Origin of the sequence: Buttiauxella cochleicola (assembly GCF_021282435.1) — a bacterium.
Classification (GTDB): domain Bacteria; phylum Pseudomonadota; class Gammaproteobacteria; order Enterobacterales; family Enterobacteriaceae; genus Buttiauxella; species Buttiauxella massiliensis.
In genome coordinates, this window is sequence record NZ_JAJSOT010000001.1 from 1153430 (window position 1) to 1209335 (window position 55906).

The 55906-nt window shown below is 50.4% G+C and carries 64 protein-coding genes (2 of these 64 cut by a window edge); 20 read left to right on the forward strand and 44 right to left on the reverse strand.

The genetic code is table 11. From position 1 onward, the window contains the following. The 10 genes from flgK to flgB all read right to left on the reverse strand — a co-directional run. Window positions 1–555 carry the start of a flagellar hook-associated protein FlgK gene (flgK, locus tag LVQ77_RS05275; RefSeq protein WP_232903868.1) on the reverse strand. It extends 1119 nt beyond the left edge of the window, so only the first 555 of its 1674 coding nucleotides appear in the window; it begins with the start codon at window positions 553–555; its stop codon lies beyond the left edge, outside the window. 197 nt (window positions 556–752) lie between these two features. Then, the gene (gene flgJ, locus LVQ77_RS05280) at window positions 753–1694 is read right to left on the reverse strand and encodes a flagellar assembly peptidoglycan hydrolase FlgJ (protein WP_064517893.1); all 942 of its coding nucleotides are present in this window, start codon (window positions 1692–1694) and stop codon (window positions 753–755) included. Continuing rightward, entirely contained in the window at window positions 1694–2788 is a 1095-nt protein-coding gene (locus LVQ77_RS05285) for a flagellar basal body P-ring protein FlgI (RefSeq protein ID WP_151992600.1), read from the reverse strand. The genes flgJ and LVQ77_RS05285 overlap by 1 nt, the downstream gene beginning before the upstream one ends. A gap of 12 nt (window positions 2789–2800) precedes the next feature. Next, a complete protein-coding gene (gene flgH / locus LVQ77_RS05290; protein WP_151992923.1) occupies window positions 2801–3496 on the reverse strand; it encodes a flagellar basal body L-ring protein FlgH in 696 nt (231 codons plus the stop codon). 64 nt (window positions 3497–3560) lie between these two features. Then, a complete protein-coding gene (flgG, locus tag LVQ77_RS05295) occupies window positions 3561–4343 on the reverse strand; it encodes a flagellar basal-body rod protein FlgG (RefSeq protein ID WP_064517889.1) in 783 nt (260 codons plus the stop codon). Between the two features lie 31 nt (window positions 4344–4374). Continuing rightward, window positions 4375–5130: a flagellar basal body rod protein FlgF gene (locus tag LVQ77_RS05300; protein ID WP_151992601.1), complete on the reverse strand. Its 756-nt coding sequence runs from the start codon at window positions 5128–5130 to the stop codon at window positions 4375–4377. Between the two features lie 19 nt (window positions 5131–5149). Beyond that, window positions 5150–6358 carry a flagellar hook protein FlgE gene (gene flgE / locus LVQ77_RS05305; RefSeq protein ID WP_232865542.1) on the reverse strand — a complete coding sequence of 403 codons (1209 nt, stop codon included), beginning with the start codon at window positions 6356–6358 and terminating at the stop codon, window positions 5150–5152. Window positions 6359–6385: 27 nt separating this feature from the next. After that, on the reverse strand, window positions 6386–7063 hold the full coding sequence (flgD, locus tag LVQ77_RS05310) for a flagellar hook assembly protein FlgD (RefSeq protein WP_064517883.1): 678 nt from the start codon (window positions 7061–7063) through the stop codon (window positions 6386–6388). Window positions 7064–7074: 11 nt separating this feature from the next. After that, the gene (flgC, locus tag LVQ77_RS05315; RefSeq protein ID WP_151992603.1) at window positions 7075–7479 is read right to left on the reverse strand and encodes a flagellar basal body rod protein FlgC; all 405 of its coding nucleotides are present in this window, start codon (window positions 7477–7479) and stop codon (window positions 7075–7077) included. Between the two features lie 3 nt (window positions 7480–7482). Continuing rightward, window positions 7483–7899: a flagellar basal body rod protein FlgB gene (gene flgB, locus LVQ77_RS05320; protein ID WP_064517881.1), complete on the reverse strand. Its 417-nt coding sequence runs from the start codon at window positions 7897–7899 to the stop codon at window positions 7483–7485. A 152-nt stretch (window positions 7900–8051) separates the two neighbouring features. Here flgB and flgA point away from each other — a divergent pair, with 152 nt between their 5' ends. The 3 genes from flgA (at window position 8052) to flgN (ending at window position 9674) form a co-directional block, all read left to right on the forward strand. After that, the gene (gene flgA / locus LVQ77_RS05325; protein WP_232903869.1) at window positions 8052–8711 is read left to right on the forward strand and encodes a flagellar basal body P-ring formation chaperone FlgA; all 660 of its coding nucleotides are present in this window, start codon (window positions 8052–8054) and stop codon (window positions 8709–8711) included. Between the two features lie 119 nt (window positions 8712–8830). Further along, a complete protein-coding gene (gene flgM / locus LVQ77_RS05330) occupies window positions 8831–9151 on the forward strand; it encodes a flagellar biosynthesis anti-sigma factor FlgM (protein WP_232865543.1) in 321 nt (106 codons plus the stop codon). Between the two features lie 100 nt (window positions 9152–9251). After that, the gene (gene flgN / locus LVQ77_RS05335) at window positions 9252–9674 is read left to right on the forward strand and encodes a flagella biosynthesis chaperone FlgN (RefSeq protein WP_232903870.1); all 423 of its coding nucleotides are present in this window, start codon (window positions 9252–9254) and stop codon (window positions 9672–9674) included. Window positions 9675–9721: 47 nt separating this feature from the next. Here flgN and LVQ77_RS05340 read toward each other — a convergent pair whose 3' ends face one another. From LVQ77_RS05340 to rimJ, 5 genes are all read right to left on the reverse strand, one after another. After that, entirely contained in the window at window positions 9722–10207 is a 486-nt protein-coding gene (locus LVQ77_RS05340) for a cold shock domain-containing protein (RefSeq protein ID WP_232865583.1), read from the reverse strand. A gap of 112 nt (window positions 10208–10319) precedes the next feature. Then, window positions 10320–11855, reverse strand: coding sequence for a murein biosynthesis integral membrane protein MurJ (murJ, locus tag LVQ77_RS05345; protein WP_232903871.1), 1536 nt, complete (start codon window positions 11853–11855; stop codon window positions 10320–10322). A 117-nt stretch (window positions 11856–11972) separates the two neighbouring features. Further along, the gene (locus tag LVQ77_RS05350) at window positions 11973–12896 is read right to left on the reverse strand and encodes a Gfo/Idh/MocA family protein (RefSeq protein ID WP_232865546.1); all 924 of its coding nucleotides are present in this window, start codon (window positions 12894–12896) and stop codon (window positions 11973–11975) included. 3 nt (window positions 12897–12899) lie between these two features. Continuing rightward, a complete protein-coding gene (locus LVQ77_RS05355) occupies window positions 12900–13550 on the reverse strand; it encodes a YceH family protein (protein WP_232903872.1) in 651 nt (216 codons plus the stop codon). A gap of 9 nt (window positions 13551–13559) precedes the next feature. After that, entirely contained in the window at window positions 13560–14144 is a 585-nt protein-coding gene (rimJ, locus tag LVQ77_RS05360) for a ribosomal protein S5-alanine N-acetyltransferase (protein WP_034456200.1), read from the reverse strand. A 241-nt stretch (window positions 14145–14385) separates the two neighbouring features. Here rimJ and mdtH point away from each other — a divergent pair, with 241 nt between their 5' ends. The 7 genes from mdtH (at window position 14386) to solA (ending at window position 20408) form a co-directional block, all read left to right on the forward strand. Next, window positions 14386–15594 carry a multidrug efflux MFS transporter MdtH gene (mdtH, locus tag LVQ77_RS05365; protein WP_232865548.1) on the forward strand — a complete coding sequence of 403 codons (1209 nt, stop codon included), beginning with the start codon at window positions 14386–14388 and terminating at the stop codon, window positions 15592–15594. 75 nt (window positions 15595–15669) lie between these two features. After that, window positions 15670–16317: a glutaredoxin 2 gene (gene grxB, locus LVQ77_RS05370; protein WP_232903873.1), complete on the forward strand. Its 648-nt coding sequence runs from the start codon at window positions 15670–15672 to the stop codon at window positions 16315–16317. A 170-nt stretch (window positions 16318–16487) separates the two neighbouring features. Beyond that, window positions 16488–17048 carry a lipoprotein gene (locus LVQ77_RS05375; protein WP_232865550.1) on the forward strand — a complete coding sequence of 187 codons (561 nt, stop codon included), beginning with the start codon at window positions 16488–16490 and terminating at the stop codon, window positions 17046–17048. A gap of 133 nt (window positions 17049–17181) precedes the next feature. After that, a complete protein-coding gene (gene pyrC, locus LVQ77_RS05380; RefSeq protein WP_232903874.1) occupies window positions 17182–18228 on the forward strand; it encodes a dihydroorotase in 1047 nt (348 codons plus the stop codon). Window positions 18229–18301: 73 nt separating this feature from the next. Beyond that, window positions 18302–18547: a DNA damage-inducible protein I gene (dinI, locus tag LVQ77_RS05385; RefSeq protein WP_064517858.1), complete on the forward strand. Its 246-nt coding sequence runs from the start codon at window positions 18302–18304 to the stop codon at window positions 18545–18547. Window positions 18548–18899: 352 nt separating this feature from the next. Then, a complete protein-coding gene (gene bssS / locus LVQ77_RS05390) occupies window positions 18900–19154 on the forward strand; it encodes a biofilm formation regulator BssS (protein ID WP_034456211.1) in 255 nt (84 codons plus the stop codon). Between the two features lie 135 nt (window positions 19155–19289). Then, the gene (solA, locus tag LVQ77_RS05395; protein WP_232865552.1) at window positions 19290–20408 is read left to right on the forward strand and encodes an N-methyl-L-tryptophan oxidase; all 1119 of its coding nucleotides are present in this window, start codon (window positions 19290–19292) and stop codon (window positions 20406–20408) included. Window positions 20409–20475: 67 nt separating this feature from the next. Here solA and trhO read toward each other — a convergent pair whose 3' ends face one another. After that, on the reverse strand, window positions 20476–21525 hold the full coding sequence (gene trhO, locus LVQ77_RS05400; RefSeq protein ID WP_232903875.1) for an oxygen-dependent tRNA uridine(34) hydroxylase TrhO: 1050 nt from the start codon (window positions 21523–21525) through the stop codon (window positions 20476–20478). A gap of 232 nt (window positions 21526–21757) precedes the next feature. On the opposite strand from trhO, the gene LVQ77_RS05405 reads away from it, so the two are divergent. From LVQ77_RS05405 to LVQ77_RS05415, 3 genes are all read left to right on the forward strand, one after another. Then, window positions 21758–22678 (forward strand): Kdo(2)-lipid IV(A) acyltransferase, encoded by a 921-nt coding sequence (locus LVQ77_RS05405; RefSeq protein ID WP_232865554.1) that lies wholly within the window; start codon window positions 21758–21760, stop codon window positions 22676–22678. A gap of 154 nt (window positions 22679–22832) precedes the next feature. After that, the gene (gene mdtG / locus LVQ77_RS05410) at window positions 22833–24056 is read left to right on the forward strand and encodes a multidrug efflux MFS transporter MdtG (protein ID WP_232865555.1); all 1224 of its coding nucleotides are present in this window, start codon (window positions 22833–22835) and stop codon (window positions 24054–24056) included. A gap of 129 nt (window positions 24057–24185) precedes the next feature. Then, window positions 24186–24560: a MysB family protein gene (locus LVQ77_RS05415; RefSeq protein ID WP_120066517.1), complete on the forward strand. Its 375-nt coding sequence runs from the start codon at window positions 24186–24188 to the stop codon at window positions 24558–24560. A gap of 3 nt (window positions 24561–24563) precedes the next feature. Here LVQ77_RS05415 and LVQ77_RS05420 read toward each other — a convergent pair whose 3' ends face one another. The 3 genes from LVQ77_RS05420 to mdoG all read right to left on the reverse strand — a co-directional run bounded on the left by LVQ77_RS05420 (window position 24564) and on the right by mdoG (window position 28912). Beyond that, window positions 24564–24785 carry a YceK/YidQ family lipoprotein gene (locus tag LVQ77_RS05420; RefSeq protein WP_370639859.1) on the reverse strand — a complete coding sequence of 74 codons (222 nt, stop codon included), beginning with the start codon at window positions 24783–24785 and terminating at the stop codon, window positions 24564–24566. A gap of 67 nt (window positions 24786–24852) precedes the next feature. Beyond that, entirely contained in the window at window positions 24853–27384 is a 2532-nt protein-coding gene (mdoH, locus tag LVQ77_RS05425; protein ID WP_151992619.1) for a glucans biosynthesis glucosyltransferase MdoH, read from the reverse strand. Further along, complete coding sequence (gene mdoG, locus LVQ77_RS05430; RefSeq protein ID WP_151992924.1) at window positions 27377–28912, reverse strand: glucans biosynthesis protein MdoG; 1536 nt, start codon at window positions 28910–28912, stop codon at window positions 27377–27379. The genes mdoH and mdoG overlap by 8 nt, the downstream gene beginning before the upstream one ends. A gap of 294 nt (window positions 28913–29206) precedes the next feature. Between mdoG and mdoC the strand changes: the two genes are divergently transcribed. Continuing rightward, the gene (gene mdoC, locus LVQ77_RS05435) at window positions 29207–30361 is read left to right on the forward strand and encodes a glucans biosynthesis protein MdoC (protein WP_232903876.1); all 1155 of its coding nucleotides are present in this window, start codon (window positions 29207–29209) and stop codon (window positions 30359–30361) included. Here mdoC and LVQ77_RS05440 read toward each other — a convergent pair. Further along, window positions 30342–31829: a phospholipase D family protein gene (locus tag LVQ77_RS05440; RefSeq protein WP_232865584.1), complete on the reverse strand. Its 1488-nt coding sequence runs from the start codon at window positions 31827–31829 to the stop codon at window positions 30342–30344. The genes mdoC and LVQ77_RS05440 overlap by 20 nt on opposite strands. After that, the gene (ymdB, locus tag LVQ77_RS05445; protein ID WP_232865558.1) at window positions 31780–32304 is read right to left on the reverse strand and encodes an O-acetyl-ADP-ribose deacetylase; all 525 of its coding nucleotides are present in this window, start codon (window positions 32302–32304) and stop codon (window positions 31780–31782) included. The genes LVQ77_RS05440 and ymdB overlap by 50 nt, the downstream gene beginning before the upstream one ends. A gap of 183 nt (window positions 32305–32487) precedes the next feature. On the opposite strand from ymdB, the gene adiC reads away from it, so the two are divergent. After that, on the forward strand, window positions 32488–33819 hold the full coding sequence (adiC, locus tag LVQ77_RS05450) for an arginine/agmatine antiporter (protein ID WP_064517817.1): 1332 nt from the start codon (window positions 32488–32490) through the stop codon (window positions 33817–33819). A gap of 12 nt (window positions 33820–33831) precedes the next feature. Continuing rightward, window positions 33832–36135 (forward strand): Orn/Lys/Arg family decarboxylase, encoded by a 2304-nt coding sequence (locus tag LVQ77_RS05455; RefSeq protein WP_232903877.1) that lies wholly within the window; start codon window positions 33832–33834, stop codon window positions 36133–36135. Here LVQ77_RS05455 and LVQ77_RS05460 read toward each other — a convergent pair. The 21 genes from LVQ77_RS05460 to csgB form a co-directional block, all read right to left on the reverse strand. After that, window positions 36125–36730: a 4'-phosphopantetheinyl transferase superfamily protein gene (locus LVQ77_RS05460; RefSeq protein WP_232903878.1), complete on the reverse strand. Its 606-nt coding sequence runs from the start codon at window positions 36728–36730 to the stop codon at window positions 36125–36127. The genes LVQ77_RS05455 and LVQ77_RS05460 overlap by 11 nt on opposite strands. Next, a complete protein-coding gene (locus LVQ77_RS05465) occupies window positions 36721–37950 on the reverse strand; it encodes a beta-ketoacyl-ACP synthase (protein WP_232903879.1) in 1230 nt (409 codons plus the stop codon). Before LVQ77_RS05465 ends, LVQ77_RS05460 begins: the two co-directional genes overlap by 10 nt. Then, on the reverse strand, window positions 37947–38678 hold the full coding sequence (locus LVQ77_RS05470; protein WP_232865562.1) for a 3-ketoacyl-ACP reductase FabG2: 732 nt from the start codon (window positions 38676–38678) through the stop codon (window positions 37947–37949). Before LVQ77_RS05470 ends, LVQ77_RS05465 begins: the two co-directional genes overlap by 4 nt. 12 nt (window positions 38679–38690) lie before the next feature. Continuing rightward, a complete protein-coding gene (locus tag LVQ77_RS05475) occupies window positions 38691–39149 on the reverse strand; it encodes a hotdog family protein (protein WP_232903880.1) in 459 nt (152 codons plus the stop codon). Beyond that, a complete protein-coding gene (locus LVQ77_RS05480) occupies window positions 39142–40314 on the reverse strand; it encodes a beta-ketoacyl-[acyl-carrier-protein] synthase family protein (RefSeq protein ID WP_232903881.1) in 1173 nt (390 codons plus the stop codon). The genes LVQ77_RS05475 and LVQ77_RS05480 overlap by 8 nt, the downstream gene beginning before the upstream one ends. Before the next feature lie 2 nt (window positions 40315–40316). Beyond that, entirely contained in the window at window positions 40317–40892 is a 576-nt protein-coding gene (locus LVQ77_RS05485) for a DUF3261 domain-containing protein (RefSeq protein ID WP_232903882.1), read from the reverse strand. Further along, window positions 40892–43210, reverse strand: coding sequence for an MMPL family transporter (locus LVQ77_RS05490; RefSeq protein ID WP_232903883.1), 2319 nt, complete (start codon window positions 43208–43210; stop codon window positions 40892–40894). The genes LVQ77_RS05485 and LVQ77_RS05490 overlap by 1 nt, the downstream gene beginning before the upstream one ends. Beyond that, the gene (locus LVQ77_RS05495) at window positions 43182–43787 is read right to left on the reverse strand and encodes an outer membrane lipoprotein carrier protein LolA (RefSeq protein WP_064517799.1); all 606 of its coding nucleotides are present in this window, start codon (window positions 43785–43787) and stop codon (window positions 43182–43184) included. The genes LVQ77_RS05490 and LVQ77_RS05495 overlap by 29 nt, the downstream gene beginning before the upstream one ends. After that, a complete protein-coding gene (locus tag LVQ77_RS05500; RefSeq protein ID WP_064517797.1) occupies window positions 43780–44205 on the reverse strand; it encodes an acyl-CoA thioesterase in 426 nt (141 codons plus the stop codon). Before LVQ77_RS05500 ends, LVQ77_RS05495 begins: the two co-directional genes overlap by 8 nt. Continuing rightward, the gene (locus LVQ77_RS05505) at window positions 44199–45893 is read right to left on the reverse strand and encodes a glycosyltransferase family 2 protein (protein ID WP_232903884.1); all 1695 of its coding nucleotides are present in this window, start codon (window positions 45891–45893) and stop codon (window positions 44199–44201) included. The genes LVQ77_RS05500 and LVQ77_RS05505 overlap by 7 nt, the downstream gene beginning before the upstream one ends. Then, window positions 45884–46234 carry an ApeI family dehydratase gene (locus LVQ77_RS05510; RefSeq protein ID WP_232903885.1) on the reverse strand — a complete coding sequence of 117 codons (351 nt, stop codon included), beginning with the start codon at window positions 46232–46234 and terminating at the stop codon, window positions 45884–45886. Before LVQ77_RS05510 ends, LVQ77_RS05505 begins: the two co-directional genes overlap by 10 nt. Next, window positions 46221–47537 (reverse strand): AMP-binding protein, encoded by a 1317-nt coding sequence (locus LVQ77_RS05515; RefSeq protein WP_232903886.1) that lies wholly within the window; start codon window positions 47535–47537, stop codon window positions 46221–46223. The genes LVQ77_RS05510 and LVQ77_RS05515 overlap by 14 nt, the downstream gene beginning before the upstream one ends. After that, entirely contained in the window at window positions 47530–48099 is a 570-nt protein-coding gene (locus LVQ77_RS05520; protein ID WP_232903887.1) for a COG4648 family protein, read from the reverse strand. The genes LVQ77_RS05515 and LVQ77_RS05520 overlap by 8 nt, the downstream gene beginning before the upstream one ends. A 3-nt stretch (window positions 48100–48102) precedes the next feature. After that, a complete protein-coding gene (locus LVQ77_RS05525; RefSeq protein WP_064517788.1) occupies window positions 48103–48351 on the reverse strand; it encodes an acyl carrier protein in 249 nt (82 codons plus the stop codon). Window positions 48352–48370: 19 nt separating this feature from the next. After that, a complete protein-coding gene (locus tag LVQ77_RS05530; protein ID WP_232903888.1) occupies window positions 48371–48643 on the reverse strand; it encodes a phosphopantetheine-binding protein in 273 nt (90 codons plus the stop codon). Between the two features lie 38 nt (window positions 48644–48681). Further along, a complete protein-coding gene (locus LVQ77_RS05535) occupies window positions 48682–49452 on the reverse strand; it encodes a lysophospholipid acyltransferase family protein (protein WP_232903889.1) in 771 nt (256 codons plus the stop codon). Beyond that, window positions 49452–50174, reverse strand: coding sequence for a beta-ketoacyl synthase chain length factor (locus LVQ77_RS05540; RefSeq protein WP_232903890.1), 723 nt, complete (start codon window positions 50172–50174; stop codon window positions 49452–49454). The genes LVQ77_RS05535 and LVQ77_RS05540 overlap by 1 nt, the downstream gene beginning before the upstream one ends. 217 nt (window positions 50175–50391) lie before the next feature. After that, on the reverse strand, window positions 50392–50709 hold the full coding sequence (locus tag LVQ77_RS05545; RefSeq protein ID WP_232903891.1) for a YmdA family protein: 318 nt from the start codon (window positions 50707–50709) through the stop codon (window positions 50392–50394). 112 nt (window positions 50710–50821) lie between these two features. Continuing rightward, a complete protein-coding gene (gene csgC, locus LVQ77_RS05550) occupies window positions 50822–51151 on the reverse strand; it encodes a curli assembly chaperone CsgC (protein WP_154149409.1) in 330 nt (109 codons plus the stop codon). A gap of 62 nt (window positions 51152–51213) precedes the next feature. Further along, a complete protein-coding gene (locus LVQ77_RS05555; protein WP_232865573.1) occupies window positions 51214–51597 on the reverse strand; it encodes a curlin in 384 nt (127 codons plus the stop codon). A gap of 48 nt (window positions 51598–51645) precedes the next feature. Then, window positions 51646–52101, reverse strand: coding sequence for a curli minor subunit CsgB (gene csgB, locus LVQ77_RS05560; protein WP_232865574.1), 456 nt, complete (start codon window positions 52099–52101; stop codon window positions 51646–51648). A gap of 767 nt (window positions 52102–52868) precedes the next feature. Between csgB and csgD the strand changes: the two genes are divergently transcribed. The 4 genes from csgD to csgG are packed head-to-tail and all read left to right on the forward strand — an operon-like array spanning window position 52869 to window position 55226. Next, entirely contained in the window at window positions 52869–53534 is a 666-nt protein-coding gene (gene csgD, locus LVQ77_RS05565) for a biofilm master transcriptional regulator CsgD (RefSeq protein WP_232865575.1), read from the forward strand. 4 nt (window positions 53535–53538) lie between these two features. Beyond that, on the forward strand, window positions 53539–53928 hold the full coding sequence (gene csgE / locus LVQ77_RS05570; RefSeq protein WP_154149417.1) for a curli production assembly/transport protein CsgE: 390 nt from the start codon (window positions 53539–53541) through the stop codon (window positions 53926–53928). A gap of 9 nt (window positions 53929–53937) precedes the next feature. Next, on the forward strand, window positions 53938–54351 hold the full coding sequence (csgF, locus tag LVQ77_RS05575; RefSeq protein ID WP_154149419.1) for a curli production assembly/transport protein CsgF: 414 nt from the start codon (window positions 53938–53940) through the stop codon (window positions 54349–54351). 41 nt (window positions 54352–54392) lie between these two features. Continuing rightward, window positions 54393–55226, forward strand: coding sequence for a curli production assembly/transport protein CsgG (gene csgG / locus LVQ77_RS05580; RefSeq protein WP_154149421.1), 834 nt, complete (start codon window positions 54393–54395; stop codon window positions 55224–55226). A 44-nt stretch (window positions 55227–55270) separates the two neighbouring features. Here csgG and LVQ77_RS05585 read toward each other — a convergent pair whose 3' ends face one another. Both LVQ77_RS05585 and LVQ77_RS05590 read right to left on the reverse strand, forming a co-directional pair. Beyond that, window positions 55271–55750 (reverse strand): DUF1097 domain-containing protein, encoded by a 480-nt coding sequence (locus LVQ77_RS05585; protein ID WP_232865576.1) that lies wholly within the window; start codon window positions 55748–55750, stop codon window positions 55271–55273. A gap of 102 nt (window positions 55751–55852) precedes the next feature. Further along, window positions 55853–55906, reverse strand: the 3' end of a protein-coding gene (locus tag LVQ77_RS05590; protein WP_232903892.1) for a TorD/DmsD family molecular chaperone. It continues 501 nt past the right edge of the window; 54 of the gene's 555 nt are visible here — the last part of the coding sequence; the start codon falls outside the window, past its right edge; it ends in the stop codon at window positions 55853–55855.

A 55906-nucleotide genomic window follows, 5' to 3' on the forward strand; every position in this document is an offset into this window, starting at 1 on the left:
CGAAATCTGGTTGTTCAGATTGGCAATCTGGCTGGCGTAATTATTGATTTGCTCCACGCTGCTCTGGATGCTGGTATTCACCTGCTTATCCTGGTCGCGTAGATACTGATCGGTCACCTTAAACTGGTTAACCAAGCCGTTGGCATTACCGAGCAATGCCTGACGCGCAGCCGGGTCTTCGGAGTTACTAACCAGAGTCTGCAAGCCGCTAAAAAAGCTCTGCATGGTTGTTGCGAGGGTATTTGTAGTGCCAGACAGAATATTGTCAATTTTAGACATTTGCTGGTACTGAGTATTCAGACCACTGCTTTGCGTTTGTGCCGCACGCAGTTGGTTAGTGATGAACGCATCATATTCACGTTGCACACCGCTGACCTGTACGCCATTACCAATCCAGCCACCTGCGCCAAGCGTACTTTGCGACTGCGACAACACGGTAGTCTGGCGGGTATAGCCTGTGACGTTATAGTTAGAAATGTTGTTACTGACAGTATTCAGTGCCGCCTGGGCAGCACCCAGGCCACTCATGGCACTGTTAATCAGGCTACTGGACATGAAATTTCCTTAGCGCGTTAATCACGATTCCTGTTGGTAAGTATCGGCAGCGTCTGGCAACACTTGAGGTGTTAGCTCTAAATAATTCGAGTTGCAGGAAGGTGGCAAGTGAGCAAATCCCCAGGAACTTACATAAAGTAAGTGACTGGGGTTTGTGAGTGCAGCCAACGCACCTGCAGCTCGAAGTATGATGAGCTTCAGAATAAATTGGATAAGTCATTGCTATAAGCTTTTGCGACCTTCTCACCCATCGCCTTCATCTGCTGAATCATGCCCGTCAGCTTACGGGCATAGTTCGGGTCGGTGGCGTAACCGGCATTTTGCAATGCCTGTGCACCCTGTTCTGCGGTATTGGCGTTAGTGACTGCGGCGTATCGCGGGTTGCGCGTCAGCAAACCGACGTAATCAGAAAGAGCTTCGAGGTAAGAGCTATAGACACGGAATTTCGCTTTCACCTTTTTCGCTTCACCATTTTCATACTCGGTAGTGGTGATTTCCGTCGTCGGGCCTTTCCAACTTCCCGACGCCTTCACGCCAAACAAGTTAAAACTCGGCTCACCTTTCTCAGTAAGAATCTGCCGCTGGCCCCACCCTGACTCCAGCGCAGCCTGCGCCAGAATCAAGTGATGCGGAATACCGCTCTGTTCACTGGCAAGCCTTGCTGGTAAAGAAAGCTGCGCCAGGAAGTCTTTGCTGTCACCCGTCAGCGGCTCTTCGTTAGAAGGCGCTTTCGGAATGGCCTGGCGCACCATTTGCGTTAACGCCTGGTTCTGGAAACTGGTCACAGTTTGCAGATCAAACTTCATCGGCACTTTGCCAGCATCTTCCGATGGGTCGGCATTACCGCCCATTTGCTCCACCATCATATCGGCCAGACCAAGCCCTTTGGAGCTTAGCTGCTGCGCAATTTGCTGGTCATAGATGCTGGTGTACATGCGTGTCTGCTCGCTGCTAAACAAGCCATCTTTTGGCAGCGCCTCACGCATGCTTTTCAGCATCATCTGCACGAACATCCCTTCCACCTGGCGAGCAACCGATTTCATGTTGCCCTTTGGGTCTTGCCCGGTTTTCGCTTTTAGCTCGTTAAGAGAGTTAGCATCCCATGCAGCATTCGCCAGTGACTGGGTATCGTTAAGCATCAGATGATTTCCACTTTGGCACGCAGACATCCCGCGGTTTGCATCGATTGCAGAATCGACATCAATTCCATTGGTGAAGCACCCAGCGTATTCAGTGCACGAACCACATTATTCAGATTGGCACTGGCGTTAACCCGTTGCAGCGCACCACCGTTCTGACGCAGATCGATTTGGGTTTGCGGCGTCACCACTGTTTGGCCGCCACCAAATGGCGTATCCGGCTGGCTTACCTGTGCTGAACGGTTAACCGTTACAGACAAGTTGCCCTGCGCCACAGCACAAGTGTCTAGTGTCACTTCCTGGTTCATCACCACCGAGCCGGTACGTGAGTTGATAATCACTTTCGCGTCCTGCGCAGGCATGTTGACTTCAAGGTTCTGAATATCAGCCAACAAACGCACTTGCGAACTGTTACCGCTTGGTACACGAATCTGGATAGTGCGCGCATCTAAAGCTGAAGCACTGCCAAAACCACGTGAGCGGTTGATGGTGTCAGTTATCTGCTGTGCAAGAGTGAAATCATCGTTGTTAAGTTGCAGGCTAATCATATTCCCGGTGCCAAAAGTGCCCGGTAACTCACGTTCGATAACTGCACCGTTTGTGATACGACCGCCGTTAAGCTGGTTAACCTGAACGCTGCTGCCGCCCGCTGAAGCCCCGGCACCGCCTACCAGAATGTTACCCTGCGCGAGCGCATAAACCTGGTTATCAACACCTTTCATCGGCGTCATCAGCAAGGTGCCACCACGCAGGCTTTTGGCGTTACCCATGGATGAAACCACCACATCAATATTCTGCCCGGATCGTGCAAATGCTGGGTATTTTGCCGTCACCATTACCGCTGCGACGTTTTTAAGCTGCATGTTGGTGCCCGCCGGAACGGTGATCCCCAACTGCGAAAGCATGTTGTTAAGTGTCTGGGTAGTGAACGGTGTTTGTGTGGTTTGGTCGCCTGTGCCATCGAGCCCAACCACCAGACCGTAACCAATCAGGGAGTTTTCACGCACGCCCTGAACCGTTGTCAGGTCGCGGATACGGTCGGCTTGCGCAAAGGTTGCCACCAGAATCAGCAATCCGAATAAATATTTGGTCATGAGTTTCCTCGCTTACATCGGCGATAAATTAAGGAAGAAGCGTTGCAACCAACCCATATTCTGCGCTTCGTTGATATAGCCGTTACCGACATATTCGATGCGTGCATCCGCCACTTGCGTAGACGGCACGGTATTGGAGCCGCTAATAGTGCGAGGATTCACCACGCCGGAGAAACGAATAAATTCGGTGCCCTGGTTAATGGCTATCTGTTTTTCACCCACGACGTGCAGGTTGCCGTTTGCCAGTACCTGATCCACCGTCACGGTTAAGGTTCCACTAAAGGTATTACTGGCGTTTGCCCCACCTTTACCGTTGAAACTGTTGCCGCCAGAGGCATCCACTGACGCGCGATCGTTGCCGAATAGCCCCTCGAGATAACGAGGCGTTACGTCAAAGCCAAAGTTTGTTTTGCCATCACGGCTGGCATTAGCCGACGAGCTTTTGCTGGCACTGACATTTTCCTGGAGCTGAATAGTCAAGGTATCGCCGACATTCCTTGGACGGCGGTCTTCGAACAAAGGCTGATACCCATAGTTCACCGGTTGCGCCGTCTGGAAAATTGAACCATTGACGATAGGCGCAGGGCCTGGCACTGGCTGGGCCGTTGTCGCCCCTTCCACCAGCGGTTTTGTTGGTATCAGCGCGCAGCCCGTTGAGGCGAGCACCAGACACATCACGATAGGACGGAGAACCATTGGGTTTTGCATTGCTTTCATCTTCAGGTCATTCAGATAAAGACAGCCGGTGCAAAACTGCACACCGGCAAACGCCTTACAGTTGCGTCAGTTTTTGCAGCATCTGATCGGTGGTAGAAACGGCTTTACTGTTGATTTCGTAAGCGCGCTGAACCTGGATCATATTCACCAGTTCTTCTGCAACGTTCACATTAGAAGTCTCAACGTACCCCTGATACAGCAGACCAGCGCCATTAAGCCCCGGAGTACTTTCATTAGGCGTTCCGGAGGACTGGGTTTCGGCATAGAGGTTTTCACCCAGGCTTTCCAGACCCGTATCATTCATAAAGGTGGTCAAGTTAAGCTGGCCTACCTGCACGGGTTGCGCCTGCCCCTGCTGAGTCACACTCACGATGCCGTCACGTCCAACGGTAATCGTCAGGGCGTTAGCAGGAATGGTGATTGCTGGCTGAACCTGGAAACCACCCGCCGTCACCAGTTGGCCGTTTTGATCAACCTGGAATGAACCATCGCGCGTGTAGGCACTGGTTCCATCCGGCAGTTGTACCTGGAAGAAACCCTGACCTTTGATAGCCACATCTTTACTGTTGTTAGTCTGAGAAAGGTTACCCTGGCTATGCAGACGCTCAGTGGCGACCGGACGCACACCCGTACCAATCTGCAAACCTGACGGCAACGTGGTTTGCTCAGAAGATTGCGCACCAGGCTGGCGAATAGTCTGGTAAAGAAGATCTTCAAACACAGCACGCTGACGCTTAAAACCATTGGTGGAGACGTTTGCCAGGTTGTTGGCAATCACATCCATGTTGGTTTGCTGGGCATCAAGACCGGTTTTGGCGATCCATAAAGAACTGATCATTTTGAATTCCTGTTAGTTTCGCGGCTGATTATCACGTCATCGACAGCAGTTGGTTGGCCCGTTGCTCGTTTTCATCCACGCTCGAAATAATCTTCATCTGCATTTCAAAACGACGGGCGTTGGAAATCATGTCAGCCATGGCTTCAACCGGTTTAACGTTACTGCCTTCCAGTACGCCAGGCATCAAAGAGATGCTGGCATCGGCTTGTAAAGTCGCACCGCGCGTGGCTTGGGCAGCCGGGCTCAAACGGAAAAATCCATCATCACCACGTACAACTTCTGTACCGGTAGCTTTCACCAGTTTCAGGCGGCCAATCGGTGCCACCGTATTAGGCTGGTCACCCGCGTTAAGTGCAGAAATGGTGCCATCAGCCGCGATAGTTAGCTGTGCGCCTTGAGGAACAGCAATCGGGCCACCTTCCCCCATCACCGGTTGCCCGCCGATGGTCAGTTGCCCGGCAGGACTCACCTGCATATTGCCGTTACGGGTATAAGCTTCTGTACCATCAGCACTTTGTACCGCCAGCCAGCCATCTTGTTGCAGGGCAACATCCAGCGGGCGTTGGGTGTAATCAAGCTGACCTTGGGACATATCAGCGCCAGGCGTTGATGCGGTCACCAGCGTACGCGTTGGCAAAGAAAGCCCTTCCACCGGAACTGCGCGCAAAGCCGTTAGCTGTGCACGAAAGCCGGGAGTTGAAGCATTCGCCAGGTTGCTGGCCGTCACCGCTTGTTGATTCAGCGTCTGACTGGCCGCGCCCATGGCGGTATAAATTGCGTGATCCATTAAGCTTTCCCGTCAGTGCTTAGCGCAGGTTAACCAGGGTGTTAAGTATCTGGTCCTGGGTTTTGATGGTCTGCGCGTTAGACTGGTAGTTGCGCTGTGCGACAATCATATTGACCAGTTCTTTACTCAGATCGACGTTTGAGGCTTCCAGCGCACCGTTAGTCAGCGTACCGAAGTTACCTGAACCTGCCGTACCCAACAGCGCAACACCTGAAGCATTGGTCGCCGCCCAGACGTTGTTACCCTCAGAGGACAAGCCTTCCGGGTTGGCAAAGTTGGACAACACAATCTGCCCGAGCAATTGGTTTTGTTCGTTGGAGTAGTTACCGACTACGGTGCCATCTTCATTGATCTGATAGCTCACCAAATCGCCTGGCTTATAGCCATTCTGGTTCGCGGCAACGATGTTGTTGGAGCCGGTGTTTTGCTGCATGGAGTTGAGGAAGCTGAGATTGAATGTCGCAGGCGTTGCACCATTAATAGCCTCAGTCTTAAAATCGCTAGCGGTACCTTTGGTTAAGACACCACTACTACTGAACTCCAGAGATGTCCCTTTTTGAATCGGGCTCCCCGCAACGCTGCTGTCCTGGGTATAAACATCCCAGGTATTTGCCGTAGAAGACTTCACAAAGAAGACGTTCATATCATGGGAGTTACCCTGGCTGTCATAGACAGTGATTGAGCCTTTTTTGTTGTAACTCTCTGAATCTGCTGGATCAAACTTCGCGTTGGCGGGCACCTTATCAGTAGAGTTCAGGTTAATCTGCATTGAGGCCGTGGTAGTGATTTTCGCCGCCATCAAAGTATTCGGAATTGAAAGCCCTACCGGGTTTGCCCCTTCCTGAATCGTTGGCGGTGTGCCGGTTGCCGGATAACCCGTCAGTTGCATACCCTGCATGTTCACCAGGTTGCGGTTTTGATCCAGTTTGAACTGACCGTTGCGGCTGTAATAGACCGAACCGTTAGTGTCCACCATACGGAAGAAACCATTCTGGCTAATCGCCACATCCAGGCCACGCCCGGTGTTGGTCGTAGTACCGTCGCCAAAGTCCTGCGTGATGCCTGCGACTTTAACGCCCAGACCCACTTTAGAACCTGCAAACATGTCAGCGAAAGATACGCTGCCGGACTTAAAGCCATAGGTGGCGGAGTTGGCAATGTTGTTACCAATTACGTCCAGGTTGGTGGCGGCGGCATTCAGGCCGCTGACCGCTTGAGAAAAGGCCATGTCTTACTCCTGCAAAGGGTTATAGGCTTAAATAATCTGCCTGATGTCGTCGAGAGTGGAGGTGCCGTAAGTACCGAGGTCGAGCAAGGTCTTGCCATTACTGAGTGTCACACCGTTGACCATCGCAAAATTGAGCGGCTGAGCAACCAGCTGTGTCCCACCATTGGTGGCATTGATAGCGACGTTATAAGCACCGTCTGGCGCCGTCGAACCGTCCGTCATCGTCCCATCCCAGGTAAAGGTATGAACGCCTGCGCTTAGGCCACCAATATCGAGCGTGCGTACCACTTTGCCGGTGTTATCGGTGATCGTTGCGGTAACTTTATCGGCGGCTTGTTGCAGCTCCACACCAAACGGCGTGGTCGCCTCTTTGCCTGCCAGAATTTTAGAACCAGGGATCATCACGCCATGACCAATCAGGGCGCTTGCCTGAACCGACTGGTTATTGTTTAACTGGCCTGACACTGAACCGAGCGTGGTGTTGAGTTTTTCAATACCGCTCACGGTACTGATTTGCGCAAGCTGCGTAGTCAGTTCGTTATTTTGCAGAGGGTTGGTCGGGTCCTGGTTTTTGAGCTGCGCAACCAGCAGGGTCAGGAAACTACTTTGAAGATCGGCAGCATTGTTCCCGGTAATGCTGCTATTACCCGATAAAGTATTAACACCACTGGTCGTGGTGTCGTTCATATTAACGGCTATGCCCATCAGTCACTCCTTTACTGACCAAGAGTCAGGGTTTTCAACATCATGCTTTTCACAGTGTTGAGTACTTCCACATTTGCCTGGTAGCTACGGGAGGCAGACATGCTGTTGACCATCTCACCTACCACATCAACGTTTGGCATCCGCACGTAACCTTTAGCGTCAGCGAGCGGATTACCGGGCTGAAATACCAGCTTGTCCGGTGCCTGGCTCTCTTCAACACCCGTCACTTTCACACCACCGGTTTCAGCACCCGGTGCTGCATCCACCTGGAAAATAACTTGCCTGGCACGGTACGGTTGACCATCTGGGCCAGTAACGCTGTCGGCGTTAGCCAGGTTACTCGCCGCCACGTTCATACGCTTGGATTGCGCGGCCATCGCTGAACCGGCAATATCAAAAATATTCAGTAAAGCCATCTATTAGCCACCCTGTTGCAGCACAGACATCATGCCCTTGATTTGGCCGCCGAGAACCGTCAGGTCTGACTGGTATTTCAGGCTGTTATCGGCAAATTGTGTACGTTCGCGATCCATGTCGACGGTGTTACCATCCATTGATGGCTGGTCAGGAATGCGGTAGAGGAGATCAAGCTGTGGGACAGTTTGAGTTTGTGCCGGAATATGGCGCGAAGAGGTAAGAGCAAGCGAGACACCGCTGCCTTCAACACGTCCTCTGTCCATCACTTTTTTCATTTCACTGGCAAAATCTATATCGCGAGCCTGATAACCTGGGGTATCGGCATTAGCGATATTCCCTGCCAGAATTTCCTGACGCTGGGCGCGCAAATTTATCGCTTCTTGCTGAAATCGCAGCGCGGCATCCAGTTTGTCTAGCATGTTCCCTCCGCATAATTAGGATTTGTCCGACAGCTTAAAGCCCCTTACGCGTGCGTTATCGTTGGAATAGACACAAAATGCGTCGCTATTTGTCGCCTTGATCAATTCCGTGTGCGGTTAAAATCACTGCAACCTGAACAAGGAGAGACGTTATGAACGGTCTGAAAACCTGGAGCACGATTGCGCTTTTACTGGCATGCCAACCGGCATTTGCCAGTATTCTGGATGCACCTTTGAACCAGTTTTTTCAGCAACGTCTGGCGGGCATCAGCGATGAAGTATCGGTAAAAGTGAAAACACCCGATGCACAATTACCCTCCTGCCCGCTTCCGGATTTTTCAATGCCGGGTAATGGTCGCCTTTGGGGAACCGTGAGCGTGTTAGCACGATGTGGTGATACCAAACGATTTATTCAGGCAGATGTGCAGGCTATTGGAAATTACGTCGTTGCAGCCCAGGCGCTACCACGTGGCAGTGTCATTAATGAAAGTCAGGTACAACTTAAACGCGGGAGATTGGATCAACTCCCTCCGCGTGCCATGTTGGATATCCGCCAGGCAAATGATGCTGTAACTCTGCGCGACATCGCACCAAATCAGCCAATTATGCTGTCGATGGTGCGTCAATCATGGCGAGTCAAAGCCGGGCAACGAGTCCAGGTGGTGGCTGCAGGTGAAGGTTTTAGTGTGAATAGCGAAGGTAAAGCACTGAACAATGCCGCTGTCGCACAGAATGCGCGGGTACGAATGGATTCTGGTCAGATTGTGAGCGGAACAGTCGACGTTGATGGGAATATTCTGATTAACTTGTAATATTCAACGGGTGATTAAGAAGGGTATAAAGGTTCTGCGGCGACTGCCGATAGTGTGTTAACAGATGATAGATATTGGCAGGCTCAAATGCTGCGAGCCACCTCGATGAGGATAGAATAATGAGCATTGATCGCACTTCTCCTTTAAAGCCGGTAAGTACCGTACAACCACGTGAAACAACAGAAGCTCCGATTCAAAAGAGCCGTCTGGAAAAAAGTACCACGCCAAACAGCACCAATGTGACACTCAGTGACGCGCAGGCTAAGTTAATTCAGCCAGGCAGCGGTGATATTAATATGGAACGCGTTGAAGCACTCAAAACGGCGATCCGCAACGGTGAGCTTAAAATGGATACCGGCAAAATCGCCGATGCATTAATCCAGGAAGCTCTCAGCGATACCCAAAATAATTTAAGTGGCGGGAAGGCGACCAGGCCGTAAGTCCCCAGGAGCATAGATAACTATGTGACTGGGGCGCACGGGTGCAGTCAACGCACCAGCAGCTTGAAGTATGACGGGTATATATCGAGTAAATAATTGCATGAATCGTCTGTTAGAAGTGATGGATCAAATGACTGCGGTGCTCAACTCTCTTAAAGAGGTGATGGACGCCGAGCAGCAACAACTATCCGCAGGCCATGTGAATGGCAGTGCATTGCAGCGCATTACCGAAGATAAAAGCTCGCTACTTGCGACGCTGGATTATCTCGAACAGCTTCGCCGTGACGCACAGAAAGCCGAAAACACCAGCAGCACGGATATTAGCCAGCGTTGGCAGACGATTACGCAGAAAACGCAGCACTTACGTGATATCAACCAGCATAACGGTTGGCTATTAGAGGATCAGTTAGCGCGTAATGAACAAGCGCTGGCGGTACTCAAACCGCATCAGGAACCTAATCTTTATGGGGCTGATGGGCAGGCGACCACTGTCAGTCGTGGTGGGAAGAAAATAACGATTTAGTGCCAGAAAGAATAAGGGCGGTTTCAAAGCACCGCCCAAGTAACGCGTTAAAGACCCTTCAGAATCTTCATTGTCGCTTCTACATCAATTTCATCTTCAGAGAAGATCAACGTTGTGCCCTGGAAAGTGGTCACTGCCAGCTTTTTCAAGGTACGCATCTCACCCTGTTTCGGGTCAGCCTTCGGACGAATGCTATTCATCAATACGCCCACAGACAGCACCGCATTCTCTTTATCAATCTTGGTTTCGGCAGGCACTTCTTCGCTGTAAACCAGGAAGGATTTAATCGACGTGATTTTGATGCGCTCGCCTGCGATATAAATGTACTTGCTATCAGGTTCAACCTTCACAGCAAACGCCGACAGGCCTTTATTGTTGGTCGTTGGCTCGAAAGTGACTGATGCGTCTTTCTTAATCAGTTCAGGGTTGGCGACCTTAATCACATGAAAATAACGATTGTCACCGTTTTCATCTTTGATAAAACCGAAACCTTTATCTTCAAACCAGGTTGTGATTGTCCCGTGCATCGCTATTACCGCCTAATTAATCGTTCAATAAGTCAAATTTTGCAGCGCGCAGTTTAATGCAGAATGCGCGTGCCGACTATGCCTTTGGCACGTGTCGGCACGATAAATTGCCATCACGTTACATTGTGCGTCGGGCAAAATCCTTCACTCTGAATCCCAGCACCGTAAGCGTTGCGAAATAAGCCGCGATACCAGCCACGACAACGGCCATTAAGCGCAGTAAACGGTACGGCATGGTGCCCAGATCCCAGGCAGGCATAATGTGCATCACGCCAAGCAGAACCGCCGCCATCACAATGACACCAGCAAACAGACGCCAGAGGAATGCGCTCCAGCCCGGCTGAGGTTGGAAAATATCCTGTTTACGCAGTTGCCAGTATAGCAGGCTGGCATTCAGGCAAGCCCCCAAACCAATCGACAACGACAACCCTGCATGCTTGAGCGGGCCAATAAACGCAAGATTCATTACCTGGGTCAAAATCAGCGTCACGATAGCGATTTTAACCGGGGTTTTGATGTCCTGGCGCGAATAGAAACCAGGCGCCAACACCTTCACTACGATCAACCCCATCAAGCCGACAGAATAAGCCACCAGCGCACGTTGCGTCATAGAGGCATCAAAAGCGGTGAACTTGCCGTACTGGAACAGTGAAACGGTGAGCGGCTTAGCCAGAATCCCCAATGCAACCGCACTTGGCAGCGCCAGCAGGAAACACAGACGTAAACCCCAGTCCATCAGGCGTGAATATTCATCGTGATTACCGCTGGCAAAACTTTTCGCCAGTGAAGGCAGCAAAATGGTACCCAGTGCCACACCAAGCACACCAGATGGGAATTCCATCAGACGGTCAGCGTAGTACATCCAGGACACAGAGCCGGATGCGAGGAATGAGGCGAAAATGGTGTTGATGATTAATGAGATCTGGCTGACGGAGACGCCAAGAATCGCAGGTCCCATCTGCTTAATCACCCGCATTGCACCTGCATCTTTCAAGTTCACACGCGGTAAAACCAGCATGCCAATCTTTTTCAGATGCGGTAACTGATACGCCAGTTGCAACACGCCGCCAACGGTAACCGCCCACGCCAACGCCAGAATCGGCGGGTTAAAGTGGGGTGCGGCAAAGAGTGCAAAGCCAATCATGCTGAGGTTTAAGAAGGTTGGCGCGAACGCGGGGACCGAGAAGCGGTTCCAGGTATTCAGTATCGCCCCACACAGCGAGGCCAGAGAGATCAGGAAAATATACGGGAAAGTAATTCGTAGCAGGCTGGAGGTGAGCGCGAATTTATCGGCAGTATCCGCAAAGCCAGGTGCTGTGACCAGAATAACCCACGGTGCTGCAATCATCCCGATAACAGTAACAACCGCCAGTGCCAGCGTCAGCAGTCCGGAAACATAAGAGACAAACACGCGTGTTGCGTCTTCACCTTGCTTACTTTTGTATTCAGCAAGAATCGGGACGAACGCCTGCGAAAATGCACCTTCGGCGAAAATACGGCGCAAAAGGTTCGGTAATTTGAATGCCACAAAAAAGGCATCCGTCGCCATCCCTGCCCCAAAAACCCTTGCCACAATGGCGTCACGTGCAAATCCGAGCACGCGAGAAAACATCGTCATCGAGCTGACTGCTGCCAGCGATTTTAATAGATTCATTTATTATATGGTTCCACAAACATCAACGCCTGCAAGGCAGGCGTTGTTAAGGGCATTTCGATCAGGCGCTTAGTCTACCGATACCCAGCCGAAATACTACTATCAGATGTTACCGCATTATTCGCTCATGGCATCGCGCCACAGTTTCTCGACCACGCGCTGGGCCATCAATGCCTGCTCACCTGAGGTTTCAGGAACTGTCTGATTTGCCACACAATCAAGGAAATGACGCGCACATCCAGCGAAACCGCGTTGCTCGAGTGTGGTTTGCCAGCCTGGAATTGGACGATTCACCACACCATTTCCGCACTCTTCACGCCATTCACGCATATCTGTAACATCGTACAAACCACCCTCTGTGACCGCCTGAACCCACTCACGTTGGCTACCCGCCCGGCGATGCATACTGGTGGTGATTTGTAGGTTGCCCCGGGCAAAGTGATGCTCAGCAAAAAGCATCTGCCCCTGGTCGTTGGTCAACAGGGTTCCACTTTGCAATTGTGCTTCACCGCCAGACAGCCACAGTGCGGTATCAACCACATGCAGATAATCATCAAGCAAGGTAAAACGCAGATCGTTGGGCCCAACGCTGTCTGCTCGATGTTTATCCATGCGTACTGATGAACCATTCGCCAGTGTCGCTTTGAGATCTTGGTACAACGGTGAAAAACGGCGGTTAAAACCAACCATTAGCGTACGCTTTTGACGCTGTGCCATTTCCACTAAACGTTCAGCATCGGCAAGGTTTTCAGCAAGCGGCTTATCCACACAAACATGGACACCTGCCTGCAATAACTCGCTCACTACCGCGTAATGGCTGCTGGTCGCACTGTGAACGAACACGGCATCACACTGTGCCGCAAGTTCAGCAATAGAAGGAATATAGGGAATACGCCAGGTGTCACAGACTTTCTGCGCTTTCGCCTGTGTTGGGGAAAATGCCCCCTGAAGCGTCCAGTCGCTGGAGGCCCCCAGAACTGGTAACCATGCTTTTTGTGCAATGCCACCTAAACCGACAACGCCTACGCGAAGTTTAGTCATCAATTAATCTCCGAGATGAGCGAGCAATGAATCCAGGCGTTGCTTAAGATCGGCAACTTCATTTTCGAGCTGTTCGACACGCGCCGTTAAATCACCAGCAGGTGTAACGCTGCTTTCTTGCGCTGTTACCTGGGACGCATCAACCTCACCGCTGAAAAGATGCATATAGCGGCTTTCGCGTTTGCCTGGTTCGCGCGGTAAACGCACCACAAAAGGGCCGTCTTCGCGATTCGCGAGATGTTCAAGGGTCGCTTCTACCTGCGCCATATCGCTGAATTCAAACATTCTTCCGGAGCGGGTGCGCAATTCGCCTGGCGTTTGGGCGCCACGTAGCAGTAAGGCAGTGACCACCGCAACTTCTGCCGCAGAAAGTTTAAGGTCACCAAACTCTGAATTACAGAAACGTTGCTCATATTTCGTTACGCGATTGCCAAACCCGCTGACGGTGCGCAAAAAGTGGCGTTTGACCAGAATATCCAACGTTTCCTGAACATCATGCTCTTTCAGATCCATCACCGGCTCGCGGTTGGTCTTCTGGTTACATGCCGTCACCACACCGTTGACCGACATCGGATACTGTTCGGGAGTGGTCACCTGCTTTTCCATCAAGCTACCCACAACTCGCGCTTCAACCGCAGTTAACTGATATTTCATTTCTTGTCCTTAACGGCCAGGGGTCCATTCTTTGGTGGTTAGCGCGGTCAAAACATGATCCCGCCACACGCCATCAATCAGTAAATACTCTTTGGCATAGCCTTCTTTTTCAAAACCAAGGCGAGCGAGCAGATCGCCGCTGCGCTGGTTATGCGGCATGTAGTTCGCCATGATGCGATGGATATGCTGGCTACGCTGCATATAGCGAATAGCCGTGGTCAGTGCTTCAAACATCATTCCCTGCCCTTGCCATTTCTCACCAAGTGAGTAGCCGAGATAGCAGGCATGAAATGAGCCCCGTACTACGTTGGAGAAGTTGGCAACGCCAAGGATCTCTTTCTCTTCTGGATCGAGCAGCGCAAAGTAATAAGCGCTACCGGTTTTATGCATTTCGCTAATCATGCCAAGCCGCGCTTGCCAGCCGGAAGGATAGCAATGGCTGTCATCACGAATGGGTTCCCAGGGTTTCAGGAACTGACGGTTTTCGGCGTAATAATCTGCCAGACGCCAGGCATCTCGCTCGTACACCAGACGCACCACCATGCGGTCCGTTGTTAAGCGTACTTTCGGCACGTTACTGCGGTAGCCAAACATGTTCACCCTACTCCTCACATCCCACGTATTTTTGAGCCAACGTAATTACTATACCTGCCCCTTGCGATGGAAGGAAAACAACAACATGCAGATTTCTCATCCGGTCATACTTTTTTCGATTAACGAGTTAAATCAAAGCGCCGGATTGATAAAAAAATATTGTCGCCGTACGCCCTGTCAAAAACTCTGAGAGCAGTGGAGAATAGAGGTTTGTCACACTTTTAAGTTCCCTGGAGGGGAGATGTCACGGGTAGCGCAGGCCAGGAGCCTGGGTAAATACTTCTTATTGCTCGATAACATGTTAGTTGTATTAGGCTTCTTCGTGGTTTTCCCTCTTATTTCCATTCGCTTTGTCGACCAAATGGGTTGGGCGGCGTTAATGGTCGGCATTGCGCTGGGCCTGCGTCAGCTTACTCAGCAAGGGCTGGGTATTTTCGGTGGCGCCATCGCCGACCGGCTAGGTGCCAAACCGATGATTGTCACCGGAATGCTGCTGCGAGCCGTTGGTTTTGCGCTGATGGGTATAGCTCATGAACCCTGGGTTTTGTGGCTGTCGTGTTTTATTTCCGCTATCGGCGGCACACTATTCGACCCACCGCGCGCAGCCCTTGTCGTCAAACTGGTGCGTCCACATCAACGCGGTCGTTTCTTCTCGATATTAATGATGCAAGACAGCGCTGGAGCAGTCATTGGGGCGCTGCTCGGCAGTTGGCTGCTGCAATACGATTTTCGTCTGGTGTGCGGTGCGGGCGCGGTGATGTTTGTGATTTGTGCGATGGTCAACGCCTGGCTGCTGCCAGCTTATAAACTCTCTACCATTCGCACGCCAATGCTTGAAGGCATGGGGCGCGTGCTGCGCGACAAACGTTTCATCACTTATGTGTTAACGCTGGCCGGATATTACATGCTGGCGGTGCAGGTGATGTTAATGCTGCCGATTATGGTGAACGAAATTGCCGGTACGCCTGCCGCCGTGAAGTGGATGTATGCCATTGAAGCGGCACTATCCTTAACGCTGCTCTACCCGATCGCGCGCTGGAGCGAAAAACGCTTCCGTCTCGAGCAGCGCCTGATGGCGGGTTTATTCCTGATGTCACTCGCCATGTTACCGATGGGATTGGCTAACAACCTCCAACAACTGTTCACTCTAATTTGCGTGTTTTATGTTGGTTCAATCATTGCAGAACCTGCCCGTGAAACGCTGGGCGCATCACTTGCTGACTCCCGCGCTCGCGGCAGTTACATGGGCTTTAGCCGACTGGGTCTGGCGATTGGCGGCGCATTTGGTTACGCCGGTGGCGGTTGGTTATTTGATGCCGGGAAAAGCATCAACCAGCCGGAACTTCCGTGGCTGATGTTAGGGATTATAGGTTTCATCACGCTTATCGCATTATGGTGGCAATTTAGCCCGAAACCGATAGACCCCTCTATGCTTGAGCCCGGCAGCTAGTTTGCAGCCCCTGGTATTCTCCTCCATACTCAAAAATTGACGGATTTTTCCTGACGATTGATATGGAGGAGTAACGTGAAGCTTTATATTTACGATCACTGCCCTTTCTGCCTTAAAGCACGCATGATTTTTGGCTTAAAGAATATCCCCGTTGAGCTGGTCGTCTTGCTAAACGACGATGAAGCAACCCCGACGAAAATGATTGGCAAGAAAATGGCGCCAATCCTGCAAAAAGATGACAGTCGCTACCTGCCTGAAAGCATGGATATCGTGCACTACATCGACAAACTTGATGGTGAACCACTTTTGATCGGCGCTACTAATTCGGCCATCAGTGACTGGTTGCGTCACGTCAATAGCTATGTCCAACACCTGTTATTGCCGCGTATTGCGAAAGCGCCTTTTGATGAGTTTGCCACGCCTGCTGCCCGTGCTTACTTCACACAGAAAAAAGAGGCAATGATCGGTTCTTTTGCCGATCATCTGACGCATTCACCGGGTCTGACCAAAAAAATCAGCGACGACTTACGCAAGCTCGATAAACTTATCGTACAGCCCAATGCCGTCAACGGTGAGTTGTCCGATGACGATATCCACCTCTTCCCGCTGCTGCGTAACCTGACGCTGGTTGCCGGAATTGAGTGGCCGAGTCGTGTTGCGGCATACCGCGATAATATGGCCAAACAGACTCAAATTAACCTGCTGTCATCCCACGCTATTTAAAGATTGTTAATGGTTCTAAGGCGGGTAAGTTAACCCGCCTTTATCTCATGATTAAGAAACTCATTGTGTCTAATAAAAAATTAAGCCTTTTCCTGTAGCACGCCCGGCACTGGTACATCATGATGCTTTATGTCAGGATCTGTGACCGATGCAGCATGTTAAGGATATCCATGAAAAAAATAGTATTAGCCGCAGCCTTGATGCTCAGCGGATTAGTGGTGGGTTGTAACCAGCTAACGCAATACACCGTCAGCGAACAGGAAATCAACCAGGCGCTGCATAAACGGAATAATTTCTCTAAAGACATTGGCCTGCCAGGCGTTGCCGATGCCCACATTGTCTTAACTAATTTAGCCAGTGCGATTGGCCGAGAAGAACCAAACAAAATCACCCTGACTGGTGATGCCAAACTGGATATGACATCTTTGTTCGGCAATCAAAAAGCTAATATCAAACTTAAACTCAAAGCCCTGCCAACCTTTAATAAAGAGCAAGGTGCTATCTATTTGCAAGAAATGGAAGTGGTAGAGGCAACCGTCGAGCCTGAGAAAATGCAGACGATTGTCCAGACACTGATTCCCTATCTCAATCAGTCGCTACGCAATTACTTCAACCAACAGCCAGCTTACGTGTTGAGTGAAGATAACAGTGCAGGCGAAAAACTGGCGAAGAAATATGCCAAAGGGATTGAGGTCAAGCCAGGCGAAATCATTATCCCGTTCACCGAGTAAGCCCTCAAACACAGGGGAGGCACATCCTCCCCAAGAAAATCTCAACGAAAATGGTGCAAAGCTAAACGTTTGCGCTTATCCTTTGTGCCCGGCATAAATCATCGTTATTTCCTTCCTACGCCGGAGCACTTTCATGACCGTATTACCTCAGGTATTAAAAATTCGCCGCCCAGACGACTGGCATGTTCACCTTCGTGATGGTGATATGCTAAAAACGGTTGTGCCTTATACCAGCGAAATTTATGGTCGCGCGATTGTGATGCCAAACCTGGCGCCGCCAGTGACAACGGTTGAAGCTGCCATTGCTTATCGCCAGCGTATTCTCGACGCCGTACCGCAAGGGCATAGTTTTGAGCCTTTAATGACCTGCTACCTGACTGACTCTCTGGACCCGAACGAAGTTGAACGTGGGTTTAACGAAGGTGTGTTTACTGCGGCAAAACTGTACCCGGCAAATGCGACAACTAACTCAAGCCATGGTGTCACCAGCACTGCTGCGATTTTGCCAGTACTTGAGCGCATGCAGAAAATCGGTATGCCGCTGCTGATTCACGGTGAAGTAACTCACGCTGACATTGATATTTTTGACCGTGAAGCACGCTTTATCGAAACTGTGATGGAACCGCTGCGTAAGCAACTGCCGGAACTAAAAGTGGTATTTGAACATATCACCACCAAAGACGCCGCACAGTATGTGAAGGAAGGCAATTCCCTGTTAGGTGCAACTATTACCCCGCAACACCTGATGTTTAACCGCAACCACATGCTGGTTGGCGGCGTGCGCCCTCATCTGTATTGCCTGCCTATTTTAAAACGCAGCGTGCATCAGGAAGCGTTACGCGCGCTGGTAGCAAGCGGATGCGACCGTGTGTTCCTGGGGACTGACTCCGCACCACACGCACGTCATCGTAAAGAAGCAAGTTGTGGTTGTGCTGGCTGCTTTAACGCCCCTTCTGCTTTGGGTGCTTACGCGACGGTATTTGAAGAGATTAATGCAATGCAGCACTTCGAAGCGTTCACATCCCTCAATGGCCCGCGTTTCTATGGTTTACCTGTTAACGAAGAGACTATCGAACTGGTTCGCACGCCGGTTGAAATGCCAGAAACCATCGAAACATCCGATGACAGCATCGTGCCATTCCTGGCCGGTGAGAAAGTAGCCTGGTCAGTTAAAGCATAATTTTTACCGCCCCCTGTTGCATCACTGGCAATATGACTGTATAAATATCCAGTATATTATATAGGGGGCTGTTATGCGTATTGAAGTCACTATTGCCAAAACTACATCTCTGCCACCAGGCGCTATTGATGCGCTTGCCAATGAACTTTCACGCCGTATTACTCAACACTATCCTGAAAACGTTAACCACGTTCAGGTACGTTATGCAGCTGCAAATAACCTGTCGGTTTTAGGGGCTACCAAAGAAGACCGCGATCGCATTAGCGAAATATTGCAAGAGACCTGGGAAAGCGCTGACGACTGGTTTGCTGCGGATTAAAAAACATAATGGGAATAGGCTGGCTTTAGATCAATTCGCCGTTCATTTCAGGTAAAAATTCCCTCGTTGTTATCTTTATACCGGGTGTCGCCATCCGGTTTTTTTAATTGTATGAAATTTACTCATTTAAATAATTTCCCTTCTTATACGTTACCCAGAATCATCTGATTCAATAAAGAATATCATGCCGGTTTATTGTGCAATTAAGCGCTTTATTGTAAAAAAAGTGTTGCAGGGTATTTATTTCTCCGTCGAATTAGCTTAATCATTGATATACTTAACTGGCTTCACATTAAACAAGCATTAAACCTCACGAACCGTTGTCTCAAACACACGTATAAAAGGGGTTATGATGGAAAAAAATAGTGATGTTATCCAGACCCATCCCCTTATCGGATGGGACATCAGCACCGTTGATAGCTACGATGCGCTGATGCTTCGCCTGCACTACCTGACCTCGAATACGCAAAAGCACGACGAAACTGAAATCGGTCAAACTTTATGGCTGACCACGGATGTTGCCCGGCAATTTATTTCTATTTTAGAAGCCGGGATTGCTAAGATTGAATCTAGTGATTACCAGGTAAACGATTATCGTAAGCATTGATTGTCGATGCTGCTCAAATAACGCAAGGCACCGTAGAGGTGCCTTTTTTATTATTCAGGTTTCGCTCAATTGCCAGTCGGTCGAGAATTAATTAACCTGCTATATACTTTTTGCCAGAGAGAAGAGAAAAGCATCATGCATTATGACCTTATCATCGTCGGTAGTGGTTCCGTTGGCGCAGCCGCCGGATGCTATGCCACTCACTCCGGCTTAAACGTGCTTATGATCGACAGCAACCACCCTCCCCACCAGCAAGGTAGCCATCATGGTGATACTCGCCTGATGCGCCACGCTTATGGCGAAGGGGAAAAATATGTCCCGCTGGTGTTACGCGCTCAGACTTTATGGGATGCGTTGCAGGAAATCAGCGGTGAGAAAGTCTTTCATCGCACTGGTGTGATTAACCTCGGCCCTGAGGATTCAGCATTTATATCAACGGTGCAAAGCAGTGCGCAAACCTGGTCACTACCGCTTGAAACGCTGACGGCTGAACAAGTGATGACACGCTGGCCGCAAATTACCGTTCCTGAAAACTATCTTGGCTTGTTTGAGCCAGATTCTGGTGTGCTGCGCAGCGAGTTGGCGGTGGAAACTTATATCCGTCTGGCAAACCAGGGTGGTTGCGCGCAGCTGTTTAATTGCCCGGTGACGGACATTCGCCATACCTCAGACGGTGTGGTAGTCGATACCCCAGAAGGCGAATTTACCGCCGATAAACTTTTGGTGAGCGCAGGAACCTGGGTCTCTAAATTATTACCCGAACTGCCCGTAACGCCATGGCGCAAAATCTTTAGCTGGCATCAGGCCGACGGGCGCTATAGCGAAAAAAATAACTTCCCAGCGTTTACCGCTCAATTGCCTGACGGGAGCCAGTACTACGGGTTCCCGGCTGGTGAAGATAACGAGCTGAAACTGGGCAAGCATGATGGCGGGCAGATGATAAGCGAGCCGCAACAGCGTAAACCGTTTGGCGCTATCGCCACCGACGGCAGCGAAGTGTTCAGCTTCTTGCGCCAGATAATGCCAGGTGTGGGGGTTTGTATGCATGGCGCGGCCTGCACTTACGATATGTCACCGGATGAAGATTTTATTATTGATACCCTGCCCGGTCATGACAACACGATGGTGATCACCGGCCTGAGCGGGCATGGTTTTAAATTCGCTTCGGTGCTGGGGGAAATTGCCTGTCAATTTGCACTGGGCAAAGAGTCGAGTTTCGATCTGACGCCGTTTTCGCTTTCACGATTTAGCTAGTATTGAATAATGTCGGATGACGCTTACGCTTATCCGACCTACTTAAGCGCAAGCGACATCCATTTTTTCACTCTGGGTCAGGAATGCCCAACGTGGTGTTCAACACGCCACGCGATTTATTGAAAATCTTATTGCCGTTTTCACGGCCAGCGCGGCGGCGGCGCTGTTCTTCAGGTGAGAGTGCCAGTTCTTCGCGGCAAATGTCGCTACAGCATCCGGCATATTTCTCAGCGCAGCTTGGGCACTGAATAAACAGCAAATGGCAGCCGTCATTTTTGCAGTTGGTGTGGCTGTCGCAGGAAGCGCCACACTGGTGGCAATGCGCAATCACATCATCCGAAATGCGCTCGCCCATACGCTCGTCAAAGACAAAGTTTTTGCCGACAAAGCGCACTGGGATCCCTTGCTCACGAGCACGACGGGCGTATTCAATAATCCCGCCTTCGATGTGGTAGACGTTCTTGAATCCGTTATGCATCATCCAGGCGCTGGCCTTTTCACAGCGGATCCCACCGGTGCAATACATGACGATTTTTTTGTCTTTGTCGTCCTGCAACATATCTACCGCTTTCGGCAACTGCTCACGAAACGTGTCTGCGGGGATTTCCATAGCGTCCTGGAAATGGCCCACTTCATATTCGTAATGGTTCCGCATGTCGATAAACACGGCATCCGGGTCGTCGAGCATCGCGTTAACGTCTGCGGCTTTCAGATAAGCACCGACATTGCTGGCATCAAACGACGGGTCATCAATCCCATCGGCAACAATACGGTCACGCACTTTCATGCGCAGCACCCAGAACGACTTTCCGTCGTCTTCAAGCGCGATATTCAGACGCACGCCATTGAGCGCGGCATGGAAACCGTAGAGTGTTTCGCGGAAGGCATCGACACGGCTTTGAGGAACGCTAATTTGCGCGTTGATCCCTTCATGGGCGAGATACACGCGACCAAAAACATTCAGCGCGGTAAAAGCCTGATAAAGCGCATCGCGCGTGGTTTGAGGTTCTTCAATATGGAAATATTTATAGAATGAGATTGTGGTGCGTGGCTCGGTTTCAGCCAACATACGCACGCGCAATTCATCATTCGATATGCGGTTGTGTAACACTGGCATGGTGTTCGCTCGGCTATCGTTGATAAGAAAAAACTGGGCAGCATCATAAAGCAATTATCGTTAATTTACATCCACGTATTTTGCGCTACATTTCAATTATTACTTCGCATTTAATTCAACAATTGCTGAAATATCAAACACTCTGCTGCCGTTAATTTTGGATGTTCCATGATTAATGTCACAATAGACCGACTCAAGAAGATCCGGCATTTGCCGTCACAATAGGTTTTACATGACGAACTTACCGCAATTCTCGCGCGCTTTGCTTCACCCCCGCTATTGGGGAATCTGGTTTGGTATTGGCCTGCTGTATCTCATTACCCTGCTCCCCTACCCCGTGATTTATCGAATTGGCTGCGGCCTCGGCCATTTAGCTATGCGGTTTATGAAACGCCGCGTCAGAATTACCCGCCGGAATATTGAACTCGCTTTCCCACACGTCACGCCCGAAAAGCGTGAATATTATCTGAAGAAAAATTTCGAGTCCGTGGGGATGGGGCTGATGGAAACCGGCATCGCCTGGTTCTGGCCAACATGGCGTATCCGGCGCTGGTGCGACGTTAGCGGCGTCGACCAGATTCATGCGGTACAAGAAGCCAAACGCGGCGTACTCCTGATTGGTATTCACTTCCTGACGCTTGAATTAGGTGCACGCATGTTCGGCATGAACACACCCGGCATTGGCGTTTACCGTCCGAATGACAATCCCCTGTTAGACTGGCTGCAAACCTGGGGTCGAATGCGCTCCAACAAAAGCATGATCGATCGTAAAGATCTCAAAGGGATGATCCGCGCGCTCAAACAGGGCGAGATCATCTGGTACGCGCCTGACCATGACTACGGCCCGCGCGGCAGCGTCTTTGTACCATTTTTTGGCGTTGATCAGGCGGCTACAACCACCGGCACCTATACGCTGGCACGCATGTCAGGTGCGGCGATTGTCCCGATGGTGCCACGCCGCAAACCTGACGGAAAAGGCTATGAGTTGATTATTCTACCTGCAGAGTTTTCACCACCATTAGAAACCCCGGAAGGCACAGCGCTGTGGATGAACAAAATCATCGAAGAATGCATCATGATGGCGCCTGAGCAATACATGTGGCTGCATCGCCGTTTTAAGACACGTCCAGAGGGTGTGCCGTCGCGTTACTGATTCGCTATTCGATTAAGTCATAGGGCGACGTAAAGTCGCCTTTAATCGTTCTAAAACTGCATTTCATAAACATTGCCACTCTCCATTCATCAGGCGCATAATTAGCAAGGTAATAATTCCCCCGCATATCTTCTCTGCACTAAACTGGAGCGTTATGACTCTCCCCGAGAGCAACATCAACTGGAAAAGAAATCTCACCGTCGCCTGGCTTGGGTGTTTTCTGACCGGCGTCGCATTCAGCCTGGTCATGCCTTTCCTGCCCTTGTACGTCGAAAGTCTTGGCGTGACGGGCCACAGCGCATTGAATATGTGGTCGGGCATCGTTTTCAGTATTACGTTCCTTTTCTCCGCGATAGCATCGCCTTTCTGGGGCGGGCTTGCCGACCGTAAAGGCCGCAAAATCATGCTGCTGCGTTCAGCGCTTGGCATGTCTATCGTGATGGTGTTGATGGGCTTTGCGAGCAATATCTGGCAATTTTTAGCGCTGCGCGCCCTGCTCGGTTTGCTGGGTGGATTTGTCCCCAATGCCAACGCGCTGATTGCGACTCAGGTTCCGCGCCATAAAAGCGGCTGGGCGCTCGGCACGTTATCGACCGGAGGCGTGAGCGGTGCGCTGCTCGGCCCAATGATTGGCGGTTTTTTGGCGGATACTTACGGCCTGCGCCCGGTGTTTTTCATCACCGCCGCCGTGTTATTTACCTGCTTCGTTTTCACTCTTTTCTGCATCCGCGAGCAATTCACGCCGGTTAACAAGAAAGATATGCTGCACGCGCGTCAGGTTCTCATGTCGCTTAAAAACCCAAAACTAGTGCTGAGTCTGTTTGTCACCACCATGATTATCCAGGTGGCGACCGGTTCGATTGCACCAATTCTGACGCTTTATGTGCGCGAGCTGGCAGGGAATGTCAGTAACCTGGCGTTTATTAGCGGCATGATTGCTTCCGTTCCCGGTGTGGCCGCGTTGATAAGCGCACCGCGCCTCGGGAAGCTGGGTGACAGAATCGGGCCGGAGAGAATTTTAATCTGCGCGCTGGTGATTTCGGTTCTGCTACTTATCCCCATGTCGATGGTGCAAACGCCATGGCAGCTTGGCGTGTTACGTTTTCTGCTCGGTGCCGCCGACGGCGCGCTGTTACCCGCCGTACAAACGCTGCTTATCTACAACTCCAGCAACCAGATTGCCGGGCGTATCTTTAGCTACAACCAGTCTTTCCGCGATATTGGTAACGTCACCGGCCCGCTGGTCGGGGCCGCCGTTTCGGCCAACTACGGCTTCCGCACGGTATTTTTAGTCACCGCTTGCGTGGTGCTTTTCAACGCGCTTTACTCCTGGATTAGCTTGCGACGCCCTACTGAACGAGTGACGGCTCCCGATTAAGGAGCAGAGACAACTCGAAGTACGACGAGGATTAAATTTCATACTTGCAACTTTGCAAACAGCGTCAACAATTAACTTGAAATTGCACCGGAGCGCGTGCTCCCTGACCTGTAACAAAAGGAGATGAGTATGAGTCTGTACGCGACGCTGGAAGAGGCCATTGATGCCGCACGCGAGCTTTTCCTTGTAGACAACCCTGAACTTGATGAAGAGAGTGCCAGTGTTCAGCAACTGAACATTCAGAAGTACATTCTTCAGGATGGCGACATCATGTGGCAGGCTGAATTCTTTGCCGATGATAGTGAAGATGGCGAATGTTTCCCGATGCTGAGCGGTGAAGCGGCACAAAGCGTGTTTGATGGTGACTTTGATGAAATCGAGTTACGTCAGGAATGGATTGAAGAAAACACGCTGCATGAATGGGACGAAGGTGAATTTCAACTTGAGCCGCCGTTAGATACCGAGGAAGGGCAAACTGCGGCTGATGAATGGGATGAGCGGTAACGCTTATTCGTACGGGCCGTGGCTGGCATCAATCGGCAGCAACAGGGTGTCGAAGACCAGCGAAAACGGTAAGTCTAATACCGTGATATAGCGCCATGCACTATCACGCACGTCCCACTGCACGCCGGGGTAATACTGATTACCATGTCCCTGCCCCGGTACTGCACGGCTGATAATGCTGCCACAGCCGCTGAGCAAGCACGCAACCGTTATCACAACCATCATTCTTAACATGCTTTTACTCCAAAAAAATACCGGCCCGAAGGCCGGCATTGTGAGCGCGTTTGCCGGGTTACTTAGTCGGCAACGCCTCAGGGTTAAGCTCAACCGTTTTGTAGCTATCCACCCACGAAGAGTAACGCTGCGGGTTGGACCACACACGATAATGCAGACGGGACATAGTCACCGGGTCGCTTAAAAGCACCAGACGACGATCGCGGTTCAGCTTATCAGGCGTTTCGTTCAGCGCCTGTTCAACGTGACGATCGCGGGCGATTTCCAGCACCTGGCTGGCACGGTGACGTGCAGTTGCCATTGCGGTTGCCAGGGCATTAAACGACGGGTTAAACACCGCGTGCATAAAGCCATCGTCCAGCGTGCGGCTGCGGTTCAGCTTCAGGTAGTTGTCGGTATCGACCAGCACCTGCGGAGGAGAATACTCTTCCGGGATCAGGAACAGCTTCCAGCGCTTGGTGCGTAAACCGAGGGTCGCGCGGCTCGACAGCACCGAAACAAACGGCGACAGGATCAGCGAGAACACGATTGGCGCAAGCCAGAACAGGAAGCGTAAATCCAGCCACGCCATGCCAACAGCCCACACCAGACCCAGCAGAAGCTGAGAACCGTGGCGCATAAACGCTTCGCCCCAAGGGGTTGAATCGTCATCACGCTGTGGTGAATTCCAGACCACTTCCCAACCGAGGAACGCGCTCACCACAAACACTGTGTGGAACAGCATACGTACCGGTGCCAGCAGCACGGAGAACAGCACTTCCAGCAACAGAGAAGCCGTTACGCGGAAGAATCCACCGAACTCTTTCGAGCCTTTGCACCAAATCAGGATGATACTGAGCAGCTTAGGCAGGAACAGCAGCACCATGGTGGACGCGAACAACGCAATCGCCAGTTCAGGACGCCATTGCGGCCACACCGGGAACAGCTGGCGCGGCTGCAGGAAATATTGCGGTTCGGTCAACGCATGCACCACCTGCAAGGCAGTTGATAATGCGAGGAACATAAACCACAACGGCGCAGACAGATAAGACATAACGCCCGTCAGGAACACCGCACGGTGTACCGGGTGCATACCTTTTACCAGGAACAGACGGAAGTTCATCAAGTTACCGTGGCACCAGCGGCGGTCACGCTTGAGTTCGTCCAGCAAGTTCGGCGGCAACTCTTCATAAGAACCTGGCAGATCATAGGCAATCCACACCCCCCAACCCGCACGACGCATCAGCGCTGCTTCTACGAAGTCATGAGAGAGGATGGAACCGGCGAATGAACCTTCACCTGGCAGCGGTGCTAGCGCACAGTGCTCAATAAACGGCTTAACGCGGATAATCGCATTGTGGCCCCAGTAGTGGGACTCACCCAACTGCCAGAAGTGCAAACCCGCCGTAAACAGCGGCCCGTATACACGTGTCGCAAACTGCTGGCAACGTGCATACAGAGTGTCCATGCCCGACGCTTTTGGTGAAGACTGAATAATGCCCGCGTTCGGGTTAGCATTCATCAGGCGTACCAGGTTAGTCAGACAGTCACCGCTCATTACTGAGTCGGCATCCAGTACAACCATGTAGCTGTACTGATTACCCCAACGACGACAGAAGTCATCGATGTTGCCACTTTTACGCTTCACGCGACGACGACGGCGACGGTAGAAAATCTGCCCTTCGCCCTGCACTTCGTTGATGAGTTCCATCCACGCTTTCTGCTCGGCAACACAGATATCCGGGTTGTAGCTGTCGCTTAAGATGTAAACGTCGAAGTGCTGCTGTTGGCCAGTTGCTTTTACCGATTCCCACGTCGCGCGTAGGCCCGCAAACACACGGTCAACGTCTTCGTTACAAATAGGCATGATAAGCGCGGTGCGGTTCGCCGGGTCAATAGGTTCATCGCCCACCGTTGAGGCAGAGATACTGTATTTATCTTTGCCCATCAGCAGTTGCAGGAAGCCCATCAGCGCGGTCCAGAAACCCGCCGACACCCAACAGAACAGGATAGCGAACAGGATCAGGATGCCCGTTTGCAGCACATACGGCAGCAGCTGCATGAAGGAAACCCATAAATCCTGGCCAATCATGTCTGACGGATTGATCAGCGCCCAGCCCTGGTAAGGAAGAATGGTCTTCATATACCAGGTTGCTACGACAGTCTGAGCAATAGTCAGCACCAGCAGAATGTAACGTCGGATAGTCCCGACGGTACGCCATTTCTGCTCAGCTTCAGCCTCTTCTTTCGACATGTAGCGAGGATTTACTTCCCGCCCGCGTAAACGATCCCAGAAACGACCAATCGGGTTGGTGCGCCACGGATCGGGGAACATTGAAGAGCGCGTAGCTTTAGGCATTGCCTGCAACTGGGTGCGCCCCTCTTCGTCCTCAATCAGTTGATCACCGCCCAACGATCCAGGCCAGCTTGCTTCAAGCCGGGCCTTTACCGAGGCTAAAGGGGAATCATCGGCTCTGTCATAGTGGTGCCCTTGCGCATCAAGCGCTTCATGCACCGCTTGAAGATCTGATGCAGGAAGAGCCGCCTTCTGCTGCGCAGAAAGCGGAAGAGCATCAATATAATCAGACGCAGTATCAGTAATCTTATTCATTGGCAGGTAGCTGGTAGCTCCAGGTTTCACTCAACGTTTGATCACCATTGACCAGCGCTGCACGCATTTCAGTCGGTTTCTTCTCATCTTTGACTTTCACACGTACAGTCAAACGCCAGCCTTTAGTGACCGGGTTGTAACGTACCTGGCTGTCAACGATTTCACCGTTGTCACCAATGCTGGTTTGCGCGGTAACCGGCGTATCTTGCGGCAGTTTTTTCATGTCCGCGCCGACATAATCCACGACAAACGCAATAGTGCCGTCTGGCTGGCGAATCAGATTCGACTGCTTCACATCACCGGTTGAGCGGCGAGTCTGCGCAACGTATGCGTTATCAGGCGCATGCATTTTGTCTTCATCACGGCTGAAGGTAATGGTGTACTTGAAGTTCATCTCTTTGCCGGGTTCCGGGAGCTGATCCGGAGTCCAGTAAGCAACGATGTTGTCGTTAGTTTCGTCGTTGGTTGGAATTTCAACCAGCTCAACGCGACCTTTACCCCAATCACCTTGCGGCGCAACCCATGCACTTGGGCGCTGATCGTAACGATCGTCTAAATCCTCGAAACGAGAGAACTGGCGGCCGCGTTGCAGCAAACCGAAGCCAACTGGATTCTCGGTTGCAAACGAGCTCACCGCCAGATGTTTCGGGTTATTCAACGGACGCCAAATCCATTCACCGTTACCGGCATGGATAGACAGACCGTTGGAGTCATGCAATTCCGGACGGAAGTTGGTGCTTGGCGACGGCTGATTTGGCCCAAACAGGAACATACTGGTCAGCGGTGCAACACCCAGTTTGCCGACTTTATCGCGCAGATAAACCTTCGACTGCACGTTAACCACAGTGTCGCGACCAGGAGTAATCACAAAGCGATACGCACCGGTTGCACGTGGGGAATCGAGCAACGCATAAAGAGTCAGCGTTTTCTCGCCAGCTTTCGGGCGTTCAATCCAGTATTCACGGAAACGTGGGAACTCTTCGCCAGATGGCAAAGCAGTATCAATAGCCAAACCACGAGCAGACAGGCCATAAACCTGACCTGAGCCAATCACACGAAAGTAACTCGCCCCGAGCATGCTGACAATTTCGTCGTTCTTATCTTTGCTGTTGATCGGATAGAGCACTTTGAACCCGGCAAAGCCGAGATCTTTCACGGTGTCTTTATCGTGTTTTACATCACCGAAATTAAAGTAATCCGGGTTGTATTTGATCTTATGAACCGCAGTTGCTGTCACTTCATTGATAGCAACCGGGGTGTCGAAATACATACCCTGGTGATAAAATTCAAGCTTAAATGGGGTCTTTAACTTGCTCCAGTAGGCTTTGTCGTGATTGAACTGGATCTGCTGGTAGTCCGCATATTTCATGTCACGGAACTGCGATGGCAGATTAGTTTTAGGTGCTTCGTAGCTTTTGCCCGCTAATGTTTTCGCTTGTTTTGCGACATCATCGATATTGAAGGCCCAAACTGAGGTGGTATAAAGTGACAGCATGACTGCAGCACCGAGCCCACACACTTTCATCATTTTTAGTTTATGTTTCATATTAACCAGCACATCCCCCTTTGTGTGCTTAAATCAATCCAATCCATTTTAATGGAAACTTCTGCTTTCCGACAACCAATTACCCGCATTGTTCAGCGCACCGGCTCAGCCTTTAAGCAAAAAAAGACAACTGCTTACGCTTTCAGCATCCATCCTGGAGACAGGATGTCATGGTTAGTGTAGGGTTGCCACGGAATTGATACCGTTCGGGACTTTAAGCCTATTGGGATATGTTCTTAAGGATAAGGCGATTCGTCCGATAATGTTTGGAGTATTATGAGTAAAGCACCACAACAACGCGAGTTTTTCCTGGATTCTATCCGGGCCTGGTTAATGCTTTTAGGCATCCCGTTTCATATCTCGCTCATCTATTCAAGCCATACCTGGCATGTCAACAGCACTGAAGCATCGTGGGGTTTAACCCTGTTTAATGATTTTATTCATGCCTTCCGCATGCAGGTATTCTTTGTTATTTCAGGATATTTTTCTTACATGCTGTTTCTGCGCTACCCGCTAAAACGCTGGTGGAAAGTACGCGTGGAGCGCGTCGGCATCCCTATGTTGACGGCCATTCCATTGCTAACCTTGCCGCAATTTTTAATGTTGCAACACGTTAATGACAAAGCAAAAAACTGGCCAGGACTGACGCCATACGAAAAATACAACACACTGGTGTGGGAGCTAGTTTCTCACCTCTGGTTCTTATTAGTCATGGTGGTGCTGACGACTATTTGTTTATTTTTGTTTCAACAAATGAAAGCACGTATTACTGAAAAGTCAGAAAATATCCCATCTTCTATTACTTTAGGAAAGCTCTCAATCGCCTTCCTGGGGTTCGGTATTCTATACGGTGTTATTCGCCGTACTATTTTTATTATTTACTCACCGATATTAAGTGATGGATTATTTAACTTCGTAGTGATGCAAACGCTGTTTTATCTACCATTCTTCATGCTCGGAGCTCTGGTGTTTGTACGCCCACAGTTAAAAGCGCTATTTACCACACCGTCCCCATGGTGTGCGGTGGGAGCGGCACTGGCATTTTGCGCCTATCTGCTTAACCAACGTTACGGTAGCGGTGACGCCTGGATGTATGAAACCGAGAGCGTGATCACCACGGTGATGGGTTTGTGGATGGTCAACGTGGTGTTCTCGCTGGGCCATAAGCTGCTGAACTTCCAGTCAAAACGTGTGACCTATTTCGTGAATGCGTCGCTGTTTATTTACCTGGTGCACCATCCGTTGACGCTGTTCTTTGGCGCGTACATCACGCCGCATATTGCGTCTAACGCGCTGGGCTTTATCACCGGATTAATTTTCGTGATTGGTATCGCGGTGATTCTGTATGAAATCCACCTGCGCATTCCGTTGCTGCGTTTCCTGTTCTCCGGCAAGCCGCAGAATGTAGCGGTTAAAGTAACCACTCAATAGGCAGTCGATAAACTAACCTCACCAACACCCGCTGCCAAAAGCGGGTGTGCGGTTCTTTCTTCCAGACAATCTCTTTGCCTTCACTGTGTTCCACCCAATTCACTCGCCCCCACTTATCCAGACGCAGCGCCCAGGCATTCTCTTTCTGGCTTTGGGTAAAACGCTGGTGAATATCTTGCGCCAGCGCTTCGCTCTCAATGACAAATCCCATTTCGGTATTCAACATCGCCGAGCGCGGGTCAAAATTAAATGAGCCGATAAACACCTTTTGTTTATCTACACTAAACGTTTTGGCATGCAGGCTGGAACCTGAATTCCCTGTTAAGCCACGATCATGTGGTCTGCGTAGGCCATCCTGCTCAGGCTTTAACTCATAAAGCTCGACTCCGTGGCGCATCAGTTTTTTGCGCCAACGCGCGTAACCAGCATGAACGACCGCCACATCGTTTGCGGCCAGTGAGTTAGTCAGGATGGCTATTTTTACCCCTTTACGCACAAGCCCTAAGATTTGTGCGATGCCCGCGCGAGTGGGCACAAAATAGGCTGAAATAATATCTATCTCACGCTCCGGCATACCAATCACATTCATCAGGCGTTGCGGCAGTAACGTGTGATTGCGCGCTCTGCCCTGCCCCTTACGCGGGTCATCGCTGAGTAAGCGTGTTTTCGCCCAGTACATATTAAGCGTGCGGGCGACCAGATCGGTCGCAAACTGGCTGGTTGTCAGGCGGTCAAGATAGCGGCGAGCCTTCGGGTCATCGCGCCAGTCATCTGGCAATTGCACCCGCTGCTGCAAGGCATCGGTATCGACATCCAGCACCTTTTCCAGTGTCGAGACACACTGGCTATTCCAGTAGCGCTCAAAATCCTGGCTGACATCCTCGACAACCGGGCCTACGGCCAGCACATCTAAGTCTGAAAACAGCGGTTGTTTACCCACACCAAAGTACTCATCCCCCACATTTCGCCCGCCAATAATCGTAGTTTCACCATCAACAGTGAATGATTTGTTGTGCATACGACGGTTAAGCCTGGCAAAGTCGGTCAGATAGCCGATGGCGCGAAACAGGCGAAATGAAAAAGGATTAAACAGGCGCACTTCAATCTGCGGATGGGAATTGAGCAACTCTAAAATATCATCAAGGCCGTTGGTGTTGTTATCGTCAAGCAACAGGCGAACTTTCACTCCACGGTCAGCCGCCGCCAGCAACGCGCTGAACAGCAAGCGCCCGGACATATCGTCCTGCCAGATGTAATACTGCACATCGAGGGTTTTCTCGGCCATCCCGCACAGCAGATAGCGCGCAGCAAAAGCGTCGAGGCTATCCGACAAAGGGTGAATCCCGCTAAACCCAGGATGTTCGGCAAGCGATGGAGTAATCGCCCTTCCAAGACGTGTGGCGTGATGATTTTTCAAATTAGAGTTGAGCAAGAAGTTGTTGATAGATGAGGGTATTTTCGTCATCAAAGCAGACAAAAACGACCTCTTCAGGTAATGGACGTATGCCTATATAGCGGTAAACGGTATCAACGGCGATTTTCGCGGCCTCCTCTTTCGGATAACCATAAGCACCCGTGCTAATTGCCGGGAAGGCAATGGTGCGATAACCGTTGGCGGCGGCTAAGTCCAGGCAGTTACGATAGGTTTGTTCGAGCAACTCGGCCTCGTGTTTTTCGCCACCGTGCCACACCGGGCCAACGGCGTGAATCACCGCTTTAACCGGAATATTCCCAGCCTCGGTAATCACCGCGTGTCCAGGCGCACATTCGCCCTGTTGGCGAACAATCACTTTGCAGGCTTCCAGTAAAACAGGCCCCGCCGCACGATGAATCGCACCATCAACACCACCGCCCCCCATCAGGGATGAATTCGCCGCGTTGACAATGACGTCAACCTCGACGCGGGTGATATCACCTTGTATCACCGACATTCTTTCGCTCATTGGGAAATCTCCAGTTAGTCTTTGAGAGTAGTCTAAACTTACCGAATAGTCGGCGTATATCCCTTACTTAGGATTTGTTGACATTGCCCCACCCCAGCTTTTTTCTCGTTTACTACAAGACCCAGCAAAGCTAATGCGTTTATTAACGCATTTCAGTGGCAACTTCGTTTCAGGAGAGGTTCTATGGCTAGTGAAGCGCAAAAAGTCGGGCTGGTCCCGGTGATGTTAATGGTTGCGGGTAACATAATGGGTTCCGGGGTTTTCCTGCTCCCGGCGAACCTTGCAGCAACGGGCGGAATTGCCATTTTTGGCTGGATGGTGACGATTATCGGTGCGCTGTCGCTATCCATGGTATACGCCAAAATGTCATCTCTCGATGACAGCCCAGGCGGCTCATATGCATACGCCCGGCGGGCATTCGGCCCGTTCCTGGGTTATCAAACCAATCTGCTTTACTGGCTGGCCTGCTGGATAGGTAACGTCGCCATGGTGGTAATTGGCGTCGGTTATCTGAGTTATTTCTTCCCGATGTTAAACCAACCATGGCCGCTCACCGTCACCTGTATCGCCATTTTGTGGTTGTTCGTCGGGCTCAATATTGTTGGCCCGAAAATGATCACCCGCGTGCAGGCGGTCGCCACTATTCTGGCACTGATTCCAATAGTCGCCGTCGCCGTCTTAGGCTGGTTCTGGTTTAAAAGCGATACCTATATGGAAGCCTGGAACGTCAGCGGCAAAGGCACTTTTGGTGCGATTCAGAGTACCTTGAGCGTCACGCTGTGGTCGTTTATCGGCGTGGAAAGTGCGTCTGTAGCGGCAGCGGTGGTTAAAAATCCCAAACGCAACGTGCCCATCGCCACCATTGGCGGGGTATTGATTGCCGCAGTTTGTTACGTGCTTTCCAGCACTGCCATTATGGGCATGATTCCTAACGCCGAGCTGAGACTTTCTGCGTCGCCATTTGGCGATGCCGCACGCATGGCGATGGGGCCCACTGCCGGGGCAATTGTTTCGTTCTGTGCCGCAGCCGGGTGTTTAGGAAGCCTTGGCGGCTGGACGCTACTCGCCGGGCAAACGGCGAAAGCCGCCGCCGACGATGGTCTGTTCCCACCTATTTTTGCCAAAGTGAATAAAGATCAGACTCCAGTCGCGGGTTTGCTGATTGTTGGCGTCCTGATGACCATCTTCCAGCTTGCCAGTATCTCGCCTGACGCTACCTCACAGTTCGCGGTGGTTTCATCTGTATCGGTCATCTTTACGCTGGTGCCGTATATCTACACCTGCGCGGCTTTAATGCTGGTCGGTCAGGGGCATTTGGGCAACCAACGTCTGCCGTTCCTGTTCATCACGCTGATTGCTTTCATTTACTGTATTTGGGCCGTCGTTGGCACAGGCGCGACCGAAGTGATGTGGTCGTTTGTCGCCATCATGGTGATTACTGCGATGTACACCGTTAACTACAACCGTCGTCATAAAAACCCCTACCCGCTGGATAAACCTGTGGTTAACGACTAACTGGAGATCGCTATGCTTGATTTAGGCACGCATCAAAAACGTAAAATTCTGGTGGTCGATAGCAGTATTCAGGACGTTAACACCGCCAACGGGCGCGCAGTGGCAGAGCTTATCGAGGCGCTTGAAGAGAACAACTTTGCCGTGATTTCAGCGGCAACATTTGAAGATGGCATCGCAACGGTCACCTCCGATGCCTCACTGTGCTGCATTTTTGTTGACTGGACTTCCGGCGGCAATGACGACCAATCCCACAGCCAGGCTTTCGCGCTGTTGCAAACTATTCGCCGCCGCAATAAGAGTGTGCCGGTGCTGTTAATGGCCGAGCACTCTTGCGTCGATACATTAACGCTCGATTCAATGCGGCTGGTGAATGAGTTCGTCTGGATGCATGAAGATACTGCCGAATTTATTGCTGCCCGTGCACGTTCGCTGATCCAGCGCTATTACGAACAACTGCTCCCACCTTTCACCCGCGCACTGTTTAATTACACCCTGGAAAACCCGGAATATTCATGGGCGGCACCGGGACATCAGGGTGGTGTTGCCTTTACTAAATCGGCGGTGGGACGAGAGTTTCTCGATTTCTTCGGGGAGAACTTGTTCCGCACAGATACCGGTATTGAACGCGCAGCCATGGGTTCGCTGCTTGACCACAGCGGGCCAATTAAAGCCTCAGAAACTTACGCAGCCGAGGTGTTTGGCGCACATCAAAGCTATTCGGTGTTAAATGGCACCTCCGGTTCTAACCGCGCCATTATGCAGGCGGTTGTGGGCGAACTGGAGATTGCGCTGTGCGACCGCAATTGCCATAAGTCCATCGAACAAGGGTTAGTGATGACGGGGGCGCTGCCAGTCTATTTCGTGCCGACGCGCAACCGTTTTGGCATTATCGGGCCGATTCCGAAGCGCCAGTTCACGCCAGAAAGCATTCGTGCAGCCATTGATGCCAACCCACTCAAGCATGAAGTAGTGAGCGATAAACCCGTGTACGCCGTGGTAACTAACTGTACTTATGACGGTATGTGTTATCACGCCGAAGCGGCGCAGGAGTTGCTGGCGCAAAGCGTTGACCAGATTCACTTCGACGAAGCATGGTATGCCTACGCCCGCTTCAATCCGATGTACAAAGGTCGCTTTGCCATGCGTGGAGATCCGAAAGACTTCGACCGTAATGGGCCAACGGTTTTTGCTACTCACTCCACACACAAACTATTGGCAGCACTGTCGCAAGCCTCATACATCCATATTCGCAACGGCAAAAAGCCCGTCGAGCATTCACGGTTTAACGAATCATATATGCTGCAAGCCACCACTTCCCCGCTGTATGCGATTATCGCTTCCAACGAAATCGGTGCAGCGATGATGGATGGCGGCCAGGGTGAAGCACTGACCCAGGAAGTTATCGTTGAAGCGGTGGATTTCCGTCTTGCGCTGGCAAAAGTGCATGCCGCATTTGCCAAAAAAGGCGAGTGGTTCTTCTCGCCATGGAATGCGCCAACCATTACCGATGCATCCGGTGCTGAAGTGCCGTTTGTTCAAGCCTCACGTGAGCAACTCACCACCGATCCCGCCTGTTGGACACTCAAGCCTGGGGATAAATGGCATGGCTTTGAGCAACTGGAAGATGAGTGGTGTTTACTTGATCCGATCAAAGCAGGGATCCTTGCTCCCGGGATGGGAGATGATGGCAACTTACTTGAGTCAGGTATTCCGGCCGCGATGGTGACCGCCTACCTTGGCGAGCGTGGGATCGTTCCCTCGCGAACCACCGATTTTATGGTGCTGTGCCTGTTCTCAATCGGCGTAACAAAAGGCAAATGGGGCACGCTGATTAACGTGTTGCTGGAGTTTAAAGATGACTACGACAACAACACGCAACTCAAACGTTGCTTGCCCGACCTTATCAGTGCGGACGCCGCACGCTATGCGGGTATGGGGCTAAAAGATCTGTGCGATGAGATGTTTAACTACATGAAAACCAGCCAGATGGACAAACTGCAGGCAGAGGCGTTTGGCAATATTCCCGTGCCGGCAAAACGTCCGCGCATTGCCTTCCAACAACATATGGCAGGCAAAGCAGACCATTTACCTATCGACCAATTACCGAACCGGATTTCCGCCGTCGGTGTGATCCCTTATCCACCGGGCATTCCGATTGTGATGCCGGGCGAGAGTTTTGGTGACGCAGACGGGCCGTGGCTGAAATACATTCGCAGCATCGCGCAATGGGGCGAGAAATTCCCTGGTTTTGAGAAAGAACTGGAAGGAGCAGAGTTAATTGATGGGGTTTATCACATCTGGGCGCTTAAACAATAATTAGCTCTGGGGAAAAAATCTCGGGAAAAGGCTGTTCGCCGCAACACGCGATCAGCCGGTTCTCGACGCAAACATGATGAAGATATCGGTCTGGCGGGCAAAGTGACTCCAGCGGTAAATTGAGCTGATTCATTTGCCAGACCGTTCCTCCGCGCTGTTTAAGCACCGCCTCGTGCGCCGTCCACAAACGCCAGAACGCCACCATTTTTTCATCTTCAGGCAACGATTCCAGCCAATCACAAAGTGGCGCACCAAAACTATGCCGGGCAATCGCCATAAAACGCGCATGCGGGCGAATGAATTCAATATCGCAACCCACATCCCCTTCACCCACCAGCACCGCAACAGATGAACCTGTGTTACTGATATTGAAAGCAGGCAGTGCCGGATGAAACGGTTTGCCGTGAGCGCCCCGCTCCAGTTTAGGTAACGGGCCGTCATTGAGCAGCATCGCCAGCAAAATTCTGGCAGCCAGCCATTCTGCGCGGCGTAACCCCACAGGTGCTTCTTCCAGCAATTGAGGTGACAGCCAGCGTGTAGCGCCCGCTAAACACGCCGCATCGCCCACCGCCAGGTGATAGCCGTTTACCGCCAACGGCGCATCACCAGTGACGTGTTAATTCCACCAAAGGCAAAGTTATTGCTCTGCACAAACTCAGTGTCGATTTTACGCGCTTCACCCATGATGTAATCGAGCTCACCGCACGCCTCATCTGGCTCAGTCAAGTTGAGTGTTTCGGCAAACCAACCTTCACGCATCATCTCGATACTCATCCACGCTTCCAGCGCACCACAGGCACCGAGCGTATGGCCCAAATAACTTTTCAGTGAAGAGATGGGGGCATTGGCACCAAAAATTGCCGCCGTAGCGTGACTTTCCGCAATATCACCACGATCGGTTGCGGTGCCATGGGCGTTAATGTACCCAATGTCGCGAGCCTCAAGCCCTGCCGAAACCAGGCCGCGCTCGATACAGATTTGCATGGTTTCTTTCTGCGGCTGCGTGATATGTGCTGCATCACAATTGGTATGAAAACCGACAATCTCAGCATAGATCGTCGCGCCACGTGCCAGGGCATGATCGAGATCTTCAAGGATCAACGTCCCTGCACCTTCACCAATGACTAGCCCATCTCGTTGTTTATCAAACGGTGACGGTGTGCTCTTTGGCTGGTCGTTACGCTGGCTGGTGGCAAAAAGCGTATCAAATACTGCCGCTTCCGAAGGACATAACTCTTCAGCTCCCCCCGCAACCATTACTGTCTGGTAGCCATGGCGAATCGCTTCCCAGGCATAACCAATGGCCTGACTACCTGACGTACAAGCACTGGAGGTTGGGATCACCCGCCCACGCAAGCCAAAAAACAATCCGGTATTGACCGCTGCGGTATGCGGCATCATCTGCACATAGGTCGTGCCGGTAATATTGCGGGTATGTTTTTCAGTGAGCATGGTGGCGAACTCGCTCACCGGCCCGGTGCTACCGGTCGAAGAACCATAGGCAATGCCAGTTTCGCCACTGGTGAGAATAGGGTCGTCGAGCAAACCCGCCTGAATTAACGCAAGTTCCGTGGCCCTGGTCGCGAGCAGCGAAACGCGCCCCATCGCCCGAATACGCTTTCGCGTGTAGTGCTCCGGCAACGTAAAATTATCGACCGGCGCACCGAGCATGGTGTTCAGCCCATCGTAAATTTGCCACTCTGGCATATGACGGACCGCGTTTTTACCAGACTTCAAGCCCGCAGCCACATCCTGCCAGTGAGAGCCAAAAGCAGTCACGCCACCCATTCCAGTTACTACTACACGGCGAATCACAACATACCTCCATTGATGGAGATAACCTGGCGTGTGACATAACCTGCAACCGGTGACATTAAATAGCGCGCAAGTCCTGCCACTTCTTCAGGCTGGCCCATGCGTTGCAGCGGAATCATGCGCATCGCCTCACTTAGCGCCGCCTCTTCCATTTCAACCATGCCGGTATCAATCAAGCCCGGTGCGATACAGTTAACGGTGATTTTGCGTTTCGCCAATTCTATAGCCAGCGCTTTAGTGGCGCCGATAATGCCCGCTTTTGCAGCGCTATAGTTCACCTGACCACGGTTGCCCATCAGGCCAGAAACCGACGAGAGCGTAATGATTCGCCCGCCTTTGCGCAGGCCAATCATCGGCATGACGCAGGGTTGAATTACATTATAAAAACTGTCGAGATTGGTACGAATAACACCATCCCAATCATCATCACTGAGTGCAGGAAATGCGCCATCGCGAGTCATACCCGCATTATTGACCACTCCCCAATACGCACCGTGAGTTTCGATATCAGCCTCGAGGACGTTGCGACATTGGCTACGGTCTGAGCTATCAAACTGCATCAGCCGCCCTTTTCCACCCTGAGCCGTAATTTGCTCAAGCGTATGCTGGGCACCCGCTTCGTCACGATGGTAATGCACCACTACTGCAAATCCGTCGGCGGCAAGCCCCAGAGCAATCGCCTTGCCAATCCCCTTGCTGGCGCCGGTTACTAATACCGTCTGTGTCATCTTGCTATCTCATCAAAATAATTGTTTTAATTCATTATTATCAGGCTGATATGTATTAACTCGCCCGCTCGCTAGTACGTTGCCGTCCGCGAGAATTTGTCCTTCAAAACTACCAATCTTTTCATCACGCATCAGCAGCGTGACGTGGCATTCCAGTAACGCACCTTGTGGGAAAACGCCAGCCGGGCAGCGTATTCCACGCCCACCCAGCAGCATTCCAACCAGGCTTTCTTCTTCACCGTTTTTTTTCGCATGCCAGCCTGACCACACGCCGACCGTCTGGGCAATCAATTCGATAGCAAACCAGCCCGGTAAATTGCCTTCCCCATCAAGAAAAGGTGCAAGCACACCGAGGTTGCTCACCGTTACCTGACAATGCGCACTTTCTTGTTCCACCGCCACTACCGATTCGAGCAAGCACATTGGTGCTTCGTGCGGTAAGTAGTGTTGTGGGGCAAGAAAATCAGTCATGAGAAACTCCAAAAATCAGGCAAGCATTATTGCCGCCAAAAGCAAATGAGTTCGATAGCATTATCGGTTTGAGGAATGGTTGTGGCGCGGTGAGTAGACCACAGGGCGCAAGGCTCATGTCTTGATGCGCGTCAGTGAAATCTTGCGCAGGCAGCAGTAAGTCGCGCGCTAACAGCAAATAACAGAGCACCGCTTCACAAGCCCCTGCGGCACCTAATGTGTGCCCGGTCAGATGCTTAGTAGAGCTTGAAGGCACGCTTTCACCAAAAAGTTGATTCACCACTTTGGCCTCGATTTCGTCATTCAGACGCGTGGCAGTGCCGTGCATATTAATATAGCCAATATCATGCGCCCCGATTCTGGCCTCACGCAGCGCCATTTCAATTGCGCGAATTGCCCCGGTTCCTTCCGGGTGTGGAGCTGACATATGCCAGGCATCAGACGACTCACCCACTCCCAGTAAACAGACTTTCCCCGGCTCTTTGGTGAGTAAAATCAAGGCGCCAGCCTCACCAATGGTAATGCCGTTGCGCTCGGCGCTAAACGGCTTGCAGCGCACGTTACTTAATGACTCCAGACTATTGAAACCGTTGATAGGCATCCGGCTGAGGGTATCTGCGCCACCCACAATCGCAGCATCCACCATTCCCGACTCAATCAGCCTTTTACCGGTAATCATTGCTCGCGCGCTGGAAGAACAGGCGGTTGAAATGGTCAACGCCGGGCCAAACAGTTGCAAATAGTCGCTCAGAAAACGTGAGGGATCGCCAAGCTCTTGCTGGCCATAATAATAAGAAGCGGGCGGAGAACCTTCGTGGCTGCCGCTGACCATACGGTCACCTTCATCAAGCCCGGAAGTACTGGTCCCTAACACGACTGCCACGCGCTCGTTTCCGTATCGTGCAATGGCGTCATCCACCTGCGAGCGAATTTGTACCAGAGCAGCCAATAACAGACGGTTATTTCGGCTATTGTACTGCGCCATTTCTGGCGCTATTTCTGGTAATTCGCCACAAACACGCCCTACCCAACATTCTCCCTGCTGCAACCAGCCATCGGTATCTGGCCCCATACCTGGTGCAGTATTGGCCTGCAAATTTGCTGCGATTTCGTCAAGGTTGTTGCCCAGGGCGTTGACCATTCCGGCAGCAGATAGAGTAATCATAATTAGCTGTCCAGATGCTGAATACTGATGACATAACCGAAACGATGGTGGTGCACACTCACCGGCTGTCGACTACCGTTACGCATCAGATAATGAATTGTCTCAATCAACGCCCCCTGGTCATCGCGCAGTTCGCGGCGGGAATCGACATCTTTTAATGTCCAGCCTTTAGGTAACTGCGGCTGCCAGGCGCTTATCGGCCAGTAGCTCAACATAATATCGGCAAGAACCTGACTTGCTGGAGGCAATTCTGGCAACGTCATTGACTGCTCGGTTTTCACGCCCTGACTGTCATACGTCAGGCGGAATAAACGAATCCCTAATGGCGACAAACCAGCCAGCATGATTTTCTGCTGGTCGGCATTGAGCAACACCATCAATGATTGGGTTTTGCCTTTGACTTGCGCAGTCAGCAATTGTTGTTGGGTAATTGACGGCGTAATCCCAGGCGGGGGCAACGTCACTAAAGTGCCGGCTTTTAACCAGGCCTGCGGCCTTGAGGTATCTGGTTTTGTTGTGCTGCACGCACTCAATAATAAGGAGCCAAGCAACAATGCCAGTGTAGGTAGTATTTTCATTATTCTCTCTTTCCCTGAGTAGGTAGGGCTAAGGGGGCAGTCAGGAATGCACAGAAGATGCCGCAACTGAGCACAATGCCAAAGCTTGCGATAGCTTGAGTCTGGCTAAAGACCAGCATGCCTAATGTGAAGAGTGTGGTCAGCAATGCCACACTTATTGCCAGAAGCGACGTCAACGGGGTGCCGCGTGGGTTACTAAAGAACAGCGTGTAATTAATGCCAATCCCGAGGACTAGCACCAGCGCCAATAGCGAGAACAGGTTTAATGTATGTCCACTGAAGGCAAGTGCTGCAAGCCCACAACCCAGCGATAACAGCGAAGGTACCACACTTAATAACCCGCGTTTTACACCGAGTCGCAGCACATAGCTGATGGCAATCGCCACAACAGCCGCTGCCAGTAAAATAGTCAACAAACTACGGAAGTGGCTGAATAATTCGTTAAACATCACTTTTCTGTCGACCCAACTTACCCCAGGTAACTTTGCCGCAATATTGGCAAGAAATTCACTATTGTGAACACCATTTACCGGCACCAGCGCACCGCTTTTACCGTCCGGCAACGATAACCACAACAAGCGCCATCCGCTACTGATCACGCTCTTTTGCCAAAGATCCGGGGTCACTGCCATCTGCTGTAAATTGGGCGCTGTCACCGGAATGCCGCTTTCGGCAAGGCGTTTTTGCAAAATGGGTGCGGCTTCGCGCAGCAGAAGCAAATCCGCCTGTTGCTGCTCAAGAGAGGCTAACGGAATCAGGCGGTAGCTATCGATAGCTTTTTGCTTTTTAGCCTCTGCAAGTTCAGGAGCCAGTTTTTCCAGGCGTTGCAGCGTTTGCTCGGCGGTGTCGCCATAAACCACAAACCATTTCTGATCCATGCCCTGCCCGGTCAAAGCGGTAATGGCCTGCTCTTCACGTACCAGATCCTGCGGCAATGCCTGGAAACTGGCGATATCGTCATTGATTTTTAAGGATGCCATTCCCGCAAGGCTAACCACCAGCAACGCAAACGGCACGCCAACGCGCACCGCTTTTTGGTTTTGCCATGCCTCAAGCCAGGCAGTAAGTAACCGGCCACAAGGCACAGCCCTAACCGGCAAGCCGCGCACCGCAAACGGGTACCAGCAAACCACCGTCAGGCAGGAAGCAATTAAACCACTGGCGGCAAAAACGGCGAGTTGGCGAATACCGGGGAACGGCGCGAGGATCATAATCAGGTAGGCAATAGCGGTTGTTGCCAGCGCCAGCAGTAAAGCAGGAAGCACTTTGCGTAAACTCGCGATGGGTGAGTTTTCACGGCCATGCACCATTCGTTCGGTAAGGTAATAGAGCGTGTAATCGGCCGAAACACCAACGATGCTCATGCTCATAACAAGCGTCATCAGGTGCAGTTCACCAAAGCAAAGTAGTGTGATAGCGGTGCCTGCCAGTGCTCCAATCGCAACCGATGTGACACACAATAGTAAAGGCCGAACTGAGCGAAACACCGCAAGCACCAGTAGCAACACGCCAATCACCGTCGCCAGGCCAAGCGTTGAAACATCATGCTTTGCCTGTTGGCTTGCGTAATCACTGTAGAACAGCGTGCCACGCGACATCACTTCAGCCTGCGGGAAGTGCTGTTTCAGGTTTTGTTGCAAGGCTTGCAGTTGCTCAACCGCTTTGCGCCCCTGCTGCATATCAAACGATGAACCTTTCAGCTCACCATGCAGCAAATACCAGTAACGCCCCTGTTTATCACGTGCCACCAGCCAGCCGTTCATCAATCGCATCTGACTGGCCGTTTGTTGCAGCGCCAGTTGAGACCCACGCACCAGCATCAGCGGATCGTTTTTCAGCTCTTTACCACTGACCCCAGAAAACGCCGAGTACAGTTGCGACAACACCCACTGAGCCTGCACTTCGCCACCATTTTGCAAACGACCGCGAGTTTGGTTATCAACCAGGCCATTGCGATGCTCGAAGTAGAATTTCCCCCACTCCTGCTGGCCTTTTGCATCCATTGGCCCCTGCACACCCGCAAGGAATGGCTGCTGTTGCAGTTGCGTTTGCCACCATTGGGCCGCGGCTGAGTCTGGTTGATTGCCGGGGCTGACCATCCACATCATTTGCCTGTCGAGACGTTGCAGAAAACCGTTCTCGATTTGTGGTGGGACTTTACCTAGGCTGCTGGCGGGCAACAGGGACAGCACGCTGCTGTCGAGCCGCGCCTTTGGCAACAAAGTTGCGAGCAACACCACCAGCACAGTGACTATCACAAGCCAGCCCCATGCCAGACGACGATGCATATTAGAAAGCGAAGCGCTGCTGCTCTTCATGAGTCAATTTTCGTGGGTTTAGTCGGTGGTCGCTAAAGGTGATTTCCGTAAAATCGCCCTGCAAATCATTCAGTGCAATGCGATTAAGGTATTTATCGCCTTCCAGGGTAATCGTACTAAACAGCTTATCGAGCGGCGTCGTAGTTGGCGTTAAGACCAGTTGCCATTTGCCATTGCCCTGGTCGGTAAAGGCGCTGGAAAAGTTTTCATCAAGCACTTTACGGTCGGCCTGGAATAGAGCGCGTAGCAAATGATTGAACTGGAACATTTGCGGGTTGCTATCTGCGGTAATGATTTGCGGGGCCTGACTGCCCATGACCTGCACCATGTGGCTATCATCAAGCACCAGCGTCATCGGGAATGGGTGTTGTTGCTGCCACCACAAGCCTTTGCTTTTAGCGATCAACACTTCACCGCTGGAATGCAGCGGTTGCGCCATTCCGCTAATTTGACGGTCTTGCTGGAATTTTGCCCGCACCACCGGCTGCGATGCAAAGCTACGTTGCACGTCATCGAGGGTAATTGCGTTCGCCATAAAGCTGATACACAGCAAAGCCATTAAAATAATCTTATTCATGACTCAAGCCCATGCGTTCAAAAAGTATCTGAGGGGAGACGAAACAAAGTTCTCCGCTTGTTGCCTCAACGGCAACCTGGATGGTGTAACCCGATGTAGCGCGTTTGCCCGTTTGGGCATCAACAATTTCATAGCCGATTTTTAGGCGGTTTTCATACTCGAGTACCGTTGCGCGCACCAGAATCTGTTGTTCAAATTTCACCGTATCACGGTATTTAACTCGAGTGTCGACAACCGGCCAGACAAAACCAGACTCACTCATGGCACGATAGCCATAATCAAATTGGTTGAGCAATGCTTCGCGCGCCACCTCAAAGTAGCGGAAATAGTTGCCATGCCACACAACGCCCATCGCATCGACATCATGGAATGGGACTTTGATGCTGACCTCCACAGTAAAACGTGGGTCATTTAACATCCGGACTCCTTTTCTGGAGGTAATTGCCAGAAATCATAAAAATTAAACCAATCGAGCGGCGAACGCAGTGCATAACACTCCAGACGACGCGCGTAATTATCAATATGTTCTTGTAGTGCTTGTTGCCGAGTTGCACGTGGCAACACCAAAGGATCGGCAAAATTCTCAGCATGAATACGCAGTTTGCCTTGTTCACGCAAAACCATCATCAAAATGACGGGGCATCGTAATGCGGCGGCAAGAATAAACGGCCCTTGCGGGAAAGGGGCCTGGTTGCCCATAAACTGGCTCCAGCATACGCGCCGCTCACCACCACGTTGCGTGTTAACGGCAACCCGATCACCGACGATCGCAACCCACTCTCCGGCATCGAGTTTTTCTTGTAAAAGCATGGCAGTTTCCGGGCCAATATGGCTAACCGGCAGCAGATTCACACCGGCCTGTGGAGCAATTTCTTCAATAATCTGACGAAAGCGTTGGGCGTTATCGGTGAAGACGAGCGCATTAATCACAAGCCCAGCCTCAACCTGAGCCAATGCGCGGCTGGCTTCGATATCACCCAGATGTGCGGCGAGGATTAACTTCCCCTGCCCTGCCTGCGGTTGTAAAACTTCACGGCTACCGGGGGCAAACTCGATATCACGCCCCCAGAGAATGTCACCGCGCCAGGCAGCAATTTTGTTAAGCATTGCATCGCCAAAGCGTAAGAAGTGGCGATAGCTGTTTAACCCTGTGGGCAGTGTGACGCCCAGGCATTGTGCCTGTTGACGAACCTGAGCCAACCACTGCTGTGATGCCTTACGCTGCGTGCCGCCGGTTAACCACATCCACGCCACCACCGGATAGAGCAATGCGTTAAATGCACGCCGCCCCAGACGTTGGTAGATATTCAACATTAAGCGCATTCCCGCCAGCCCCTTACGTTCTGGCACTTGCGCCCAATGAGTGCTCTTTCGACGACGCGAGAGTAATGCCGGAACGCGCGGTAACATGCCGAAGAAGAGTCGCGTATGCATCCACGAGATGCGCAGGTTGTCGCGAAGTGCGTCAAAGTGCGACAGGCCATCTGCCGGATAAATCACTCGCGTGCGCAAAAAATGGCTGTCGGTGCCAGCCCAATATAAACGCACCATAATTTCGGTATCGAAATCCATGCGTTTACCTGGGGAATGTTTCGCAATAACCGCAAGCGTTGCCGCTAACGGATAAACACGGAACCCACACATGCTGTCTTTTAACGACAGTGACAGAGTCTCAATCCATACCCAAATGTGCGTGACATAGCGCCCGTAAAGACGCGATTTTGGAACAGAATCATCGTACTCCGGCATTCCAGAAATCAGGCAGCCAGGATGCTTGCGCGCTTCATCTAAAAAACGTGGCACATCTTCAATGCAGTGCTGCCCGTCAGCATCAAGTTGAATAGCATGGCTAAACCCTGCCTGTGACGCCGCTTTAAGGCCGGTAATGACTGCCTCCCCTTTTCCCCGATTGGTTTCCAAATGGATAAGGGTGACTCCGGTTAACTGCGCCAGTTCCTGCTTTGTTGCAGCATCACTACCGTCATCAACAATAATCACCGGCAGTGCAAAAGGTTGCAGACGTTTCAGCACCACCGCCATTGTCGCGCCGTGGTTATAACATGGGATCACCACACAAGGGCGAAAAGCCGTGGTCGTTACGGACATAGCTTAATTTTCCCGCTGCTGGCAGCAACACCACCCTCTTCGTTTAACAGGGTGTAAATGAAACTCAACACACAGCGCGTAGCATCCCATTGCAGATTCAGCTCAAGTTCGCTGCCCGGCACAATAGGGCGTTGGAATTTAACGCTATCAATCGAACAAAAGCGCATTCCCGGTGCAAGTGTCGCTCCATAAGCCATCACCCAATCGAGCTGCGCCACGCCAGGTAATAACGGTTGAGTGGGAAAATGGCCAGCGAACCAGCCTACCGTTGCCGGAACAGCTAAACGTAGGCACAGTTTTCCTGCTTCGGGTTGCGAGCGCTGTAACTCAACGGGTTTCATCAAATAACTCCTGTAATTGCACCCATGAACGCTTGCCTTGGCTATTGTGCGGAATAAGCTCGACGACACGCCAATAACGCGGAATGGCTATTGGCTCAAGCCAGGCGCGGAGTGCTTCACGCCAGAGTTGTTTATTAGCCGTTTGTTCACAAGCAACCACCACCGCCCCCAGCGCAATTCGGTTACCGCGCATAATGGGAACGACAGCGGCATCCTCAATACCGGGGAGCGCCAGTAATCGGCGTTCGATTTCACTCAGTGAGATACGCTTTTCTTCGATTTTTATAATGCGATCGCGGCGACCTAATAAGCGAAAACTTCCCTGCGGGCTAAATTCGAGAATATCGTCTAACTGCACGCATCGGTGATGAATCAATGCTGACTCAATCTGCCAGCCATCACTCTGCGGGGTAAAACGCACTTGCGGGAAGGGCTGCCATTCAGGCGAGATTTGCGAATGTTGCCGCCACGCCAGCACACCCGTTTCGGTGGTGCCATAAATTTCTGATACCGGTGTTTTAAGCCACGCTCGTGCATTTTGCGCGGTATCGTCATCGAGTTTCCCGGCGGCGGAAATCACGCTTTTAAAAGTTGGAGCCGCGAGGTTCGCATCGAGGCGTTTTAAAAATGCCGGGCTGCTGATAAACAATAAAGGATGGTTTGAATACGCCACCAGTTGCTCAGGGAAGTGAATCATTGCAGCATCACTGGCAAGACCAAGGGCCATTGGCAGCATCACACGGAAAGTAAAACCATAGAGATGCTGGTGTGACACCGAGCCCACCACGCGACAATCACGTAGCTTTTCGCCCCACAATGCCGCAAGCCAGGCAATCTCTTCATCCAACGCCTGTAGCGTTTTGAAGATTTGCGCAGGTTCACCAGTAGAGCCCGAGGTAAATAGCACCACACCCGCATCGACATGAACCAGTTCGAAGGATTGGACTGCCGTATACGCCAGAGTTTGCGGGTTTATCACCGGGCAGTTAAGGTTGAGCGGCACATCGCTAATGACGCCGCAAAAATGCATTTGCTGTTCGCGAAGCTGTGCTTCCCGGCAATGCCCAGGGATCACTGGGGTTTTACCCGCATGCAGTGTCGCCAAAAGCGCGGTAATAAAGGCGTAGCTGTTATCAAGACAAAGCGCCCAGCGATCGCCCGGCTGTGTTTTTAGCCAGCCATAAATACGCTGAACATCAGCGATTAAATCGGCCTGGGTCCAAAGATGCGCCCCTTCAAACGCCACAACATGTTGCGGATGGCGACCGCTTAGCCACAGCTTTAGTGATAAAGGATTATTCATAGCGACGTTTCACCCGCTGCCTCACCAACCATTCACCGGCAAATAACGCCCCCATCAGCAGGTAGCTCGCCATTCCATTCCACAATGTCCACCAGTGGATGTTACCCGCAAGGCAGGTGAATAGTGCCATGCTGCCATTCAGGATAAAGAAAATGCACCACACTTGCGTCACGCGACGGGTATATCGCACACCCGCAGCCGGTAGATCCCCTTCACGCCAACGAGCCAGGCGTTCAATTAAAGACTGGCTACTCCACAGTGAGGCACCAAATAGTGCCAGCATCACCACATTGACCACCACCGGATACCACAGCAACAGCTGTGCTTCACGCATCCAAATACTGGCAATAGATAACACCGCCCCCACAATGGCCAGCCCTTTGAACGCACGGCTCAATGCACCCGTTTTGCCACGTAATGCGCACAAACGCAGCACAAAGCACAACGCCAGAATAGGCAGCAAAATGTGTAATTTTGGATATGAAAGGGCTAACCAGACGGCAAAGGGCCAACCTATTACGGCTAGCCCTCCGACAATACTTAGCGCACGTTTTGCCAGCACGCTTTAAGACCCGCTATGCAAACGCTCAACCGCGTCTACGACATCCTGTACGGTACGAACCGTTTTAAAATCTTCCGGTTTGATTTTTTTACCGGTGCGTTTTTGCAGATGCACAACCATATCTACCGCATCGATACTATCGAGATCCAAATCTTCGTAGAGACGAGATTGCGGGGTGATTTGCTCAGGAGAGAGTTCAAATAACTTAACCAGTAACCCGGTGACTTCCTGATAAATATCTTCTTTATTCATAGCGTACTCGTGGTTTCAATCAGGCGCTGTGCGCAGGGTTTTGACTATTAATAAATGCGGCCAGATTCGCGACCGAGTAAAAATGTTCACGCATCGTTTCGTTTTCTGCGGATAACACCACACCATAACGTTTTTTAACCGCCAGACCCAATTCCAGAGCATCGATGGAATCAAGGCCAAGACCGTCGTTACCAAATAACGCAGCCCCACTTTCAATCTCATCGACACTTATCTCTTCGAGATTCAGGGTGTCGATAATGAGTTGTTTAATATCGGTCTCTAGAGATTGCATATCACCATCCGAGTCTTAGAGTCTATCTGAGTAGACTTTTAAAAAGGGTCAGGAACCAATTCCTGACTTAAATATTGGCTAAGACGGCGCGCCGCAATCGTCGGGGCATCGTCTTGGTTTGCCATAAAGCTTTGGCTGTCGACCCGCTGTTTAACACTCACGGTAATCATCGGCTTGCGCTGAGGTATCTGGTACCAGCGGCTGCGTTTGTCCAGATAACGCTGGTCACAGTGAATATGCACCAGACGCAATTCACATCTACAACGCAAAGCAATATTCGCAGCACCTCGCTGGATAACCAGCGGTTCACCCGGGCGGGTACGCGTCCCTTCAGGGAAAATCAGTATCGCCTCCCCTGCCGTTATGCGTTTCTGGCTTTCAGGAAGTAATGTTTCGCCCTGACTATTAACCAGATAGTCAGCGGCTTTAATCACGCCACGAAAACAGGGATTGTTCACAAGGCTTGCTTTCACCAGGCAACCAATATGCGGCGCCTGAGAAGCAATAAACACGTAATCGAGCAGCGTCGGGTGGTTTGCGACTATCAAACATCCATGATCGTTTGCTAATTGCGCACAATTTTCGAAGCGATAATCAAACACGCCAAGCAGGCGTCCGATGCGTAAAAATAGCCGGAAACTGGCGGAGATGCTACGGCGAGCAATCTCACGGCGTTTGCCATTATCGCGAACAAACAGTAACAGCAAGTTAAACCATACCAGTGACAACGCCAGGCCACCGCTACCAAACAGAATGAACAACCAACCGGTCATCAGCACGCGCCAGCACCACTCTAAGCGCCCCCACATTAATGACGACTCCAACGCCAGCACAGGCGTTCACCAATAAGGGTAAAGGTCTGCTCGTCACTGAGCCAGCCGTGCAAAAATGCCAGCCCCTGCGGTAAACCTTGCGCACCAGGGGTTTGGCTCGGTGTTGTATCACACTGGATCTGCGAGCCAGCTTCCAGCAACAAGGCCACCGCAAATGGCATGCTGACCGTCTCATCTGGAAGATGAGAGTGATAAAACTCAGGAATCAGCCCATCGAAATCCACCAGCATCACGCGTTGATACCCGGAGTGATGCAGCGATGCCACTTCAATTAATGCCTGCGCAAAGCTGTCAAAACCCGCAGAAACAGAGGACGAAACCAATGCTTGTTGGGCGGCAATCGTGGTATTGCCTACCGCTGAATTGTGTACTGACATCGCAAAATCAGTTGGTGAGAGACTTTCTTCGCACGCTAATGCGGTTAAAATCCGAAAGTTTCGCTCCAGCTCACCATGGCGGCTGGAAAAAACCAACGCATCAACATTTTGTCGGGACAAAATAGCAAGGGCACAATCAACAGCAAGCCTGCTACCTGATGCCAGACGGCGCGCAGTCATCATAGGTAGATGGCGACTTTTGGCAATCGGGGATGAAATATCAATAATCGCTGCGGTTTTCCCCCATGCCTGCCAGTCATCATGTTCAGATAAACCTGGTGCACTGGCCTGCCAGTCGACAATGTTAAACGCTAACTTCATGCTCTGTACCATCAATCATCTGCGACGTCCCGTCAGATATATATCTTCGAATTTATGCCGACTATAAAATAAGTCTTAATTTTACGGGATTTTTCTTAAGCCGCTTATATTTTGCGCGTGTTGAATTCATCAACGGCGGGGAATAGTAACAAAAATGACTGGGAAATAAATATTCATACATCAATTCCAACGGCCTGCTAATCACAGGCCGCGGATTCTAACGGTATGTGACTTCCAGCACTGCCAGTTGGTGTTGCGCGTCAATGTAGCGCATTTTGGTAGAAAACGGAGCATCGCCACCAGCCGTATAATTATTCAGCTTATTGAGTGCAATGGTCTGAACAACTGGCTTTCCGTTTTGGGTACAGGAAAATTTAACTGACTGTGCCTGAGGTGATTGCGATAAACGACAACCATCTTCTACTACTGCCCCCTGAAAATGAATCACACCACCACTGGCATGAGCATTAAGTAAAGGGAAAGCAAGAACAAAAATAGGCAAAAGCAATGAACGTCTCAAGCTTACTGTTTTCACGCTACGGACTCCTCAACTGAAGTGGTATGAGGGTTATCGGCACAAAACGGTGAACGCTACAGTTAAAACCTGGTATATAGAAGAAATAAAATCTACATAATCGCAACATTTATTAAACATTGCCCGGCGGAGCCCACTCTTTTTCCAGATGAATATCTTTTCCATCCGACACGGTTACCGTAATGGTCACATTATCTCCAGGAGAGATATTCATGCTCATCCGCGTTAACCTGGCAGGTTCATTCGCTTTTATAAAAATATTCCCGCTTTGGGTGCTGTTGCTTTGCCCTCCTGAGCCGGAACGTAGCGCGGTGAATTTGTAGGAACACTGGCAGTCCTGAGTAAGCGTAGCGACAGGTACGATGGTGTACATATCTCCCTGCTGCTGGGTATCGAAAGCAAGCTGATTACTTAGCGCGACTAATAAAAGTAATGTGTGCATAGTTTCCCCCAATAAAAAGAACAGGGCATAAAGGCCCTGTTCTTTTTTGTCTGGATTAGCAGTTAGTGCTGATAGACATTGGCCTGGTTACCCCAGCCAGACTGAGTTACAGCTGCCGAAGCGCCAGTTGTAGCTTGTGTCACATTGGCACCGTTAAAGTTGCCGTATTGTTGGACATTCAATTCGGCACGAGTACTTGCCTGAACAAGATTAGCCTGGTTATTATTACCGCTTTGCAGTAGATCAAGGCTGCTGGATTTTGAACTTTGGTTAACGTTAGCGCCGTTAAAATTACCAAGTTGAGTCACAGTCAGACCTTGATTGGTGTCGCCATAATTGCCATGACCACCACTACTACCATGTCCGCCCTGATAGATTTGACCAGCCAGTGCACTTCCCGAAACCACCAATGCTGCTGCGATTGCTGCTACTTTAATAAAGTTCATGGTGAAACTCCCATCGGATTGATAATTTAAGCCCAAATAGCTAGTGTATTATCTTTGGACAACACGGACTGCCATTTGTGACCTTACTTGCACTACAACTGCGGTATAACCAGTACCCGTTTGGATAATATTTGCTTTATTACCAGAACCTATCTGTTTAATTAAAGCAGTATTACCCGAAGTTGTTTGCTCAATATTCGCATCGTTAGCACTGCCAACTTGTGAAATATAAGCAAGATTATAACTCCCTGATTGTTCAACATTAGCTCTGTTAGAAGAACCTGTCTGAGAGACCAGTGCTAATTGCTTGCTTCCATTCTGGTCAACGTTGACATTATTATAATTGCCAGCCTGACCAATAATTGCTGCCTGATTTAGCGATGACCTACTTAATTCGTTCATCGCAAAGTTATATTCTGATCTGGCAAGATCGGGATTATTTGCAAGAACATAACCAGGCGTTCCCAACAATGCTAACATCACAAGTAACGATCTGTTCTTCATGTTGTCACCCTGGGTCTAAATACTTCTACTAATAACACTTGCCGTAAACGTTGAGAAGAAATGTTATCTCTGCGTTACGAAAATGAGTATGTCCGTCGAAACATTTAAAATATCTCACCCGCATGTTGTATTTTTATATTTCCACTCATTACAAAGTATTAGTGGAGTAAAAAAAACCAAATACAACAAAGGGTTCAAAAACGATTATTTTAATTCGCGTATGTTTTTTAAATTCATCACATTTATCAAGCATGGATTTGCCGTCTGGTTGAATTTAAAGACTGCTATTTGGCAATTTTTAGTGTGTCCATGTCACGGTGATGAGTTTTCTTAAGACAGCTAACAACTGCGAATGTAATGCCAACAATTTACATGTGTTAAGTTGAAAAACGCATAAGGATAAAAATAAATAATCAATACAAATCAATGATATATACTTATTTGTATGATTTTTAAAACTATGCAACTTATAATTTATGTACAACTTTAGTGCTAAAACTAAATAGAAAAAATCTCCACCTGCAACATTTTAATATCTACAGTTACATCCTGTAACAGCTTTAACACTTGCTTTAAGATTAGTAACCGCTAGATTGAAATCAGCAGTAACATTTTGTTTAACACATTAAGTCAGGTCGTAACTTAACGATATTTGACAGTGTTATATTAATTTCAAACACAGCAGTGCAGCACCTATCAGTACTTCTGGTGAATTAACTTTCTGTTAATTCAGCTGATTGATGCGCAAACTCGGACGGAGTTTCATCATGTTTAATGAAGCCCATACAATAAATAGTCAGGCGTTAAGTGCTCAAAGTTTATTGTTGATCACAAAACCCTCGCTACAAGCTACTGCGTTATTACAGCATTTAAAATCCTCACTCTCTATAAATGGGAAACTTCATAATATTCAACGCTCTCTTGAAGAGGTCGCTGGAAATGTTGTGGTGCTTTTCGATATGGTCGAGGCCGATAAAAAGCTGATTAACTATTGGCAAGATAACTTAAGTCGTAAACATAACAGCATTAAGTTGTTGTTATTAAACACTCCTGAAGAGTATCAATTCCGTGACATAGAAAATTGGCCACATATTAATGGTGTGTTTTATATGTCAGAGGAAGAACCGCGTGTGGTAGAGGGTATCCGTGGTGTAATGGATGGAGAATGCTACTTCTCGCAAAAGTTAGCCAGCTATCTTATTAATCACTCAGGGAATTATCGTTTCAATAATGTTGAGTCCTCCCTTCTGACTCACCGTGAAAAGGAAATACTTAATAAATTGCGTATTGGTGCCTCGAATATCGAAATCGCTCAGTCGCTATTTATAAGTGAAAATACGGTAAAAACGCATCTCTATAACCTTTTCAAAAAGATATCCGTAAAAAATCGCACTCAGGCGGTTTCCTGGGCAAACGATAATCTCAGGCGATAAGGCGATGAAATTACAAGCTGCTTTACTGCTGGCGTCAGTATTAGTCTGCGCCTCCGGGGGCGCTCGCGCCGTAGAAGTGGAAGTTCCCGGATTGTTGACGGATCACACCGTTTCATCTGTAGGGCATGAGTTTTATCGTGCCTTTAGTGACAAGTGGGAAAGCAGTTTTACCGGAAACTTAACCATAAATGAGCGGCCCAGTGCCCGTTGGGGAAGCTGGATAACCATTACTGTTGATCAGGATGTCATCTATCAGGCTTTTTTATTCCCCTCAAAACGTGATTTTGACCGAAATGTCACTATTGCATTAATCCAGACTGATGAAGCAATTAAACGCCGGCAAATTGATAAAACATTATTGAGTACCGGTGATTTAACCAGCGACGAATTTTAGGAGGCTGTCATGCGTATCACTCATGCAGTTTTATCTTTACTGCTGATATCCCCTTTATCCTGGGGAGGAAATATGACTTTTCAGTTTATAAACCCTAATTTTGGTGGTAACCCAAATAATGGGTCCTTTTTACTTAATGAGGCACAGGCTCAGAATTCCTATAAAGACCCTAGCTCAAGTGATTTTGGTTATACCGCGCCTTCTGCACTGGATAGTTTTACTTCCGCAATTCAGTCGCAGCTGCTCGGTGGGTTATTGACCAATATAAATACCGGTAAACCAGGCCGGATGGTCACAAACGACTTTATCGTAGACATTGCTAACGTTGATGGTCAGTTACGACTTAGCGTCACTGACCGTAAAACTGGCCAGATTTCCATAATTGATGTCTCAGGATTACAAAACAACGCTACTAATTTTTAGTGGGCATTAAACGACAAAAAAAGTATTTAAGGATAAACATTATGCAGCGCTTACTTCTCATCGTAGCAGTGTGTTTATTAAGTGGTTGTTTAACCGCACCACCTAAAGAAGCTGCGAAACCTACACTTTTGCCTCGGGCACAAAGTTACCGTGACTTAACCCACTTACCACCGACAAAAGGTAAGCTGTTTGTCTCAGTTTATAATATTCAGGATGAAACAGGGCAATTTAAACCCTATCCTGCAAGTAACTTTTCAACCGCGGTACCACAGAGCGCAACCTCTATGTTGGTTACTGCTTTAAAAGATTCACGCTGGTTTGTTCCATTGGAACGTCAGGGCCTGCAAAACCTGTTAAACGAACGTAAGATCATTCGTGCAGCTCAGGAAAATGGCACCGTTGCAGAGAACAACCGTAGACCACTAGATTCTCTAATAGCGGCAAACGTGATGGTTGAAGGTTCAATTATCGGTTATGAAAGCAACGTGAAATCGGGCGGTGTTGGCGCACGCTACTTTGGTATCGGTGGCGAGACACAATATCAGCTTGATCAAATAGCAGTGAATTTACGAGTAGTAAATGTTAGTACCGGTGAAGTATTGTCATCGGTCAATACCAGCAAAACAATTTTGTCTTATGAAGTGCAGGCCGGGGTATTCCGTTTCGTTGATTATCAACGCTTACTGGAAGGTGAAATCGGCTACACCACCAATGAACCTGTAATGATGTGTCTGATGTCAGCAATAGAAACAGGGGTTATTTATCTGGTTAATGATGGTATTAATCGCGGCTTGTGGGATCTACAAAATCCGAAAGATATTAACAATCCGATACTGGCTAAATACAGAGAGATGTCCGTACCTCCTGAATCTTGATAATCAACAGATAGTAAAAAACCAGCCTCGGCTGGTTTTTTTATTTATTCGGCTATCACTTGAGATTCAGACTTCGTTTTCCGTGCTGCAAGCCACAGTCCGCTATTTTTCATCGCAAAACCAAACACCAGACCAAGTAATAAAGAAGGCACGACAATCCGCCATTCACCCTGGTTTGCAAAGGTCGCGCAAGCACCAATAAATGTACCCGGTACAAACGAGAGCAACATATGCTTAGCCTGGATACACATCAGAAATGCCACAACGCCCGTAACCATGTAGCCCAAAATCTCCAGGTGAGGCGCTATCGCACTACCGTGAATGATGACCTGAGCCCATAATACGCCGCTACATAATGTGCATGCAGAAATGAAAAGACCTTTGATACCGCCTTGCGGACACGCAAAATATGCGGTGCAACCAAGGAAGCCTGCCCAACTGATTAAACCAAGACTCACCGCAACCCAACCCCAGAGGCCAGAGAGAATACCGGTGGTCAATGCAAGAGAGATAAGTATGTTCATAGCGGCACATCATAGCAGAGCCTTATCGTTCGACTACGATCTGCCGCACATTTTTTGTAAACCAAAAATCCAAGTTGCACTTTATATGTGATTTAAATCACATTACTCATCGTCAGATTCTTCAAGTTCATCGCGCATTGCCTGAATGGCTTCACG

Bases quoted from the DNA above. Each gene is read 5' to 3' on its own strand.
- csgB (WP_232865574.1), bottom strand. From the start codon at position 52,101: ATGAAGAACAGATCGTTACTTGTGATGTTAGCATTGTTGGGAACGCCT.
- mdoC (WP_232903876.1), top strand. From the start codon at position 29,207: ATGAGTAAAGCACCACAACAACGCGAGTTTTTCCTGGATTCTATCCGG.
- flgM (WP_232865543.1), top strand. From the start codon at position 8,831: ATGAGCATTGATCGCACTTCTCCTTTAAAGCCGGTAAGTACCGTACAA.
- csgC (WP_154149409.1), bottom strand. From the start codon at position 51,151: ATGCACACATTACTTTTATTAGTCGCGCTAAGTAATCAGCTTGCTTTC.
- LVQ77_RS05495 (WP_064517799.1), bottom strand. From the start codon at position 43,787: ATGAATAAGATTATTTTAATGGCTTTGCTGTGTATCAGCTTTATGGCG.
- LVQ77_RS05510 (WP_232903885.1), bottom strand. From the start codon at position 46,234: ATGAAACCCGTTGAGTTACAGCGCTCGCAACCCGAAGCAGGAAAACTG.
- mdtG (WP_232865555.1), top strand. From the start codon at position 22,833: ATGACTCTCCCCGAGAGCAACATCAACTGGAAAAGAAATCTCACCGTC.
- LVQ77_RS05525 (WP_064517788.1), bottom strand. From the start codon at position 48,351: ATGAATAAAGAAGATATTTATCAGGAAGTCACCGGGTTACTGGTTAAG.
- LVQ77_RS05475 (WP_232903880.1), bottom strand. From the start codon at position 39,149: ATGACTGATTTTCTTGCCCCACAACACTACTTACCGCACGAAGCACCA.
- flgD (WP_064517883.1), bottom strand. From the start codon at position 7,063: ATGGGCATAGCCGTTAATATGAACGACACCACGACCAGTGGTGTTAAT.
- LVQ77_RS05505 (WP_232903884.1), bottom strand. From the start codon at position 45,893: ATGTCCGTAACGACCACGGCTTTTCGCCCTTGTGTGGTGATCCCATGT.
- flgC (WP_151992603.1), bottom strand. From the start codon at position 7,479: ATGGCTTTACTGAATATTTTTGATATTGCCGGTTCAGCGATGGCCGCG.
- trhO (WP_232903875.1), bottom strand. From the start codon at position 21,525: ATGCCAGTGTTACACAACCGCATATCGAATGATGAATTGCGCGTGCGT.
- LVQ77_RS05585 (WP_232865576.1), bottom strand. From the start codon at position 55,750: ATGAACATACTTATCTCTCTTGCATTGACCACCGGTATTCTCTCTGGC.
- csgD (WP_232865575.1), top strand. From the start codon at position 52,869: ATGTTTAATGAAGCCCATACAATAAATAGTCAGGCGTTAAGTGCTCAA.
- LVQ77_RS05490 (WP_232903883.1), bottom strand. From the start codon at position 43,210: ATGAAGAGCAGCAGCGCTTCGCTTTCTAATATGCATCGTCGTCTGGCA.
- LVQ77_RS05375 (WP_232865550.1), top strand. From the start codon at position 16,488: ATGAAAAAAATAGTATTAGCCGCAGCCTTGATGCTCAGCGGATTAGTG.
- LVQ77_RS05300 (WP_151992601.1), bottom strand. From the start codon at position 5,130: ATGGATCACGCAATTTATACCGCCATGGGCGCGGCCAGTCAGACGCTG.
- mdoH (WP_151992619.1), bottom strand. From the start codon at position 27,384: ATGAATAAGATTACTGATACTGCGTCTGATTATATTGATGCTCTTCCG.
- flgG (WP_064517889.1), bottom strand. From the start codon at position 4,343: ATGATCAGTTCTTTATGGATCGCCAAAACCGGTCTTGATGCCCAGCAA.
- flgN (WP_232903870.1), top strand. From the start codon at position 9,252: ATGAATCGTCTGTTAGAAGTGATGGATCAAATGACTGCGGTGCTCAAC.
- LVQ77_RS05355 (WP_232903872.1), bottom strand. From the start codon at position 13,550: ATGAAATATCAGTTAACTGCGGTTGAAGCGCGAGTTGTGGGTAGCTTG.
- flgE (WP_232865542.1), bottom strand. From the start codon at position 6,358: ATGGCCTTTTCTCAAGCGGTCAGCGGCCTGAATGCCGCCGCCACCAAC.
- csgF (WP_154149419.1), top strand. From the start codon at position 53,938: ATGCGTATCACTCATGCAGTTTTATCTTTACTGCTGATATCCCCTTTA.
- csgG (WP_154149421.1), top strand. From the start codon at position 54,393: ATGCAGCGCTTACTTCTCATCGTAGCAGTGTGTTTATTAAGTGGTTGT.
- rimJ (WP_034456200.1), bottom strand. From the start codon at position 14,144: ATGTTTGGCTACCGCAGTAACGTGCCGAAAGTACGCTTAACAACGGAC.
- adiC (WP_064517817.1), top strand. From the start codon at position 32,488: ATGGCTAGTGAAGCGCAAAAAGTCGGGCTGGTCCCGGTGATGTTAATG.
- flgB (WP_064517881.1), bottom strand. From the start codon at position 7,899: ATGCTAGACAAACTGGATGCCGCGCTGCGATTTCAGCAAGAAGCGATA.
- LVQ77_RS05540 (WP_232903890.1), bottom strand. From the start codon at position 50,174: ATGAAGTTAGCGTTTAACATTGTCGACTGGCAGGCCAGTGCACCAGGT.
- flgA (WP_232903869.1), top strand. From the start codon at position 8,052: ATGAACGGTCTGAAAACCTGGAGCACGATTGCGCTTTTACTGGCATGC.
- LVQ77_RS05470 (WP_232865562.1), bottom strand. From the start codon at position 38,678: ATGACACAGACGGTATTAGTAACCGGCGCCAGCAAGGGGATTGGCAAG.
- solA (WP_232865552.1), top strand. From the start codon at position 19,290: ATGCATTATGACCTTATCATCGTCGGTAGTGGTTCCGTTGGCGCAGCC.
- mdtH (WP_232865548.1), top strand. From the start codon at position 14,386: ATGTCACGGGTAGCGCAGGCCAGGAGCCTGGGTAAATACTTCTTATTG.
- LVQ77_RS05515 (WP_232903886.1), bottom strand. From the start codon at position 47,537: ATGAATAATCCTTTATCACTAAAGCTGTGGCTAAGCGGTCGCCATCCG.
- LVQ77_RS05500 (WP_064517797.1), bottom strand. From the start codon at position 44,205: ATGTTAAATGACCCACGTTTTACTGTGGAGGTCAGCATCAAAGTCCCA.
- LVQ77_RS05555 (WP_232865573.1), bottom strand. From the start codon at position 51,597: ATGAACTTTATTAAAGTAGCAGCAATCGCAGCAGCATTGGTGGTTTCG.
- murJ (WP_232903871.1), bottom strand. From the start codon at position 11,855: ATGAATCTATTAAAATCGCTGGCAGCAGTCAGCTCGATGACGATGTTT.
- pyrC (WP_232903874.1), top strand. From the start codon at position 17,182: ATGACCGTATTACCTCAGGTATTAAAAATTCGCCGCCCAGACGACTGG.
- LVQ77_RS05350 (WP_232865546.1), bottom strand. From the start codon at position 12,896: ATGACTAAACTTCGCGTAGGCGTTGTCGGTTTAGGTGGCATTGCACAA.
- LVQ77_RS05535 (WP_232903889.1), bottom strand. From the start codon at position 49,452: ATGTGGGGGCGCTTAGAGTGGTGCTGGCGCGTGCTGATGACCGGTTGG.
- ymdB (WP_232865558.1), bottom strand. From the start codon at position 32,304: ATGAGCGAAAGAATGTCGGTGATACAAGGTGATATCACCCGCGTCGAG.
- LVQ77_RS05415 (WP_120066517.1), top strand. From the start codon at position 24,186: ATGAGTCTGTACGCGACGCTGGAAGAGGCCATTGATGCCGCACGCGAG.
- LVQ77_RS05405 (WP_232865554.1), top strand. From the start codon at position 21,758: ATGACGAACTTACCGCAATTCTCGCGCGCTTTGCTTCACCCCCGCTAT.
- dinI (WP_064517858.1), top strand. From the start codon at position 18,302: ATGCGTATTGAAGTCACTATTGCCAAAACTACATCTCTGCCACCAGGC.
- LVQ77_RS05480 (WP_232903881.1), bottom strand. From the start codon at position 40,314: ATGATTACTCTATCTGCTGCCGGAATGGTCAACGCCCTGGGCAACAAC.
- csgE (WP_154149417.1), top strand. From the start codon at position 53,539: ATGAAATTACAAGCTGCTTTACTGCTGGCGTCAGTATTAGTCTGCGCC.
- LVQ77_RS05455 (WP_232903877.1), top strand. From the start codon at position 33,832: ATGCTTGATTTAGGCACGCATCAAAAACGTAAAATTCTGGTGGTCGAT.
- mdoG (WP_151992924.1), bottom strand. From the start codon at position 28,912: ATGATGAAAGTGTGTGGGCTCGGTGCTGCAGTCATGCTGTCACTTTAT.
- LVQ77_RS05420 (WP_370639859.1), bottom strand. From the start codon at position 24,785: ATGATGGTTGTGATAACGGTTGCGTGCTTGCTCAGCGGCTGTGGCAGC.
- flgH (WP_151992923.1), bottom strand. From the start codon at position 3,496: ATGCAAAACCCAATGGTTCTCCGTCCTATCGTGATGTGTCTGGTGCTC.
- LVQ77_RS05530 (WP_232903888.1), bottom strand. From the start codon at position 48,643: ATGCAATCTCTAGAGACCGATATTAAACAACTCATTATCGACACCCTG.
- LVQ77_RS05485 (WP_232903882.1), bottom strand. From the start codon at position 40,892: ATGAAAATACTACCTACACTGGCATTGTTGCTTGGCTCCTTATTATTG.
- bssS (WP_034456211.1), top strand. From the start codon at position 18,900: ATGGAAAAAAATAGTGATGTTATCCAGACCCATCCCCTTATCGGATGG.
- LVQ77_RS05285 (WP_151992600.1), bottom strand. From the start codon at position 2,788: ATGACCAAATATTTATTCGGATTGCTGATTCTGGTGGCAACCTTTGCG.
- flgJ (WP_064517893.1), bottom strand. From the start codon at position 1,694: ATGCTTAACGATACCCAGTCACTGGCGAATGCTGCATGGGATGCTAAC.